Source organism: uncultured Desulfovibrio sp., from assembly GCF_944327235.1.
Taxonomy (GTDB): Bacteria; Desulfobacterota; Desulfovibrionia; order Desulfovibrionales; family Desulfovibrionaceae; genus Desulfovibrio.
The window spans coordinates 57,672-115,113 of the sequence record NZ_CALVHE010000001.1; the positions used below are offsets into that span (position 1 = coordinate 57,672).

Below are 57,442 nucleotides of genomic sequence, written 5' to 3' on the forward strand. Positions count from 1 at the left end.
CCGCATCCAGCAGATGCCGCGCCAGAGCGGCAGCGTCGCCGCCGTTGTTGCCGCTGCCCATGAAGAGCCAGACCCGACGGCCCGCCAGCGGCACATGGCAGAGCTCCAGTGCCCGCAGGGCCGCGCGCGAGGCGTTTTCCATGAGCATGACTTCCGGCAGGCCCAGAGCAAAGGACGCTTCGTCCCATTGCCGCATCTCAGCCGGCAGCGGCAGGGGGGGCAGGGTGGACATGACCATACTTATTTCTCCAGAATGACGACCGCCACGGCGTAATGTCGCTCGTGGCTAATGGAAACGTGCAGGCTCCGCGCCCCGAGCTGCTGCAGACGCATCAGGGCCCGCCCCGCAAAAGAGAGGAGCGGCCTGCCGCCAGCATCGGCAAGGATCTCCACATCATGCAGGCCGATGCCCGCACTGAAGCCTGTCCCCAGCGCCTTGACCGCAGCTTCCTTGGCGGCAAAACGTCCGGCAAGACGGACCGCCGGCGGCAGTCCCCCGCCGGGGGCAAGCAGGGCAAGTTCCGCGGGACTGAGGATCTTGGCGGCATACCGCGGGCCGAAACGTTCCAGCCCGGCAGAGATGCGCTCCACCTCCACGATGTCCGTCCCCATACCTACCAACATGCCTTTGCTCCCCCGAAGCCGTCCGCGCATTGCCTTGCAACATTGCCCATTCCGACAAAAAAACATAGAATGGCCTACGCATTTGAACGTATCCCTTTACCGGCGTCAAGCGGCCCGGCCGATGACGCCACTCAGGAGCCATAATGAGACTTTGCATCGTTGGAACAGGCTATGTCGGCCTTGTCAGCGCCGCCTGTTTCGCCGAAATGGGCAATACCGTCGTTTGTGTGGACGTCAATCCCGCCGTGGTGGCCAAGCTCAATGCGGGAAAGGTACATATCTTCGAGCCGGGTCTGGAAGACATGGTGCAGCGCAGCCGTGCGGATGGCCGCCTTACCTTCACCACCAGTCTTGAAGAAGGACTGGCCGAGGCGGAATGCGCCTTTATCTGTGTGGGGACGCCCCCCGGTGAAGACGGCTCCTGCGACCTGCACTATGTGGAGCAGGTCGCCACAGCCATCGGCAACCACATGCAGCATGAGCTGGTGGTGGTGGACAAGTCCACCGTCCCCGTGGGAACGGCTGACCGCGTGCGGACGCTCATCGGTGAGGCATTGCAGCGGCGCGGCCTCGACATCACCTTCGAGGTGGTCTCCAACCCGGAATTCCTCAAGGAAGGGGACGCCATCAACGATTTCATGAAGCCCGATCGTGTGGTGCTGGGCACGGGATCCGAAAAGGCCGCGGAGATCATGCGCGAGCTCTACGCCCCCTTCGCCCGCACGCGGGACAAACTCATCGTCATGGGTGTCCGCAGTGCGGAAATGACCAAATATGCCGCCAACTGCATGTTGGCCACCAAGATTTCCTTCATCAACGAGATCGCGACCATCTGCGAACGGGTAGGGGCTGACGTACGCGATGTGCGCACGGGTATCGGTTCGGACTCGCGTATCGGCTACCAGTTCATCTATCCCGGCGTGGGGTACGGGGGCTCCTGCTTCCCCAAGGATGTCAAGGCCCTTATCCATACGGCCGAACATGCCGGTCTCACGCCGACGCTCCTACATGCCGTAGAAGCCGTCAATGCCCGACAGAAACGCCACATGGCCGAGCGCATCAAGGAATACTTCGCGCCGCAGGGAGGCGTGAAGGGCAAGACGCTGGCCGTCTGGGGGCTGGCCTTCAAGGCCAATACCGACGACATGCGGGAAGCCGCCGCCATCAGCATCATTTCCGCCCTGACGGCGGAAGGTATGCGTATCCGCGCCTTCGATCCGGTAGCGGGGGACAATGCGCGCTCCATTTTCGCTGACAATCCGCTGGTCGAGATCTGCGATGAACAGTATGCCGTCTGCGACGGCGCACAGGCCCTGCTGGTCGTTACCGAATGGAACCAGTTCCGCAATCCGGACTTCCAGCGTATCCGCAGCCTGCTGACCGCTCCGCTGCTCTTTGACGGCCGCAACCTCTATTCGCCCTCGGCCATGGCCGAACGCGGCTTTGCCTATTTCTGCATCGGCAGAAAAAGCGACGCGGAATAAAGCGGCCTTCCACAGTCACACCTTGAAGAAAAGAGACAGGCTCCCCGCCTGTCTCTTTTCTTTAGAGCATTTTCAGTTTGAAACACTTCGCGTTTCAAACCATACGGCCTGACGTTTCGCGAAAAAACGCGGTTTTTCCGCTTGGTTTTGGCCGGGCTGAGCTGTGCCGCCGCCTCGCATTTTGCCTTTTTCAAAGGCAAAACGCTCTATCCGTTACAAGCCCCGGGCTTACCGCGCCGAACGCTCCCGGCGCAGGTCCTGCCGCCTGTCCTCAACCTGATCCCGACCTTCCTCCTTTCTCTCGGTTCCGCACAGCGTCGATCCTGCACATGGACGACGCCAGCGCGGAGCCTCACATCCCCGCCCAACATTGACCGAGCGACGCTCTTTTTTCCTGAAAAAGCGCCCTCGTGTCATAAGAACGTAACAAAAATTTCATATCTTCTCCAAAAAGCAGCAAAAAGACGCCTCTGTCTGTGGCAGGTGACGACTAGCGAAATGCCTTACTCAAGCAGACCGGCCTCCCTGAGCAGGGCTATGGGATCGACCTCCATTTTTTGCGCAATGGTAAGAAATTCAATGACATCAAGCCTGCGTTCGCCGCTTTCATATTTCGATACGTATGACTGCGGCTTATCGAGATGCACAGTAAGGGTCCCCTGCGTAAGGCTGTATCTTTTTCGGCAAGGCTGGCTGAACTTACGAATACCCCCAAATAGAAATTTTCCCATGTAAAAAGGAGAAAAACTCCGTGCTCATCCCACTGTTATCTTATGTGATGGACCGACTGCCTTTCGGCAATGCGCTGGAGGGAATCTCCCCCGCCATGTTGAAGGACTTCATGCGCAGGACGAAAGCGCCGCACTGGCATGAATACGCCATCCGGCAACGGCAGTGGCGCCGCCATGCCTGCACGGCCTGTCGCTGGCTCTGCGGCGTCCTGCCGCGTGATGCCGCCGTTTTTGAGCCGGGCTGCGGCAGCGCCGCCAATCTTCTCTGGCTGGGACAGAAGGGATTTCACAGGCTGTCCGGTTCGGACATCTCGGCCGAAGCGCTGGAACTGGGCGTCCAGCTGGCGGGTAGCCTGCATCTGCCGCTTGAGGTCTGGCATGACGACGCCCTGCACCCGTTACGCCTGCCGCAGCAGCTGGACGGCATCCTTTCCGTCAACTGGCTGTACCACATCCCTGGCGTGGATCTTGGCGATTTCCTGCGGCGCTACAGGTCCGCCCTCAAGCCGGGCGGTTACCTTGCCTGCGACATGGTGACCCGCCATTATGACCGCGTGCCGGGCAACCAGTGGCATTCCGATGACGGAAATCTGCCTGAAGAACAGCGCCGCCCCTCGGAATACACGCTGCGGCTCGATCCCGAAGAGGTGCGGCAACTGGCGGAACAGAACGGCTACCGCCTCGTGCGCTCCACCTGCTTCGTGCTGAGCCGCCCGCAGCGCGCCGTCTACCTCCTGCGGCGCGAACCATAAGTGTACGGCGGGAAAAGCAAGCGCTCTCCCCGCCGTACACGCACAAGATACACCGGCCGGATGGTCAGCCTATAACCAGCTGGGTTTCGGACCATCCTGCAGCACGACGGCATCGGACTGCGTGAAGTTGCCGAGGCTGCCCGCTCGAACCTGGATACACACATAGCGCAGCGGGCTGTCCCCGGCTGCCCGCAGGCAGCGCAGTCCCTGCGGGTCGATGCGGAAGCAGTCTCCCCGGCGTATCACGACTTCCTCGCCATCAACGTACAACTGGCCTGAACCGTCCAAGACAAGATAGATCTCTTCATTCTCCGTATGGGCATGAACAAAGGGGATGCTCACGCCGGCCGGGAGGGTATTGCAGGAGATCTCGGCTCCTGTGAGGTGCAGCAACTGATGGAGTTCGCTACGACCTTCGCCCATGTCGATGCTGGCAAGCAGATAGTGTGACATCATGTTCTCCTTTAGTTCGATATCGAACTTTAAACGTAAAAAAAATTACCTCTCCAGACACTGGACAAGAAGCTTGTCCAGCATGTCCAGCTCCTGCGGCGCAAGGCGCTCGGCAAGCAACTGCTCCAGCCCCGCAGACACCCTGTCGAAAACCGGGCGGAGCGCTTCTCCATACGGGGTCAGGCATACGCGCACGCTGCGGGAATCCCGCCCATCCGGCACCCGCTCCACAAAGCCGCCTTGCTCCAGCTTTTCCACCAGCGCGGTCACCGTGGATTTGCTGCGGCGCACCCGGCGGGCCAGCTCGCTCATAGGGCAGGCATCCTGCGCAAGCAAACAGGCCAGGATATCACCATGACTCGGAGCCAGCCCCGTCAACCCGGCGCTTTGCAATTCGGCCTGGATATAGGCGTTGCCCATTTCGCGCAGGCGGGAGGCATTGGCAAAGATGGAACGGTATGTCATGGCGTCCATATAATTCGACATCGAATTATTGTCAACGACTTTCCGCTCTGAAAAAGGCCCTCCGAACGCGCAAGCGCCCGCATCACAAGATACGGGCACTTACGGGATACGGAAAATTTTATTTTTTTCGTCTACTTGCCGAACGGACACACCGGATAGCGGCACTGCGGACAACCGGAGCAAAAGCCGCCATGCCCAAGCGCCGCGATGTCTTCCGTGCGTATATCCAGCCCGGCCAGCAGACGCGGCACCATCAGCTCAAAGATGCTGGCCTTGTGGTACATGACGCAGCCCGGCAGCCCCAGCACCGGGATACGCCTGCCTCCCATCTCCAGAAAAGCCAGCAGGAACATGGCCCCGGGGTAGACCGGCGCGCCGTAGGTCACGATCTGCGCTCCCGTGGCTCGGATGGAGGCGGGCGTCCTGTCGTCGGGGTCAACGGACATGCCGCCCGTCACGACGACCATGTCCGCGCCCTGGGCCACAAAATCCGTGATGGCCGCCGAGGTCATGGCCTCGTCATCGCTGGTGAGAGTCTGCCCCAGCACCGTACAGCCCAGATCGGCAAACTTCTGGCGCAGCACCGGCCCGAAAGCATCCTTGATGCGGCCGCTGTAGATCTCGCTGCCCGTCGTCACGATGCCCACGGCAGCGGCGGCCAGCGGATGCACCCGCAGCACCGGCGAGCTGACCAGCTCTTCCAGACGGCACAGACGGGACTCCTCGATCATGAGCGGCACCACACGGGTCCCGGCCACATCCTGTCCGGCTTCCACAAGCCGCATGGTGTGCAAGGTGGCCAGCGTGATCTCCCCTATGCCATTGATGGCGGTCAGCGTGGGCACATCCACTTCCAGGATGCCGCGACAGTCCGCCGAAAAGTTGATGCGCCCCTCCTTTGGTTCGCTCAGGCGCAGGTGCGGACCGCAGACCGCCGCGGCAATACGGGCGGCGGCATCATTTTCATGCACCATCCCCGGGCAGGGCGCATAGACGTAGAGGTGTTCCTTGCCCACATCCAGCAGGGTAGCGATATCCTCCTCGCGTACCACATGCCCCTTGCGAAACACCGGTCCCTTGCTTTCGCCGGGCACGATGCGGGTAATGTCATGACAAAGCACCGTCCCGACGGCATCCCGCACATCAATGATCTTCATATCCAGTTTAGCCATGCATCCTCCGAAAGAGCGCCCTCCCGGCGCAGAGGACATCTTAATCCATTGCCGCCAAAGCGCAAGCCCGGCGGTCATGCGGATACGCCCGACACACCGTACGCACATTGACAGCGACGGTAATCTTTGCAAGATGAATCTGGCGGGCAAAGACCCGCAAGGAGCCCTTCATGAAAAATGCTGCCCTTTTGCTTGCCCTGTCCCTGACGGTCCCTTTGACGGGCTGTTTCGGCGGAGAAAGCACGCCGCCTCCGCCGCCGCCCGGCCCGGTGGAGAGCTTTCTGATCAATGCCGCGCCGGGCGCCAGCACCACGGTGGATGATCCCCAGTTCGGCCCGCAAGTTCATGTACTGCTTGAAGACAACTTCATCTCCGCGTCGGGCGAGGATTGTCGCCGTGCCACCGTGCGCAGTCAGCGGCAGGAGGCCGAAGTGGTCGTCATCTGCCGGGACGGCCAGGGCGTCTGGCGTCTGGCCCCCCGCGTCTGGGGGCAGGGACTGACGCCGCCCCCCGCGGAAAAGGCCGCCCCGCAGGCAAAGCAGAACACGCCCGCCCCGACGGCGACCGAACAACCGGCAACTCGTCCGGCGGCAACGGATACGACGGCGCGACCTGCCGCTGAGACGGCTTCCGGCGCTCCGGCGGCGGCCAAGGACGACGGCGCGGAAAGCCCGGTCTCGTCTCTGTAGGCCGATCTCCTCTTTTCCATAACGTTCCTCTTTCTCTCCCTGTTTTGCCCGTAGGGCAGGGGAGAGGAAGTTCCTTGAGCCTTTCCCAGAAGCAAGGAATCATGTCATGAATCGTCCTCTTCTTTTTGCAGCGCTTTTGCTGCTGTCTCTGCTGTTCTGGCAACAGGACGCGCAAGCAGCGGATGCGCCGACGCCTTATGGGGCCAATCTCTTTCAGGGAAATTTCAGCAAGGAAAGCAAAAGTGGTCAGGTCATGCCTGGTGACCGCATCGTCCTGCGTCTCTGGGGCGGTCCGCTCACAGTGGATACCACGCTTACCGTGGATGCCAATGGGCATGTCGCCATCCCCGAAGTCGGTGATATGCTGGTGGCGGGGCTGGCCTATGACAAGCTGACGGACGCCCTGCGCAGCAAGCTGGCCGCATCGGGCCATGCGGACAGTCAGATCTATGTGGCTCCGCTGGACAATCAGCCCGTTTCGGTCTTCATCACCGGCAACGTGGTACGGCCCGGGCGCTACAGCGGCACCCCCAACGATACGGTACTGAGTTTTCTGGACAAGGCCGGCGGTATCGACCCGCAGCGCGGCAGCTATCGCCGTATCCAGCTCAATCGCGGCGGACGCACCTTGCAGGAATTCGACCTCTACCCCTTCGTGCAACGCGGGCAGCTGCCGGGCGTACGCTTCATGGACAACGACACGCTGGTCGTGCTGGACAAGGGACCAGCGGTCAGCGTTGCCGGTGCGGTGCGCAACAGCGCCCTGTTCGAGCTGCGTGACGGACAGACCAGCGGCAAGGATCTCCTCAAGCTTGCCGAACCGGACAATACCGCCAGCCACATCGCCCTCAAGGGCATACGCAACGGCAGTCCCTACAATACGTATCTGCCGCTGCGCGAGCTGGCCTCGCTGCCGCTGCAGGACGGCGACAGCCTGACCTTCATGGCCGACAACCCCGGCAGCACCATTTCCGTGCAAGTACAGGGGGCGGTGCGCGGGGCGCGCAGCTTTCCCGTGCGCCGCGGCGCACGGCTGGCCGAAGTGCTGAACTTCATCGCCGTGGAACCGGGACGGGCCAATATCGACGCCATCCACATCAAGCGCAAGAGCGTGGTGCAGCAGCAGAAAAAGGCGCTTGCCGACAGTCTGCACCGTCTGGAGGAGACCGCCCTTACCGCGTCCTCTTCCAGCTCCGAGGAGACCCAGATCCGCGCCAAGGAAGCGGAGATGATCACCAAGTTCGTGGAACGGGCCAAGGCCGTGGAGCCGGAAGGCATCGTGGTGCTGGGCCGCGGCGACAAGGTGGGGGATCTCACGCTGGAGGACGGCGACATCATCGTCATCCCCGCCAAGAGCGATGTGGTGCTGGTCAACGGGGAAGTCATGATCCCGCAGGCCATGCTCTGGAACGAGGACAACGACCTTGCCGACTACATCAAGGGGGCGGGCGGCTACAACAGCCGTGCCGACCGCGCCCATGTGCTGGTCATGCGCCAGAACGGTTCCGTCTCCGGGGACACGGACGACATCCGGCCCGGCGATCAGATCCTGGTGCTGCCCAAGGTGGAATCCAAAAACATGCAAGCCGTCAAGGACGTCTCCACCGTGCTCATGCAGGTGGCCGTCTCGGCGGGTACCGTGCTCGGCCTGAGCTCGCTGCTCAACTAGAGCATTTTTGGTTTGAAACGCAAAACGTTTCAAACCATACGGCCTGTCGTTTCGCGGGAAAAACGCGGTTTTCCGCTCACTTTGGGCCGGGCGGCAAGGCAAAATGCTCCAGGGCCTGTTTTCCGGCGAGAACAGAAAGGGAGAACGGATATACGCGCCGTTCTCCCTTTTTTGACCGCCAAAGGAGGAAAAATTCATGTTCTCGTTGAAGTCTCTTCCCTTCCCGGGCGGACGGATATCGGGTAAGCGCCTGCTCTGGCTGCTGTTCTGCGGCTTCCTGACACTGATGTTTACCGGGGAGATCTGGAACGTCTGCGCACGGCCGGAGGAATACGCCCCACTGTGGGGCTCGGAGGCGGCAAGCGCCTTCTGGCAATATGCCTCCCGTGAGATCTATGTCCTTTACACGGCTGCGCTGTCCATCTGGTTCCTGGCAGGCGTGGGGCTTGCTCTCTGGCGTCGCCCTGCCGGGCGCAGATTCCTTCAGGCACATGTCGTCCTGAGCCTGCTCTGGCTGGTCTACACCATGTTGCAGAACAGGGAGATCTTCTAGGGCCTGTCAACATAAATTCTACAAATCATTTCGATAGATAAGGTAAGTCATCCATACAAACTCCGCTTGCCCTCAGGGGACGGGGTTGCCTCGTCCTCCGTATCCTCCCCTGATAAAAGCGCGCTGGGGAAGGGATGGGGGGCTTTGGGGGAAGGGGAACCCCTCCCGCGCTGGCGGCGACCGAAAGGCGGCCCGAAGGGCCGTGCCTGTTAGGCGACGCAGGAGCCTTACAGGCATCGACAGCAGAGCGAGGGGTTCCCCTTCCCCCAAACGGGCCGTGCCTGTCGCCTTACGGACATCGACAGCAGCGCGAGGGGTTTCCCTTCCCCTTGTCTATGGAAATGCATCATAGCGCGCCGACGGCAGACGAGACGGCCCGCCTACAAACGGCGGGCCCGCAGGCCGTTGGCCACCACGATGAGCGAGGTGCCCACGTCGGCAAAGACGGCCAACCACATGCTGGCCTGTCCGCTGAAGGTCAGGGCAAGAAAGATCGCCTTGACGCCTACGGCCAGCACGATATTCTGCACGATGATATGATAGACGGCGCGGGAAAGTCGGATGAAACGGGGGATCTTGCGCAGATCGTCGTCCATGAGGGCAACGTCCGCCGTCTCGATGGCCGTGTCCGTCCCCCCGGCCGCCATGCCGAAACCGATATGGGCACAGGCCAGCGCGGGCGCGTCGTTGATGCCGTCACCCGCCATACCCACAGGGCTCTTGCGGCCCAGCTCCCGCACGATCCGCTCCTTGTCGTCCGGCAGCAGCTGGGCATGGACGGCATCCACCCCCGCCGCGCGGCCGATGGCTTCCGCTGTGTGCGGATTGTCCCCGGTCAGCATGACGGTAGTGACGCCCAGGTCACGCAGTTCCCGCACGGCCTCGACGCTGCCGGGACGGAGCGTATCCGCCACGGCAAAGAGAGCCAGCACCTCATCGTCAGCGTGCAGGGCCACCACGCTCTTTCCCGCCTTTTCCAGCGCCGTTATCCGTTCTTCCAAAGCAGGGGAGAGCAGCTTCTTTTCCGCCAACATGCGCCTGTTGCCCAGCGCAAGGCCACGGCCGCCGATACGCCCGCGTATGCCCCGTCCCGGCACGGCGGCGACATCTTCCACTTCGGCAAGGGCGGATTGCGGCAGGGCCGAGGCCGTGACGATGGCCCGTGAGACGGGATGATCCGAGCGCACGGCCAGACTGGCGGCCAACATCCGGCATTCTTCCTCGCCAAGGGGACCGCAGGTAAGGAAGTCCGTCTGTTGCGGCCTGCCGTGGGTCAGCGTCCCTGTCTTGTCCAACGCCAGCTGACGCAGCTGGCGTCCCTTTTCCAGAAAGACGCCGCCCTTGATCAGTATGCCGTGGCGACTCGCCGCCGCAAGTCCGCTGACGATGCTGACCGGCGTGGAAATGACCAACGCACACGGGCAGCCGATGACGAGCAGCACCAGCGCCATATATACGGCATCCGCCCAGCCGGATAGCCCCAAAAGGGGCGGCAGACAAGCCGTCAACACAGCCAGCAGAAAAATGGCGGGCGTATAGTAACGGGCAAAGCTGTCCACCAGTCGTTGCAGGGGAGCGCGCGTGGCTTGCGCTTTTTCCACAGCCTCGATGATACGCGCCAGCGTGGATGCCGAGGCCGGGGCCGTACTTTCCATGATGAAGGAGCCGGACGTATTGATGGTCCCGGCATAGACCGGATCGCCCGCCGTCTTTTCCACCGGCAGACTTTCGCCGGTAATGGGAGCCTGGTTGATGGCGGAATGCCCTTCGACGATCTGTCCGTCAAGAGCGATCTTTTCCCCGGGAGCCACACGCACGCGGCTGTGCGGCGCTATGTCGCGCGCCTCCATCCTTTGCCATGTGCCGTCCGCCTGTTGCACGAGGGCGGTTTCCGGCGCAAGGGCCAGCAGTTCTCCTATGGCGTTGCGCGCCCGCTCCAGCGCCTGGGCTTCCAGCGCTTCGGAAAGATTGAAAAGCACCATGACCATGGCCGCTTCGGGGAAATGTCCGATGCAGACAGCCCCGGTCACGGCAACAGACATGAGCGCATTGATGTTCAGATTCCCGTTACGCACGGACAACCAGCCCTTGCGGTAGGTAGTCAGACCGGATACGGCAATGGCCGCCAGCGCGCACAGCAGGGCGACCACCTCCGGCAGGCTCCAGCCCCCCGGCCACAGGGGCGTTATCGTGACCGCAGCCTGTGCGCGCCACATCTCGAACAGTTCAGCGGCTTCGGAGAGAGCCGCCAGCCCCCCGGCCAGCAAAAGACGCTTCCAGGGGATGGACGCGGCAGGCAGAGCGTCCCTCCCTCGCGCCGTCGCGCCTGCTTCAAGACGCTGCGGCTCCATGTCGATGTCCCGCAGAGCCTGTTCAATCCCCTCAGTGGACGGCAGCTCATGATGCACCGTCAGCACCCGCTGCATCAGGTTGAACTCCAGCCCCGTGATCCCCGACAGGGAAGAGAGCTTTTTCCTGATCAGCGCCTCTTCCGTGGGACAATCCATGTTCAGGATGCGGTACAGGACGCAGGTGTCCGAGATCATGCTTGCCACAGTCTCCATATCAGGCTCTTCCGGTAAACTGTGGCCGCAACAACAATGTTCATGGGCATGAGGGTGCGCATGTCCCCCGGCAGGCCGGGATTCAACCGGGATTGCCTTCGCGGAAAGCGTGTCTGCCGCGGTATCCCGACAGCAGGAGCAGGAAGAAAGGATTTCAGCCATAGCGGACTCCAGAGAATACAGCCCACCGTCTCCGGCGGACTGGGGTTGATGACATCTCCCCCTGTTGCATGGCATACTTTCCGACAGGGGGGACCCCCGCCGCTCATCCGATGGCCATACGCGGAAAGCAGCACGTGAACGACAGGAGATATGACAAGCCTACTCCCTCGAGCAGGTAGAGGGTCAAGCCCTTTTTCTCTTTTTTATGGAAGCGCAATAACAAAGGACGGGAGAGGGGAAAGCCGCAGCAGCATGGAGGAAAAAATGGCGTACAAAATCGGCGAGCTGGCCCGTCATGTCGGTTGTCGTGTCGTCACTATCCGTTATTACGAAAAGGAGGGTCTGCTTCGTTCGCCCGAACGCACGGCAGGCAATTACCGTCTTTATGATGAAACGGATGTCGAACGCCTGCGCTTCATCCGCCAGTGCCGTCTGCATGGCATGGCTCTCCACGAGATACGCGAGCTCCTCTCCTTTCAGGATCAACCCCGACAAAGCTGCGACTGGATCACAGCTCTGGTGCAGCGTCATCTGGTCAATGTGGATACGCAGATCGCCGCGCTGACACATTTACGCGAGCATCTTGCCTCGCTGCTCCATGCCTGCACAGGAGGCCGGGCGGCCGACTGCGGCATCCTTGCCCAATTGCGCAAGGGAGAAACGTGCAGCCGCTGCGAACAGATGCAACAGCAACAGGAAGCGGCGGCAAGCGCCAGAAAGTCGGGCACGGCGGAGGATCCCCCGACGGTCGGTTCCGAAAAGAAAACAACGTCCGCATGATCCCTGCTTGCTGCGACGCAGAAAAACGAAAAGCCGGAGAGAACTCCGGCTTTTCAAATGGCTTGTCCGTCCTTGCCAAGGATGATCAGGCGGTGACGGCAAGTTGCTGTTTGGCTTGGACGGCTTCCAGCTCCAGAGCATCCTTCCGCTGTGGCAGGATATGCAGTGCCTGGGCAAGGCCGTCAAGGTAGCTGCGCTCCATGAAGTGGTCGATATCCACGATGAGGCAGGAGAGACGGTAGAGATCTTCTCCCTGTTCGACGGAACAGACCTGCGCCGCCAGCACTGCCGGATTGATGGGTTCGTTCAGCAGGGCGTTGATCAGCGGCCCGGCGTCCTGTCCGGGGAACATTTGGGCGACCATCTTGGAAATGCGCTCCTGCTCGGTGGCATCGATATGCCCGTCGGCGCGAGCGGCAAAGATCATGGCCCGCAAGAGCAGCATGGCCGTGGGGTCATTGGCCCCCGCCACGGGACCCGCCGGAGCAGCGGCGGGCTGCGCCATCCCGAAACTGGCGGCCGCCTGTTGCGTCGCTGTCCCCTGATCCTTCTTTTCCGACCATTTCTTGTAGAAGTTCCACGCCACAGCGCCAGCGCCCACGAGCGCCGCGTTCTGGAGCATATCTTTGGAAAGCACGGAGCCCAAAAGGGCACCAAGAGCACCAGCACCCAGCAGGCCACCCATGCCGCCGGGCGCATTTTTAGTCAGATCGCTTGCGCCGCTCTTGGCCTTGTCCGCCAGAGAACCGAGGGTCGCGCCCCAGTCCTTGCCTTTGATGATATCAAAAAGTGACATATTTGTTTACCTCTGAAAAATTGGGGGATGACAGTATGGGATATCATATTAGACTGACGGCATGTCCTGTCAAGGCAGGGCAGACGGAAGAGGAGGCTTGTCACCAAAATGTCACATTGAGCCAGAGCGTACCGACATAAATTTTACAACCATTTCAATAGATAAGATGAATTTATCATACGCGCCACGCTTGCTTTGGCTGAGCGCTTGTCTCAAGCATCGTCTTTTCTCTGATAAAAACGCACTGCGAAAGGATGGGAGGCTTGGAAAAAGAACGTCGAGAACGCCTTTTCTCACTTCGCTTAGGCCTGTTAACAGGAGGGAGGTCCCCCATCCCTTCCTCAGCACGCTTTTACCGAGGAAGAGTCCGGGACACGAGGCGACCCCGCCCCCAAAACAAACGGAGTGTGTACAGTTTATTGTCTTATTTTTTGTGTTGTCACGACCTAAATCCATATTGTTGCCGTGTGTCGGCATATCCAAAAGGAAAAAGCCTCTGCACTTTTCAGTACAGAGGCTTTGCTTCCGTGGCTCCCCGAGACGGACTTGAACCGCCAACCTAGTGATTAACAGTCACCCGCTCTGCCGATTGAGCTATCGGGGAATGTCGAACTGACGAAGACTCTTTTATGTGATACCGCCCCATCTGTCAAGAAAAAACATATTTTTTCTTTGACGCAGGCAGGATAGATGAGCGTTTTGCCCGTGGAAACGGCATCGTTTTCGTGGGGCAAGGCGCAGGAACGGATTAGAAAAAAACGGACAAATCTGCCCCTCTATGTCACGGCGACACTTTTCCGGTACCAGCGTCCTACAAAAAGGCAGCTTCGCGAAAAGATGGGATGATGCGACCTCAAAAGTTCGCTTGCACAAAGCAGTACAGCCCGCAGAGGGCTGGCCTTGTGTTACGCGCCTATTTCAAAATGCGAGGCGGCGGGGGGCACAGCGGACCCGGCCAAAACCAGGCGGAAAAACCGCGCTTTTCCCGCGAAACGCCAGGCCGTATGGTTTGTCAAACTGAAAAGGCTCTAGACCTCCAAAAAACATAAAGGAAAAAGCCTCTGCACTTTTCAGTACAGAGGCTTTGCTTCCGTGGCTCCCCGAGACGGACTTGAACCGCCAACCTAGTGATTAACAGTCACCCGCTCTGCCGATTGAGCTATCGGGGAATGTCGAACTGACAAAGATGCTTGTACGCGCCTTTCCTCCTGCGGTCAAGAAAAAAATTTTCTTTTTCTCAGATCTGTCCGCCTGACGCCACCAGCCGCTGCCATTTCTTGTGGTAGCGTTCCGCCTCACTGTAGACGCAGCCGCAGTACGGCTGCCGGTAAACTCCCCAAGATTTGGAAACGTCGATACCGGCCTGCCAGTCCGTGCGGAAATCCTGATAGACGAAGCGCGGCCCTGCCGCCGATACCGTTTCCGCCTCCGCCGCAGGGGCGGGGAGTGCCTCCGGCAGGACAGCCGGGACATCCAGCCCGCTCAGGCGAAAGCCCGCCGCGGCGATGGCATCATGCGGCTGATAGCGGGAATAGAGCAGGCTGCTGGAAAAATAGGCATAGCCCAACGCGCGGGCAGCGGCATACGTCGCCTCCATCCGGCTGGTGCAACACCAGTGACAGCGTTCCGGCGGCAGGTCGCGCCCGGCCACCTGCCGCAGCCACGCCACGATATCCCACGGAGCATCTTCGTACAGGATGGGGATGCCCAGCCGCTCGGCACATTCCCCGGCGGCCTCACGTCGCCGGAAATACTCGCTCAACGGCTGGGTATTGGGATTCATGAACCAAGCCGTCACCGCATAGCCCGCCTCCTGCAGGCGCTGCACCGGCATGATGGAGCAGGGCCCGCAGCAGACATGCAGGAGCAGACTATTGGCGACAGCCGGCGTTACGGACGCAGACATATCTCGATGCTCTTGCCGAAGCTGTTTTCCATATCGCGCAGAGTGTCCCGCTTGTGGTTGAGCAGATACATGCCCACTTCGGCAGTGGTCTCAAAACGCAGCCGCTCCTCCTGGCAGGAACGCAGCAGGCTGCGCAGCTCGCGCAGGGCCTGCAAGGCCTGCCATTCACGGTTGCGCCGCTGGCCGGTACCGTTACAATGCGGGCAGGGTTCCATGCTGATGGCCAACGCCGAGGAGCCCATGCGCTGTCGCACCAGTTCGAGCAAGCCGAAAGAGCTCATACGGCCAACATCGTGCCGGGCGCGGTCATTCTTCATGGCCGTGCGCAGGGTCTTTTCCACTTCCAGGATATGCTTGCGGTCGCGCATCTCGATGAAGTCGATGACCACCTGCCCGCCGACATCGCGCAGCTTGAGCTGGCGGGCGATGGTTTCCGCCGCTTCCACATTGGTCTTGAAGGCCATGGACTCGAAGTTGACCTTGCCGGAGATCTTGCCGGAGTTGATGTCCACGGCCATGAGAGCTTCCGTCTGGTCAAAGACCAGCCGCCCGCCGGAGGGCAAGGTCACCTCGCGGGAATAGATCTGGTCAAGCTGACGGCGCAGGTTGAAGCGCTCCCACAGGGTATGCCGCGTGTCCGAATGCAGACGCACCAGATCCTTCTTGCGCGGGAAAAGCTGGCTCACCGTATCGCGGATGCTTTCGGCAAGCGCCTCGTTATCCACCCATATCTCGCACACATCGTCGGTCAGGTAATCCCGCACGGCCCGTTCGGGCAAGCCCGGTTCCTCATGGATGAGGGCCGGAGCCGTCACTTCCGTGGCCTTCTTGCGGATATCCTTCCAGACGCGCTTGAGATACTGGAGGTCGCTCCGGAGGATCGTCTTGGTGACCCCCGCGCTCACCGTACGGACGATGACGCCTAATCCCTCGCCGGGATCGATGCCGTTCATCATCTCGCGCAGGCGGGCCCGCTCCTCGTCGTTGTCCACCTTTCGCGAAACGCCGATCTGTTCCTGACCGGGCGTCAGCACGAGGAAGCGTCCGGCCAGCGACAGCCAGGTGGTCAGGAAGGCCCCCTTACTGCCATTAGGCTCCTTGACGACCTGCACGAGCACTTCCTGCCCGGCCTTGAGCACCTTCTGGATGGGCGGATACTTCTTTCCCTTGGCGGGCTCATGGTGGGTCAGCCAATATTCCGGATGCACCTCATCGATCTGCAAAAAGCCGTTCTTGCCCGCGCCATAGCTGACGAAGGCCGCCTGCAGGTTGGTGTCGATATTGTGGATGACGCCCTTATAGATATTTCCCTTGAGCTTTTTCTGATGCAGCATGTCAAGGTAATATTCCAGCAGCACGCCTTCCTCAGTAAGGGCGACCTCCACCTGTTCACCAGGCAAGATGCTGATGAACATGCGCTGACGCCCCGTGGAGGAAGCCGCCTTGGCCTTGACCGCCGCCGCTCGCACGCCGCCCTTCTTGACCGGCTCGGCGCTCTCTCCCCCCTCAGCGACTTCTTCCGCTTCATCGGTGGTAGTAGAGGAAGAGACATCTTCCGCCGTATCGTCACCGGCAAATATCTCGCTCAACGAGGGTGTTTCCGCAGCTTCACCGCCCTGACGGTTCTTGCGGTTGCGTCCACGACCGCCCCGCCGTCCGCGACGGCTCTTGCGGCGGACGCCTTCCTCTTCCCCGGGGACGGAAGAGGAGGCTGCGTCCCCGGCGTCTTCCGCCGCTTCCGTTTCCGACGCTGCGGATACGGGGACCGGCAAAGCTTCCTTCCTCAAAGCGGGGACACGGCTCTTTTCCTGCAGGGCGGGCGGGAGGATATCCTGTTGCTCAAGGGCAAACACCGCCTCCGGTACAGATTCCTGCGCCGCCGTTGCTGTGGCGCTGCCGCGCTTTTTGCCGCGAGCAGGCGTTTTGCCGGGCACAGACGAGGCGCCACCTTCCGCTCCCGCTGGAGCCTCACCGTCAGGAGCTGGCGTATCAGCTGCGTGCTGCCCGTCCGGTCCAGCAGTCTGGCCGTCCGCTACCGTGACGGCTTTTTTTCTGCTGCGTGCCGTGCGTCGGGGAGCGGCCGCGCTTTCTCCAGCGGAGCCGGTCTCCTTTTCTTCTGTAGCTGACGTGGGGGCAGCTATCTCTTCCTGCACAGATCCTTCAGCAGGGGAGGGAGCCGCAGGCTGTGTCCGCTTTCGGGACGTGCGTCCTTTGACGGCGCGTGCCCTGGGTGCGGGAGAAGCATCCCCTTCCGCGCCTCCCGCCTCAGCTGGGGCTACAGCTTCAACGGAAGGATCGGACTCGGCGCCGCCATCTCCGGCAACGGCGGCAGAGCGGCCCTTGCGGCTCTTTCGCGCCGAAGGCGTCTTTGACGGAGCGTCGGGCAGAGAATCAGAAGAAGATGCGGCGGTCTCCGCTTCCCCACCGGGAGCCGTCTCCGCTGCCGCATCATCCGCAGTACGACGGCTGCGGCGCTTGCGCGGGGACGCGGACGCATCGGCAACAGTGTCGCCAGATCGACGAGGACTGCGTGCCGCTGTACGGCGTGAAGAAGATTTTGAGGATTCCGGGGTGTCGGCAGCCGAGGCATCGGCGGGGACAGGGGAGGGAGATGTATCGGCAGCGAGCGTCTCGCTTCCTTCAGGCTTTTCCTGATGGGATGTCATACCATTCCTTATGGGGCTGCTATCCGCAGCCAAAAAAGTTTACAGCCATCGCACGAGCGGAACAGCTGCTCCGCGAGGAAGCGGACACGCCGCAAGGGCTGACCGCGGCTGCGAAAACCCCTTTCTGCCGGAAAGAACCGGCAGGGGCCCGCGCCTGCGTCGAGAGGGCTGTCTGTCAAAAAATCACGCCTGCGCGGAAATAATCCCGGCAGGAAGCGGGGAGCAGGGCATACGGCCCTGCGCCCCGAAAGATATCGTCATCATATCCAAGCCGGCACACGATACCGACCGACTGCCGCAGCGTCCGCAAAAACGGCGAAATGGCCTGAGCCGCGCCCGCAGCCGCTTAGCCTTCCTGCGGATCGAGGCGGCAAAGTTCGGCGGAAAGCTGGCCGTCATTACTGCGCACGACCACATAACCGCCCTGAGCCAGCGCGCCGGGGTTGACAACCAGCGTACGGCCCACGCGGTCAATGGCCCGCGCCTCATGGATATGCCCACAGAGACAAAGCTCCGGCTGGGCCTCTTCCAGAAATTCGCGTACCGCCGTGGACCCCACATGCACGTCACCGGGGATGACGTCACAGGCCGTATCCTTGGGCGGATTATGGGAAACAAGGATGGTGTGCGGATACACGCGCGCCCGCTGCCAGCAGGCATTGAGCCATTCCGAAAAGCTGGCTTCCGGGAATTCGCTGGGCGTCCCGAAGGGGGTGAAGGTCGATCCGCCGACCCCGAACAAGGCGATCTCCGGCGTCAGTTCCTGTACACGGGTATGCAGGTTGCATCCCTTTTCGCTCAGCCAGGCATCCACCTCGGGCCGGTCCATGTTCCCGATCTGTGCCCACACCACAGGGCAGTGCCGCCACAGGACATCCATCACGAGCTCGGCCTGCTTGGCGCCGCCGGTAATGGTCAGATCGCCGGTCACAATGATCCCGTCGGCCTGCGCCAGTTCGGGAATACGGGCAAAGCACGCCGCATCGTCGTGTATATCGCCTACGGCGATCCAGAGATAATCCTGCTTGGGGAGGCTTGGCATGGTCACACTTCCTTTGTTAGGCTTGCAACGCCGAAGAGTGTGCCATATTTTACGCCACAAGGAAAGCACTATGTCCGCCACTTCTTTACCGGAACAGAAAAAAGCCCTGCGTGCCCGGCTGCGGCAGGTCCGCCGGGAGGCCTCCGCCACACAGGGCAGAGAGCTTGCGGCGCGAGCGCACGCGCACCTGCTGGAGTCTCCCCTCTGGCGTCAGGCGCGGACGATCGCCCTTTACGTCTCCCTGCCGGACGAACTGGACACGGCCCCCCTGCTGGACGCCGCCTGGCAGGCGGGCAAGACGCTCTACCTGCCCCGCGTTCGGCAGCAATACGGGCTCATGGACTTTGTGGCGGTACGCGGACGCGAGGAACTACGTCCCGGCCCCTTCCAGTTGCTGGAACCGCTGGACAGCCTGCCGGGCTTCGGGCCGGAAGAGGCGGGAGCGGCCTTCCGGCCGGATATCTTCATCGTGCCGGGACTGGGGTTTGACCGGCAGGGCAGGCGACTGGGCTTCGGCGGCGGCTACTACGACCGCTTCCTTTCCGGCGTGCGCGCACAGGGCGGCGACTCCGGTCCCTGCCCCTTTGTGGGGCTGTGTTATCACTGCCAGCTCCAGGAGACATTGCCCGCGGAGCCGTGGGATGAACGCATGACCCATATCTGTACGGACAGGGAGTGGCTATGTCTGTGAATGTGATCGCCTTCCATTTTCCCGACCTGCCGCAGGTCGGATGCGCTTTCCAGCTGCGACAGGATCCCGTGCCGGATGTCCCCGCTTCCGGCGGCAATATCTCCTTTACCGTGCACGGCGATACGCCGGAAAACGTACTGACCGCACGGCGTGGGCTGGCTGCAAGGCTGCATATCGAACACTGGGCGGAATTGCGGCAGGTGCACGGCGATGGACTCCTTTTTGATCCCGCCCCCGTAGCCGTGGACGCGCAACCTGCAGCGGAAGGAGACGGCATGGCGACCGACAGATCCGATCTGCCCCTGTGCATCAAGACGGCGGACTGTCAGCCCATCCTGCTGGCACATGCTGACGGACGCCACATAGCCGCTCTGCATGTGGGCTGGCGGGGCAACCGCTGCGGCTTCCCGCAGTCGGCCGTACGCCGCTTCTGCGAACGTTACCGACTTTCCCCGCGGGACATCCTGGCCGTGCGCGGGCCAAGTTTGGGACCGGCGCGGGCGGAATTCATCCATTTCGACAGCGAATGGGGAGAGGACTTCCGTCCGTGGTTCCACCCCGGGACCCGTACCATGGACCTCTGGGGCCTGACCCGCCATCAACTGATGGAGGCCGGTCTGCTCCCCGGCAATATCTACGGCGTGGACATCTGTACGGCCAGCAACCCACAGCTCTGTTTTTCCCATCGCCATCATCCGGCTTCCGGGCGACAGGCAAGCTTCATCTGGAGACATGAAGGCTGACGGACTCCGTCGGGTCCGTCCGCCGAGCGCATACATGCTTTACCGCCGTCTTCTGTCCCCCGCCGGTCTGCTTGCCGGCATCATCCTGTTCTGGCTGGCCTCTGTTCCGCTGTCCTGTCTCGGCGGGCCGGTCTCGCTGTCGCTTCCCGAGATCTGGTCCGTCTTTGCCGGGATGGCCGGAATCGGTGAAAGTACCGTGGACGCCGTAGCCCGATCCGTCATCAGTGAGATACGTCTTTCACGGGCCGTGCTGGCCCTGCTGTGCGGCGGAACGCTTGCCGTGGCCGGCGTCGCCTTGCAGGGCGTCCTTCGCAATCCGCTGGCTGACCCTTTCACCCTCGGCATCTCCTCCGGGGCGGCCTGCGGCGCCAGCATCGCCATTGCCCTTGGCGGCTCGCTGGGCCTGACCGTCCGGCTGGGCGCCAACGGCATGAGCCTCATTTCCCTCTGCGCTCTCCTGGGCGCACTGCTGGCGCTGGCCGGCACGCTCTGGCTGGGCAGGGGCGACGGCGGCTTTCGCCGCGAGACGGTCATTCTGGCGGGCATCGCCATGTCGGCCTTCCTGGGGGCGTTGGTGGCCCTCATCAAGGCTCTCAATGAAGAATCCGTCACCAGCATCGTCTTCTGGATCATGGGCAGTCTGCAGGGGCGCGGCTGGCAGGCCCTGCCGCTGCTGCTCCTGACGCTGCTGCCGGGCCTGCTGGCCGTGGCGCTGCACTGGAGGGCACTGGATGTGCTGGCGTTGGGCGACGAACAGGCCGCCCAGGTGGGTCTGCATGTCGGTAGGGCCCGCTTCTGGCTGCTGGCCGGGGCAAGCTGCATGACGGCAGGTTGCGTTGCCGTGACAGGCGTTATAGGTTTTGTGGGGCTTGTGGTGCCGCATCTCTTGCGCCTGCGGCTGGGCGTGCGCCACGCCCCCCTGCTGATCGGCGCTTTTTTCGGTGGTGGGATCCTCCTGCTGTGGGCGGATGTGCTGGCACGCGGCATCCTTGACGGGGGACGGGAACTGCCGGTAGGCGTCGTTACTTCCCTGCTGGGCGGCCCGTTCTTCGGGATCATGCTGCGGAGGCGCTGATGTTGTGCTGCGAACATCTCCACGCAGGCTATCCCGGCCGGGAGGTGCTGCACGACGTCAGCCTGACGGTAACTCCCGGTGAAAGCGTGGCCCTGCTCGGACACAACGGCAGCGGTAAGACGACATTGCTGCGCGTACTCGCCGGGCAGCTTGCTCCCTCTGCCGGACGCGTCCTCCTGCAGGGCAGGGAGCCTGCCTCCCTGCCGCCTCGCGAACGGGCCCGAAGGATAGCCGTCGTCCCCCAGCGTGCGGAATTCTTTCCGTCCCAGAGCGTCCGGGACATGGTGTTGCTGGGGCGCTATGCGCATCTTGGCTGGTGGGGCGTCTATACCGCCCATGACTATGACGTGGCCGATCAGGCACTGCAGAGCGCGGGAGCGCGGGAGCTGGCCCATCGCCGCATGGGCGAACTCTCCGGCGGCGAGGTGCAGCGGGTGATGCTGGCTCGTGCGCTGGCGCAGGAAAGTCGCCTGCTGCTGCTGGACGAACTGGCGGCCGCCCTTGACTGGGCGCGGGTGGTGGAACTCTTTGATCTGCTGGAACAGCGCCGCCGGACCGGCATGGCCATCGTCATGGCCGTGCATGACTGCAGTCTGGCGGCCCAATATGCCACCCGTCTTGTGGGACTCAAACAGGGTCGCGTGCTCTTTGACGGACCGCCGGAGACGGTTTTTACGGAGGAAAATCTCGGTGCCCTTTACGATCTCTCCCTCTGCGTTTTTGCCCATCCACGCAACGGCCTGCCGCAGGCGCTCCCAGCCTGTCCGCACGGCCCGCATCACACGGATCACGAATCTCTGCCGGGTCCCGGTCCTTTGTCTGGGACTGCTGGCGGCCACATGCTGTCTGCCGGGGACTCTCCGTGCGGCTGATGCCGCCGCGACGGTCCCCATCAAAAGCAGCATCACCCTCAGCACTCAGGACGGAAAAGGCTTGCCCATCCCCGCACGCCGGGTCATTTCCCTGTACGGCTCCTTCAATGAGATCCTGCTGGCGCTGGATGCGCGGGATGTCATCGTGGCTCGTACCGCTGCCGACGAACATCTGCCCGAACTGGCCGATCTCCCGGCTATCGGCACCCATATGCAGCCCAATGCCGAGCTCATCGTAGCGCAGAAACCGGACGTCATCCTGCAAATGAAGGGACGCCGGGAAACAGGGAGCCAAACGGAACACCTGCGTGAACTGGGTATCCCTGTCCTGACCTTTGAACTCAATTCTCTTGAGGACCTGTATTCGGTCACCCTGACCCTCGGTCGGCTTGTGGGGCGTGAAGTGGAAGCCACCAATCTGGTCGGTCAGTGGCGGCGACGGCTGGCCGCCCTGCGCAACAGCTATGCCACGGAGCCCGCGGTGCGCGTCTTTTTCGAAGCCAGTTCCCCCAATCTGCTGGCAGCCGGAAAGGGCAACATCGTCAACGATCTTATCAATGCCGCGGGAGGCATCAACGTGGTGGACTCCCCCCGCAAGCTGGTTCGCCTCAATGAAGAGGCTGTCATCGCCGCTGACCCGGACGCCTACGTCTATCAGGTCGGCCCCATGAATCCCACGCCGCAACCCGTGGCTGAACGGCCACATTACCGTGGACTGCGCGCCGTGCGGGAAGGCCGCATCCTTGAAGTAAAGGAAGAGATCTTTTCCCGACCCGGACCACGCTCCATCGATGCGGCGGAAATGCTCGGCCACTGGTTGCATTCCCGCCCAGCCGCGTCACAGGACACGCAGCAGGACGACTGATGCCGCCAAAACACCAAAAAAGAGAGGAGTCCGGAAAGTTCCCGGGCTCCTCTACGTTTATCCAATGCTGCGGATGACGGCCGTAAGTACCGCTCTCCGGCAGAAAAGACCTGAAGTATCTCCAGAAGTACACACCCCGTCATTTGAAACACTTCGCGTTTCAAACCATATGGCCTGTCGTTTCGCGGAAAAAATGCGGTTTTTCCGCTTGGTTTGGGCCGGGCGGTGCTGTGCCGCCGCCTCGCATTTTGCCTTTTTCAAAGGCAAAATGCTCTACTGGAGCCTGTTAACATTATTCGTTGCCTGTTTGGGGGGAAGAGTCGGGGATACGAGGCAACGCCGTCCCCAAAAGCAAGGGGAATGTGTACAGCGTATTTGTTTTATCTATTGAAATTATTTATAAAATTTGAGTTAAAACGCTCTATTGCAAGGGAGGCAGCGTTCCCGTTTCGGCCATCTGCCCGGCCTGGCGTTCCAGTTCCGTTCTGATCTGACCGTGCACGCGGCTTTGCGCCTCCAGCATATCGGCCAGCGGTGCCAGCCCTTCAAGGGCGCGCATGGCTGAGAAGGTCGTCTCCCAGATGGTCTGAAAACCTTCGGCAATGCGGGTATCCCTGTCCGCAGCCGCCGCATCCGTCTCACGCAGAAGTCCGGCAATGGCCGCCGAATACCGCAAGAGGACATCGTGTACCGACTGCCAGTGTCCTTCCAGTACGGCACGCTCCTTCTGGAGCTTTTCGCACCAGAGGAAATCCAGACGAAACTGGAACTCACGCCAGGCGTCGTTTTCCGCCTCTTCACGAGCATGGGGCGTACTTTCCAGAAAATGGATAAAACTATGCGCGAGCTCCTCGGAATAAAACCAGCCGACAGTGGTGAACCCCAGCAGGGTAGGAACGCTGGCGGACCAGCGGGTACGTCCGTCGGCCGTTGTCGCCCGTTTGCAGAAAAAGACCATCATATCCGAAAACCTCCCGTTCATTGCTGTTGCTGGGGGACGGCCACCGGCGAGGACGCGGTGGGGGCTGCCTGCGGTATGGCCGACGCATCCGGCTGCTGACTTGGTTGCGGCACGACCATATGCGCCAGCGCCAAGCCCACCAATCCCACGCCTAGCCAGAGCAACACCCCCTTGAGGCGCGTTTTGCGGCGGAACAATATGGCCCCCCTGGGGCTGATCAAACTCATGAGCATCATGACGGGGCTCAATGCCATGAGCATGGCGGACAAAAGTTCAAGACGTTCCATGGCAGCTCCTTCTGGAACAGTTTACCTCCGGGAGTCCCCGGGCGTGCATGGAGGGGCGTGGCGCGGGCCCATGCGTTCCTGGATGAAGACGGACTGCGTTGCTGTAGTCTTTATCCATTTGAAATAGATGTAAAACTTGTATTGGCAGGCCCCAGACGAACCAACGTAAAGGACATCAGCAAAAGTGCGTTGCGTCCATCCTCCGATCCCTCCCGCTTTTTCGCGCTGCGATGCGGCAGCGAACGGATAAAGCAAAAAGAGGGCGACACTTTTTGCCGCCCTCTCTTTTCGACAGTACGGCAGGGGAGGTCCCGCCGCCTTCGCCGTGCGTGGGCAAGAAGCCTCAGGCCTGCACGGCTTCGTATTCACGTTGCAGCGAGTCCATCAATTCCTTGACGGAAATGATCTCCTTGACGCGGGAAACATTGGCTCCGCAGAAGGCAAACCCCCGCTCCAGATTGCCCTTCATGGCATTGATGAGGGCGGACGCGATGCAGTAGGGGGTCTTTTCCTGCTCGCAGGTACTCACACAATGAAAGACGCACTTGAAAGGTTTTTTGCGTCCTTCACGTGCCGCTTCAATAAAGGCATTGTTCAGGGCCCGCCCCGGCATCCCCACAGGACTCTTGATGATGGTCACGTCCGCGTCCGTTGCCGCAAGGTAGCTGTCCTTGAAACGCTGATCGGCATCGCACTCGTGGGTGGCCACGAAGCGCGTTCCCATCTGCACGCCGGAAGCCCCAAGATGCAGGAACTTGTCGATGTCGGCCCCGCTGTAGATGCCGCCGGCCGCAATGACCGGGATGGCCTTGCCGGTCTTGTCCTCAAAGGGTTTGACCGACTCCACCACCTCAGGGATGAGTTTCTCCAGAGCAAAGGCCGGATCATCCAGCTCCTCGGCCTTGAACCCCAGATGCCCACCCGCCCTGGGGCCTTCCACCACCACGGCATCCGGCACATAGTCAAAGCGGCTCAGCCACTTTTTGGCTATGACCGTCGCCGCGCGGGCGGAAGAGACGATGGGCACGAGCTTGGTCTTGAACTCCTGCTTCTTTTCCTCGCAGAGTTCCCGCAACTGGCGAGGCATATCCAGCGGCAGGCCAGCGCCGGAAAAGATGACGTCGGCCCGATTCTCGATGGCGGTACGCACCATCTGGGTAAAGGTGGTCAACGCCACCATGATGTTGACGCCGATGATGCCCTGCGTTTTTTCCCGGGCGAGCTGCAACTCCTGCCGCAGGGCACGCAGATTGGCTTCAATGGGATTTTTGGCCACATCCGGCTCACGCATACCGATCATGGCCCCGGCAATGACGCCGATACCGCCTTCATTGGCCACGGCGGACGCCAGACCGGAAAGGGAAATGCCGACGCCCATGCCGCCCTGCACGATGGGACGACGGGCGCAGAGCTCGCCAATTTTCAAAGGGGGAAAAGGCACGGTAAACAACCTCCGCAGGCGCATGGAAGGAGAGGTCATGCCTTCTCCCGTCACATACGGGAGGCATCATGACCAGAGCGGACCGATTTTAGGTAAAAACAGGCGAAAACACAAGGGCAGGCCACCGCAACGGCAGGACGTTGCCCATCGCCCGCGACTGCCCGGCCCTTCCCGTACACAGTCCTTTGCGGGATCCCAGCCTCAAACAACCATACAATATCTTACAAAAAAACTTTCCCTGGTCACGCTCCGGCAGACAAGGGAAGGTCTGATCCGCCTCCTTCAGGCCCGGCAGGCTCCCCGATAGGGGCAGTGACCGCAACGCCCCGTCACAGGCTTGAAGGTCAGGCAATGCTCCATGTGCCAGATCACCAGACCAAGCAGCTCGCGGCAGCGCTGCAGGGCCACGGCATGATCTTCATCATTGTCCCACGGACCGCTGAACAAGGGGGATTCGCCCCCCTTTTCGTACAGCTCCACCAGACAGGCATTCTCCACTCGTTCCTTGGGCCGCAATGCGGCCAACAGGGGCACATAGCAGGGCAGTTGCAGACTGCGCACGCGCTCACGCACCACCGCCAGCAATGGTAAGGCATCGTCCGCATCCGCCGTGCCCGCCTCCGCCGCACGACGAAAATCATCCAGCTCCCGCCAGAACTCCTCGTCATCCCAGATCTGCGTATCTGCCCCGTGGACGCGCCCTGTCTTGTAATCAACGAGATGCAGGGCCTTGTCTCGACGGTCGATGCGGTCCGCCTGCCCCCGGAAGGCAAACTCGCGTCCTTCCCAGAGAAGCAACCGGGTCTCCAGCGGCTCCTCCAGACCGACGATGGTCGTTTCCGGCTGTTCATCCAGATACTTCCGCAGACGATACGGTGCGGACAGCTCCAGCATGATGCGGCTCTCCGGCGGCAGGGCGTTCTCTCCTCCCAGTTCGGCAAGGGCCTGCGCCAGCAGCCCATCCAGATCCGCCTCCCGGAAATGCGCTGCGCTCACGTCTTTCCCGATATACGGCCTGTACAACTGCTCGAGCACGCGATGGATGACCTTGCCGACCAATGCATGATCATCCCCCTCGTTGACTTCCTCGGCCTCATGCAGGCGGCAGAGATAATGCCAGACGAAGCGCTTGGGACAGCCGAGGTAGACATCCAGCGCCGTGGGCGAAAGACGACCGTCCAAAAAACGTCGCATGGACTCCCGCAGGGCAGGGGAGTGGGCGATCTCCTGCGGCAGCGCTGTGGAGGGACGCGCCGCACAGGAGGGCGTACGCAAGGGATCCTCACCGGGCACGAGCAGACGGCCGCGCCGCCGCTCTTCTCGCCAGATGAGCTGTTCCACAAAGCGACTGCGGCTTTTGCGGGCATCAAAGAGCGCCGAACGGGAAATGCCCTCCTGCCAGTAAAAGAAGACCTTGCGGGCTCCGGCGCACAGGCGGAACAGGGTATGTGCCGCCGCCCGTTCGCGCCGCCGCGCATCGGGCAGCCCCAGCTCCAGCCGCAGGCTGTCCGGCAGCAGGGGATCCTGCGCCGCGCTGCCGGGCAAACTTTCATCCGTGGCGTCCAGGATATGCAGATGATCAAAGTGCAGCAGGCGGGTCTCCAGCATACCCAGCACCTGCAGGCCGGTCAGGGGGACCGCCTCGAAGGGGATGCGCTCCTGCTGCATGATCTGCCGGGCAAACTGGAAAAGCTGCCGCGCCGTGAACGGCTCCCGGCTCAGGGCATTGTGCCGCAACACGGGCAGACAGTGTTCCCGCAGGCGGTACATGGCCTCGGCATCCAGCGGATAATGCGGCCATATGTGCCTGCCGCGCTCCTGCAGGCAGGTGCACAGAGCCTCCAGCGCGTCGGCCAGTCCCTCACAGGTGCGCACGGCGGCAAAGGCCGCAAAAAGGATATGCGTCAGTTCGCGCAGAGCGCGTACCTCCTGCGGCGCAAGTCTGGCTTCCACAGGAGACAGGGCTTCTTCCAGCGTAAGGCTCCGACTCCCCTGACGGATGGTTTCAGCCAGCAGGGCCAGCGGCTCCCGCAGAGAGGCGCGTTCCGTTCCCGCCACATCAGGAAGCTCCGCCGCATCATCCTGCTGCAACATGGCCAGATAGGGATGACGCAGGCATTCCAGCAGGCTCCGCCAGTAGTACCGGCCGTCCGCGCTGCATTCCTCCTGCGTACGGAAAAGACTTTCCAGCAGGCGGAAGAGCGGCGACCTCTCCAGCGGATATCCCATGGAGACGTTGACGTCCTTGCGCGGCAGATGATGCAGCACCGGCAAAAGCAGCCCGTTGTGCGTCAGCACCACGGCCGTGGACGGCCCGGCAGGCTTCTGGTCCGCGACCCAGTGGATGGCCCCGGCATCCTCGCCGTCCGGGTCGTCCAGACGGGCGGCCTCTTCTTCGACGGGCGGCATCTCCGCCAGCAGGGATTCACGCAGGGCCGCCAGCTGGGAATGCGCATCATAGCCGGCAAAAAAGTGGAATTCCGGATCGGGACCCTCCGTCGTGTCCGCCGCCTCCACAAGCGCAGCCCGCGCCTGCCAGCGCCGCAGCCAGCGGGAATGCTCCTCGCAGGCCCAATGCGGGCTACCCCCCAGAGCCAGCGCCGTATCGGTATGCAGACAGATGTCCGCGCCGGTTTCCCAGAGACGGCGGAGCAGCGTGTCCTCGGTGGGCGTCAGCAGGGCGAAGCCCGCCAGCAGCACAGGCCGGTCGGGACGGGCCCGCAGGCTCTCCGGCACCTGTCCGCTGAGACGGGCCACCTCGCAGGCATCAAAGCCCGGCGTCGTCCAACCTCGTTCGCGCAACAGGTGGGCATATGCCTCCTGGATGCGCCCCAGTGCGGCAAGCAGAGCGGCCGCGGGCGGCGCCACTTCCCCTTCCATGTGGGCAATGTCGGCGGCAGTCACGCCGTACCCGAAAAGCTCGTCCAGCAAACCGGCCAGCCGTATGCCCCAGGGCAGGAACTCCTCCATCTCCATGCGGGAGAAACGCTCGGCAAGGCCGCTGTCCGTACGGGAAAGGCCCGTGACGCACTCGCGCAGCAGCGCCACCTGATCCAGACTGTTGGCCGTGTGCGAGGGAGGTTCGCCTGTCTGTTCCCGCCAGCGGCCCAGCAATTCGGTGAAAGTCAGCACCTTGGGCAGCAAGACCGGTCTGCCGTCCAGGGCATAGAGGTGCTGCAGATAACGCCACGGCCGGTTATGCGGCACCACCAGCAGGGCCCGTCCGGGACAGCCGTCCGTACGGCGGGCGATGAATTCCTTGAGGGCTGGAAGGAAGGGCTTATGCCAGTCAAAAAGAGAAAAGGGCGTCCCGGACATGTCTACACCTCATGGCAGCAGGGAAAGACCTGCAGCAGATCCGCCAGCAGTTCCGTGGCGTCCGACAGTTCCACCCGCCGGAAGCGTCGCTCATCCAGATAGACGAGCAGTCCCGTTGCCGGCAGTCCCTGCGGCAGACAGCCCAGATAGCCACGCAGCTGCGCCGCATGTCCCGCCTCCGGCCTGCCGCTCTTGAACTCCAGCACCAGATACCGCCGTCTGCCCGGAACGACCAGATCCGCACGTCCGGCCCGCAGACCGTCGCGTCCGGGCACGAGCAGCCCCTGTTCCGCGTGTCCTCGACCCAGCCAGTCCATGAGCAGAGGCTGTCCCGCCACCCAGCCGAGAGCGGACAGGACGCCCTGACGCAAATCCTCATCCTCCGGTACGGCCCGTGGAAAGGTTTCCCTCCCGCGCCGCCATGCCGCTGCCGCCAGACTTTCGGCGCTGTCGCCTGCTGCGGCGGCAAGATGCTCAAGGCAGTGGTGCAGGAACTCTCCCCGGTCCTGGGGACGGAAGGAAGTCCCCAGCGGATTGCGGAAGATCTTGAGCGCGGGCAGCCACTGCATGGGCCGCCACGGCAGTTCGTCGCTGTCGGAAAGCGGCGAGGCTGCCGTCTCGTATGGCGCTACGGCCTCCTCGGATGATCCCGCCTCTTCGTCGATGCCGGACGTCTCCGCCGCCGGTGCCGGGGCCGGGAGACGTCCTTCCGCATAGGGGACATCGAACCCGGCCAGCTCCCAGAGACGGTCCAAGCCCGCCGTGACGCTGCCGCGCGATGACGGCGCGAGCGGCGTGCGGATGATGTGCAACTCCTCGCAGGCGCGGGTAAAGGCCACATAGAGCTGATTGAGACGCTCCACGCCCTGACGCACATATTCATTGTAATAGGGTTCGCCCATTTTGGCTCGTGCTCGACAGACGACGCGCACATCGCCCACGTTCATGGGCAGCATCTTGTCCACCTGGAGCGACATGCCGGTACCGGGCAGGATGACCACCGGGGCCTGCAGGCCCTTGGACTTGTGTATGGTCATGACGCGCACGGCATCCAGATTTTCCGGTGCGGGCACTTTCTCTTCCTGCCCCTTTCGATCCCAGTGGTACAGGAAGGCCGCCGGAGAAGCCAGACCGTTTTCCTCGGCGGAGGAGAGCACTTCCATGAAGCAGCGCAAAAAGACCGCCGCGTCGGGAAACCGTTCGCGAGCCTGGAGGCGTTCGCACCATTCCATCAGAGTGTCGTAGGGCGTCATGAGACCGGCTCGTCCGAGGAAGGGCGCCAGAAAATATTCCCAGATGTCCGGGCGAAACTCCCGGAAAGCCTGCCAGAGCGGACGCTGCCTGCGGGCATGGGCGGCTCTCCAGTCATGCAGCGCCTGCGGGTCAAGGCGGAATGCGGGGTGTCCGGCCAGCAGCGCACCGTGCAGCACAGTCCATAAGGCCACATCATCTTCGGGCCGGTCCAGAAAACGCAGGAAGGCCACCAGTTGCAAGATGAGCGGATGTTCCGCCAGCAAAAGGCTGTTCTCCGTGATGACGGGGATGCCGTCCTCCATGAGCAGTTCGGCATAATCGTGGGCCAGCTCGTTGGTGGTCACCAGCACGAGCACATCCGACCAGCGACGGCGCGATCCCGTCTCCCGCACGAGATGCAGCAGGCTTTCCCCTACCGCCTGCCGCCCTTCGGCGGCATGGAGGATCTCCCCGGCATCCGCCACGTCGTACACCCGCACAAAGCCGCCGGGAGCGACCGGCTCCGGCAGACGCTGCACGGCATCGGCATACGCGCCCGTCACGGCGGCAACGCCTTCTTCCAGCAGCTCGGCGGGAACGCTCTTGCCCAGGATGGCCGTCAGCACCTCCCGTGCCGTCTCATGATCGGTCAGACGGGAGAACAGGCGATTGTTGTGTTCCACGATGACCTGACGGCTGCGCCGGTTGCAGGGCAGGGATTCCTGACGACAGCCCTCGGCCATGTCCAGCAGTTCCACATCTTGCGCCAATTCATCAAAAAGGCGGGTATCACCGCCGCGCCAGCCGTAAATAGCCTGCTTGACGTCCCCCACCCAGGTCAGCGTCCCGCCCTGGGAAAGCGCTTCCCCCACCAGCGGATGCATGGCCTGCCATTGCTGGCGGCTGGTATCCTGAAATTCGTCGAGCATGAAATGTCGCAGGCGGCTGCCCAGACGGCAGAGGGCTTCCGGCACGCCGAACTCCCCGGACAGCGCCTCTCTGGCCTTGATCGGGATGAGTACCGCCGGGATATTGCCGTCCCGGCGGCTGTCGGCGGCGAAATCCTCGCACAGCATCTGGGCAAGACGTACGGTTTGAGCGGATTTGCGCGCTTCTGCCAGGATGGCAAGATCGCGGATCGCCTCATTGGCTGTCTGCCACAACCTTTTCCAGGCCGCTGTCAGCGAATCGGGGCAGGCACTGCCTTTATTGAGGATCTCCTTGTCCGGCTCGGTGAAGTAGGAGCTCGTCATAAAGCCCGCGTCCCCGGCAGCGACCTTTTCGCAAGCCTGCTTCGCATAGAGCTTGAGCTTGATGCCGCTGCCCCGGCCTTCCTCAAGGAAGACTTCGGCCGCCGTACGACAGGCCGTCCAGATGCGTTCTTCCTCCGCGTCGATGGCCGACGGCGGACTGAGACGGGAAAAACTCCCGTCCAGAAAGCCGTCCCAGAGGGAACGCAGTTCCTCCACAAGGTGCGCGCCCGCCACAAAACCCTTCCTGTCCGCCTGAAAGATCAGCCCGGCGTACGCATCGCGCAGCATGGCCAGCTTGTCCGCGTCCCCGTGCCAGGCCTCGTCTATGAGCCTGTCCAGACGGGGCTGCATGGCTTCGCCGCTGGCAAAGACGGGCTGGAAGTCCGGCGGCAGGCCGAGATCCAGCGCCGCGGCCCGCACGATACGATGCAACAGGCTGTCGATGGTGCGGATGTTGAGCGAAGAAAGATCGCGCAGGATGACGTCCAGCCAGCGGACGGCCGCGTGCGGCTGCAGCGGGATGTCCTGTGCCGTATTGCCCAGAGCCACGTTTTTCAGTTCCCTGATGACGCGATCGCGCATTTCCGTGGCTGCGGCATTGGTGAAGGTGATGGCGAGGATCTCCCCCCAGTGCGCGGGGCCGTCATGACGCATCAGGCAGGCGGCCCCCGATCCGGCGGCATTTGCCTCGCATTGGGCAAGCCGGTTCAGAAAAAGACGCGTCAGGGTATAGGTCTTGCCTGAACCGGCGGATGCCTTGATCTGGAGCATACGCTGCCGGGAACGCAGGGCGGCGGCAATATCCATGTCGTCAAGCCCTATGCCTGCTCCGACGGCAGCATACCGGCAAGCATCCCCTGACCAGTGGACTCCAGCACGGCCCTCCAGAGATCGGAAGCGATGTTGAGCTTGCGACGCTTGGCCGTCACCAGCGGCAGCGGCAGGTGCACGAACTTGTCCTGCAGGCGGCCCACCACCATCTCCGTGCGACCGGCCATGGCGGCATGGACGGCATACTGGCCCAGAAAACCGCAGTACACCTTGTCATTGGGCGTGGCGGGCACGGAGCGGATGATGTAGCTGGGGTCAATGAACTTGAGCGTATGCGGCACCCCGCGCTCCCCAAGATAACGCCTGATCTCCTGTTGCAGCAGGGTGGCGATGTCCCCCAGCACAGGATTGCCCGATATGTCCGTTTCGCCGCGCTGATCCAGCAGATGCTGCCCGGCGCCCTCGGCCACCACGATGACGGCATGATGCCGCGCCGCGAGCCGCTGTTCCAAGGCGGGCAGCAGGCCGCCTTGGCCTTCCAGCCGGAAGGGGGCCTCCGGCACGAGCACGAAATTCACTTCCTTGAGGGCCAGTGCGGCACGCGCCGCGATAAAGCCCGACTCGCGCCCCATGAGCTTCACCAGGCCGACGCCGTTATGCACGCCGCAGGCCTCGGTATGGGCGCACTGTATGGCTTCCGTGGCCTTGGATACGGCGGTCTCGAAACCGAAGGACTGGGCAATGAAGTTGATGTCGTTGTCGATGGTCTTGGGGATGCCGATGACGGCAAGCTTGAGACCGCGCGAGGAGACTTCGGTGGCGATGGCCTGTGCCGCCTTCATGGAACCGTCGCCGCCGATGACGAACAGGATGTTCACATTGTTGCGCTCCAGCATGTCCACGATCTCTTCTGGGGACTGCGGCCCGCGCGAAGTCCCCAGGATGGTCCCCCCGAAACGATGGATATCGCTCACGCGCTGCGGCGTCAGCTCGGCCACCGTATGGCCGTAACGGGAAATGAAGCCTTCCAGACCGTAACGGATGCCGAGGACGGACGGCACGTCATAGGCGTGATAGGCTTCCAGCACGATGGAGCGGATAACGTCGTTGAGCCCCGGACAGAGCCCGCCGCAGGTGACGATGGCGCATTTGGCCCGACGAGGATCGAAATAGAGCTTGCGCCGCGGCCCGGCCGCCTCGAAGCAGAGGCAGACCGGGTCGTCGAAATCGTCGCAGAGCTCTCTGTCCACATAGATGGGGATGCGCCGGTCGTCGGCCCAGGCCCGGAAGGGCAGGGGGGAATCCAGCTTGGCCGGGCCGAGCAGCCGGATGTCGGTCGCTATGCCGTTATATTCCCTGTGACAGACGGACAGCATGGGCTGTGACGCGTCGTCCATGTGCTGCTGCGACATGTTTTCCTCTCCTTGTTCATTGCTTTGTTGGGGGGAAGGGGAACCCCTCCAGCGCTGGAGGGGTTCCCCTTCCCCCCAAGCCCCCTATCCCTTACCCCAGCGCGCTTTTGTCAGGGAAAGAAACAGGAACGCGGGGCTACCCCCCGTCCCGCAAAACACGCGGGGGATGGACGGCTGGTCTCCCTTATCCATTGAGAGCAGTGTTACGCCCTATGCGCCCGGCTGCGCGGCGTCATGCTCCGCCTTCATGGCGGCGATGACCAGCGTGAGGAAGGCGTCCAGCTCCAGACCGATCTTTTCACATTCCCGGATATTGTCCCGGTTGACGCTGGCGGCAAAGGCCTTGTCCTTCATCTTTTTCTTGATGCTCTTGCTTTCCATGCCCTCGTAGCCTGTGGGCCGCATGAGGGCCGCGGCGCCGACCAGACCGGTGACGGTCTCCGCACAGCGCAGGGCATAGTCCAGCCGGCTTTGCGGCATGACGCCCGTCATTTCTCCGTTATGTGCCCGGATGGCCGTAAGGGCTTCCTCCGGCAGTCTGTCCGCAAGCAGCTCGGCAGCCGCAAGCCCATGCCGCTGCGGTTCGTGCATGGTGGCGGGATAATCCACATCATGCAGCAGGCCCGTAAGCGCCCAGAGCTGTTCATCCTCGCCAAAGTGGCGGGCCAGCGCGGCCATGACCGCCGCCGACGCCGTACTGTGCTGCAACAGCCCGCCTTCCACACCATTTTCCGCCAGCAAAGCCAGCGCATCCTTATGGGATATCATGAGTGCATACCTCGTCAAAGAAAAGTGTCTTTAGCCTATGTCAGGCGGAAGCGCTTGGCAAGGGAGGAGCGTCCCGTGTTGACAGCGCACGGAATATGTCGGAAAAGCACTGTTTGTCGTCATGATTTCTTCACGAGGTTCCGTATCGCCATGCCCCTTTATGGCCTGAAATTCCGTACGCTCGGTCAGACGAGCTACCATTCCGGCCCGGATTCGCTACGCCCCGGCGACTATGTGATCATCGCCGCGGAGCAGGGCGAGGCTCTGGCCGAGGTCGTCTCCGGGCCGCATGAAAGCCTGCCCGCGCCCTATGCCGACGCCTCTCAGGACATCCTGCGTCCGGCCACGGCGGAGGACAGGGAACGCGCCCGCAGCAACGCCGTCCTGGCGCAGGAGGCCGCCGCCTTCTGCCGTCAGTGCATCCGGCAGCGCCGTCTGGACATGAAACTTGTGGAAGTGGAAGTCTATTTTGACCGCAGCAAGTTCATCTTTTACTTTACCGCTCCGGCACGCATCGACTTCAGGGAACTGGTAAAGGATCTGGTGCGCGAGTACCGCGCCCGCATCGAACTGCGCCAGATCGGCGTACGCCACGAAACGCAGATGGTGGGCGCAGTCGGCAACTGCGGCATGGTCTGCTGCTGCCGCCGCTACCTGCGCAAGTTCGCGCCGGTGACCATCCGCATGGCCAAGGAGCAGAACCTTTTCCTCAATCCGGCCAAGATCTCCGGCATCTGCGGACGCCTCCTGTGCTGCCTTGCCTACGAACAGGAGAACTACGACCGCTTCCACCGCAATTGTCCTCGTCTGGGCAAGAAGTACCAGACCACGCAGGGCGGCATGAAGGTCCTGCGGGCCAACATGTTCCGCAACTCCCTGTCCGTCCTCAATGAGAACAACGAAGAACTTGAACTGACGCTTGAAGAATGGCAGGCCCTTGAGCCGCATCGTCCCGAAGCGCCGCAGCAGCAGGGGACTGGGCAGAACAAGACGCAGGCCAAGCCGTCGGCCTCTCCCGCCGCGGACGGTATGCTCATCGTTTCCGCCACGCCGGACACCATCGACGACGATCTGTCCCGCTTCCATGACCTGCTGCCGGAGGCGGAAGGCGATCTGGACACGCTGCCGGACAATGTCGTGGGGCAGGAAAACGGCACGGGCCAGACGGCGGGACAGGGCGAAGGCGGCAAGGCCCGTCGCAAGCGCCGCCGCAAACCGGCCGCCCGCGGCACAGATGACGGCGGCCCTTCTACCGAACAACCGTAAGGAGCGACCCGGTGTCCCATTTTTTCATCACCACGCCCATTTACTACGTCAATGCGCAGCCGCACCTCGGCCACGCCTATACCACCATCGTAGCGGACTGCCTCGCCCGCTTCCATCGCCTGAAAGGAGAGGACACCCTTTTCCTGACCGGCACGGACGAGCACGGGGACAAGATCGTGCAGTCCGCCGAAAAGCAGGGCAAGAGCCCGCAGGAATTCGTGGACGGCATCAGCGCGCAGTTCCGCTCGCTCTGGCCGCAGCTCGGCATCGCCAATGACCGTTTCGTGCGGACCACGGATGCCGACCACAAGGCCCGCGTACAGCGCTTCCTGCAGCAGGTCTATGATGCCGGGGACATTTATTTCGGGGAGTTCGGCGGCCATTACTGCTACGGTTGCGAACGTTTCTATACGGAAAAGGAGCTGGAGAACGGCCTCTGCCCGCAGCATCTCACCAAGCCTGAGTTCATCAGCGAGAAGAACTACTTCTTCCGCATGTCCAAATACCTTCCCTGGCTCAAGGAGCACATCCTTGCCAATCCCGACTTCATCCGGCCGGAGCGCTACCGTAATGAAGTGCTGGGTATGCTGGAATCCGGCGCGCTGGAAGATCTCTGCATCTCCCGCCCCAAGAGCCGTCTGACCTGGGGCATCGAGCTGCCCTTCGACACGGATTACGTATGCTATGTCTGGTTCGATGCGCTGCTCAACTACATCAGCGCGCTCGGCTGGCCCGACGGCCCCGATTACGCACGCTACTGGCCGGGCGAGCATCTGGTGGCCAAGGATATCCTCAAGCCCCATGCCATCTTCTGGCCTACCATGCTCAAGGCTGCGGGCCTGCCGCTCTACCAGCATCTGAACGTCCACGGCTATTGGCTGGTTCGCGACACAAAGATGTCGAAATCCTTGGGGAATGTCGTCGATCCGCTGGCCATGAGCCGGGAATTCGGCCTGGATGCCTTCCGCTATTTCCTCTTGCGGGAAATGCATTTCGGCTCCGACGCCAGTTTCAGCGAGGAGAGCATCGTCACTCGCATCAATGCCGATCTGGCCAACGATCTGGGCAATCTTTACAGCCGCGTGCTGTCCATGACCGCCAAGTTCTGCGACGGCAAGACGCCTCCGTGCGGCAGCCTGCATGAAGATGACAAGGCCATTGCCGAGCTTTGCCTCACGGCCGTGCAGAATTTCATGCAGCTCTTCGGCGTCGTCCAGTTCTCGCAGGCGCTGGAATCCCTCTGGGAGCTGGTGCGTGCCTGCAACAAGTATGTGGATTCTCAGGCGCCGTGGGCCCTGTCCAAACAGGGCGATACCGAACGCCTGAATACGGTGATGCATACCTTGCTCACGGCCATGCGCAAGGTGGCCCTCTGCCTCTGGCCGGTCATGCCACAATCGGCGGCAGCCATGCTGACCCAGCTTGGACAGCCCGCCAGCGGCGAAACGGCCCCGGCCTGCGATCTGGAGCGGGAGGCGAACGAATTTTCCGGGCTGACGGAGGGCACGCCGCTGGCGGCCGCCTCCAATCTCTTCCCGCGCATCGACGTTGCGGCCCGGGCCAAGGCGGCCGAAGCCGCCGCCAAAGCCGAAAAGGAAAAGAGCAAGGCTGAAAAGGCCGCACAGAAGGCGAAGCCGGCTTCCGAGCCTGCGGGACCGGCGGAAGAGATCACCTTTGACCAGTTCAAGGCGGCGGATCTGCGCGTGGGTACGGTGCGCGTTTGCGAACGTCATCCCAATGCCGACCGCATCCTGCGCCTTGAGATCGACTTTGGAGAAGGGCAGCCGCGACAGATCCTCTCCGGACTGGCGGAGTTCTTTGCTCCGGAAGAGCTCATAGGCAAACAAGTCTGCGCCGTGCTCAATCTGGCGCCACGCAAGATACGTGGCCTCATGTCCCACGGCATGGTGCTCACGGCGGAGCAGGACGGCAGGCTCGTCCTCCTGCAGCCCGGCGGCAGTATGCCCGACGGCAGCCGGATAGGGTAGACAGAAAACAGCAGGGGCAGGGCGCTGCAGCGTTCTGCCCCTTGCCGGTCCAGCCGCAGATCAGTCGCGTACCGGGGACGGCATGACGGAACGTTCCCCGGCCTGCGTCGTGAAAAGACGTTCCAGGGTCTGCTGATCAAGAGGGGTCAGGTTGAAGCGCATCGAGGCTTCATCCAGCAGGGCATAGAGCCCGGCCCGCCCCTTTTCGGCCAGTTCGGCAGCCACATAGGCCGCCGCACGCCGTACCAGCTCGCTTTGCGGCATGATCGTCGCCATGAAAGCCTCCTTGCGCGGCCGATCGCCGGAAACGGCGGCCGCTCCGCACTCATGCTGAATCGACAAGCCCGGCCTGCCGGGCGTCTCTATCAACCACTAGCCAAAGTCGTGCCCCTTGGCAATGCGAAAGGGCGCACTCGGGGAAAACATGGACAATCTTTTTGTGGCCCTCATCCTCAGCATTGTGGAAGGACTCACGGAATATCTGCCCGTCTCCTCATCGGGCCATCTGATCCTGGTCAGCGATCTGCTCAATTTCGTGGGCGAAAAGGCCGCGACGTTCAATGTGGTCATCCAGCTCGGCGCCATCATGGCCGTGGTGGTACTGTACTGGGAACGTTTCTGGGGATTGCTGCGCCCGCAACCCTATGTCCGCTTCGCCGGTATGCGCGGCATCGTCCTGCTCGTCCTGACCTGTCTCCCGGCCTGCATCGTAGGGCTGCTCCTGCATTCCACCATCAAAAAATATCTCTTCACGCCCACCACGGTGCTGCTGGCTTTGGTGGCGGGAGCCGTCATGATGATCGTGGTGGAACGGCGCAAGTACCGTCCCACCTGCGTGACGCTGGACGAAATGACGCCCCGACTCGCGCTGGGCATCGGTCTCTTCCAATGCCTCTCGCTCTGGCCGGGCTTTTCCCGTTCGGCGTCCACCATCATGGGCGGTATGCTCCTCGGCGCCAAGCGCAACGTGGCCGCGGAATATTCCTTTATCGCCGCCGTGCCCATCATGATCGCCGCCACGGGCTATGACATGCTCAAGAGCTGGCATCTCTTTACCGCGGCGAATATCCCCTTCTTTGCCGTGGGCATGGTAGGGGCCTTCCTTTCCGCGCTGATCGCCATCAAGGCGTTCGTGGCGCTGGTCGGACGCATCACTCTCGTTCCCTTTGCCGTCTACCGGCTCGTACTGGCCCCCTTTGTCTTTTATTTCATGGTATATTGAGGCCATACAAAAAAATTGGGCTGACCTGAAAAAAATGCTTGCCAGAAAGCGGAAGTTTGTCTATGTTCTTCTTCGCGCTTGATGGAAAAACATGGCAAGGTAGCTCAGTTGGTCAGAGCATGCGGTTCATACCCGCAGTGTCGGGGGTTCAAATCCCTCCCTTGCTACCAGAATGCAGGACGTCCGGGAGCTCTTCTCCCGGACGTTTTTCTTTTTGCGCCGGACAGCCGCTGTCCGTGAAACCGCCATGCTGAGACCTCCTTCCACCCCGACACGCCCCCCGCGCACGACCACCGCCAGACCGTCCGCGGGGCCTGTTCTTCCTGCCAGAGGGAAAAAAACGGACGCCGTGCCGCCTGCCGCGACGGACACGATACCGAGCTGGCGGGAGAGTCTGCGTCGCTATGCCGCGCATCTGAGACGCCACCCTGTCCGCAGCCTGCTGCGCTGGGCCGTGTTCCTGTTCTTTCTGGATATCTTCCGCTACCTGGTTTTGCCGCCGGTCCTTCCTCTCATGACGGATCCCCCCAAAGAAACAGCCATGATGGAACTGCGCCGTGAGGCCTTCGCCAAGGCGCATCCCGGCAAGCCGTGGCGTCTCCGACAGCGCTGGGTGCCGCTGGAACGCATCTCCCCGTGGCTGCGACAGGCTGTCGTGGCTTCGGAAGACGACCGCTTCTATACGCATCATGGCTTTGACTTTGAATTGCTCTGGCAGGCGGTCGTGCGCAACTGGGAAAAGGGCAGACTGTCGGCCGGGGCCAGCACCATCACCCAGCAGCTGGCGAAAAATCTCTGGTTTTCGCCCGAACGCTCCCTGCTGCGCAAGCTCAAGGAAGCCATCATGACGGCACGCCTGGAACTCTGGCTCGACAAGGACCGGATCCTTGAGCTGTATCTGAATGTGGTGGAATGGGGGCAGGGGATCTTTGGCGCGGAAGCCGCCGCCCGCCACTACTTCGGCAAGTCGGCCGCCGCCCTGACCAAACGGGAAGCCGCGCAGCTGGCGGTCATGCTGCCCGCTCCGCTCAAGCGTTCACCGCGCTCGCCGCTGGTGCAGCGCCTGTCCTCCCGCCTCATGCGGCGCATGTACTAGAGTTAACACTATTCGCTGCCTTTCGGTCGCTCCCATCCCCCAAAGTCCCCCATCCCTTCCCCAACGCGCTTTTACCAAGGAAGAGTCAGGGATACGAGGCAACATCGTCCCCAAAAGCAAGGGGAATGTGCACAGTTTACTTGTTTTATCTATTGAAATTATTTGTAAAATTTGTGTTAACAGGCCCTAGGACGACACTATTTGCTGTTTGTTGGGGGAAAGAGATAGAGACACGGGGCACCCCCACCCCCAAAGGCAAGCGGAGAGTGTATAGCCTGTTTTTCTTATCTATTAAAATTAGTTATAAATTTTTAACAGACCCTGGAGCACTTTCAGTTTGAAACGCTTCGCGCTCCAAACCATACGGTCTGTCGTTTCGCGGAAAAACGCGTTTTCCCCGCCTGGTTTGGTCCGGGCGGCGCTGTGCCCGCCGCCTCCTGTTCAAAAATCATACGCCGTCCAGTTTTTGCACAGGGCAGCCGGGGAGGGCGGCGACTGAGGGCAACGCCTCTTGATTGTCTTCTGTGTCGTAATGGGGTAGAGTGCTCCCCTCATGTCTGAGACCACACCTTTCAAGGAGTAATACATGACCGAGGAATTGCAGACCCAGCAGGGCCATGATGACGCCCAGGAAGATTTCGCCACCCTTTTTGCCGCGCAGGAGGCCGCCGCGCCCCGTCTGCAGACTGGCCAGAAGGTGACGGGAAAGATCATTGAGATCAATGGTGATTCCGTCTTTGTCGATGTGGGCATCAAGGTGGACGGCGTCATGGATCGCAAGGACATTCTCGATGCCGAAGGCAAGGAAATGGTAGCCCCCGGCGACAGCATCGACGTATGGGTCGTGGGCGTCAATCCCCATGAGATCCGTCTGTCCCGTTCCATGAGCGGCAGCGGCATGGCTGCCCTGGAAGAAGCCTGCCAGTCCGGCGTCCCGGTGGACGGTCGCGTCGTGGCCTCCTGCAAAGGCGGCTATACGGTGGAAGTGCTCGGCAAGACCGCCTTCTGTCCCGGCAGCCAGATGGATGCCGCCGCTACGGGCGACGCCGAGTCCGTCGTGGGCCGCACCATGCAGTTCGTGGTGCTGCGCGTGGAGAATCGCGGACGCAACATCGTGGTCTCCCGTCGGGCCCTGCTGGATCGCGAACGTCAGGACAATCTGGAAAAGCTGCTGGCCAGCATCAAGGTCGGTGATACCGTCGAGGGCCGCATCACGCGCCTTGCCCCCTTCGGCGCCTTCATGGAACTGGCCCCGGCCGTGGAAGGCATGATCCACCTTTCCGAACTGTCGTGGTCGCGCGTGGGCGCTGCCGATGAAGCCGTCTCTCCCGGGGATATGGTGCGCGCCAAGCTGCTCTCCGTGAGCACGGACGACAAGGGGCGTACCCGCATCTCCCTTTCCCGCAAACAGGCTGAGGGCGATCCCTGGGCTCAGGTGACCGACCGTCTGGCTGTGGGCAGCATCATGGAAGGCAAGGTGACCCGCCTCGCGCCCTTCGGCGCCTTTGTGGAACTGCTTCCCGGCGTGGAAGGTCTCGTGCACCTTTCCGAAATGTCCTGGACCAAGCGCGTGAACAAGGCCGAGGACGTGGTGGCCGCAGGGGATACCGTGTCCGTGAAGATCAAGGAGATCAACCCCGAGACCCGTCGCATCTCCCTGAGCATACGTGACGCCGAAGGCGATCCGTGGCAGGAGGCCGCCAGCCGCTTTGCCGTGGGCACGGTGGTGGAAGGCACGGTGGAGAGCCAGAGCAAGTTCGGCGTCTTTGTGACGCTGGCTCCGGGCATCACGGGCCTGCTCCCGGCCGGCGTCATCAAGAACGCCAAGAAAAGCGAGTTCACGAGCCTCGACAAGGGCGACAGCGTCAAGCTGGTCGTTCAAAATCTGGACACCGCCGCTCGCCGCATCAGTCTGGCTCCCGAAGGCGTGGAAGTGGCGGAAAAGCCCCGCGACACGGAATGGAAGCAGCACGCCAGCACGGGTTCCGCCGGACAGGGGGCTGGAATGGGGATCATGGCACAGGCTTTGCAAAAGGCTCTGCAAAAGAAAGCCTAAGGAGCTTCCCCTATGAGAATGAGAAAACCCCTTGCCCTGGCGCTCGCCACCCTGCTCATGATGGGCAGTCTGGCGCAGGCCGCCACGCTGCCTGACTTTTCCACGCTGGCCGCCAAATGCGGTCCGGCGGTGGTGAATATCGGCACCGAACGCACCGCACAGGCGGGCGGGCCCGAAGAATTCTTCGGAGAGATGTTCCGCAACATGCCCCCCGGCTTCGGTCAGTTCTTTGATCAGTTCGGCATGGGACCGCGTGGTGGCCATCCGCGTGCCCCGCAAAAAAAGCAGAAGTCCCTCGGTTCGGGCTTCATCATCTCGGCTGACGGCTATATCGTCACCAACAACCATGTGGTGGCCGATGCCGACGTGATCCATGTGACCCTTGACGAGAGCAACGGCAAGTCCACGCCGCTGGTGGCCAAGCTCATCGGCGCGGATGAAGAGACCGACCTTGCCCTGCTCAAGGTTGAAGCCAAGAAGGAGCTGCCCTTCCTCAAGTTCGGCAATTCCGACGCGCTCAAGGTGGGCGAGTGGCTCATGGCCATCGGCAATCCCTTCGGTCTTGACCATACGGTGACCTCCGGCATCCTTTCCGCCAAGGGCCGCAACATCCGCTCCGGGCCGTTCGACAACTTCCTGCAGACGGACTGTTCCATCAATCCCGGCAACTCCGGGGGCCCGCTGCTGAACATGGATGGTGATGTGGTCGGCATCAATACCGCCATCATCGCCAGCGGGCAGGGGATCGGCTTTGCCATCCCCAGCAACATGGCCGCCAACATCATCGAGCAGATCAAGAGCGGCAAGAAGGTCAGCCGCGGCTGGATCGGCGTGACCATCCAGGATGTGGACGAAGCCATGGCCAAGGCCATCGGCATGGAAACGCCGCGTGGAGCGCTGGTAGCCAGCACCCTGGAAGGCGAGCCTGCCGCCAAGGCCGGCATTGAGGATGGCGACGTCATCGTCAGTGTGGACGGCGAGAACATTGCCGATTCTTCCGCCCTGCTGCGCGCCATTGCCGCCAAGAAGCCCGGCAGCATCGTCAAGCTGGGTGTCTGGCGCGGCGGCAAGGAGCAGGTGATGGACGTCACCCTCGGGGAACGTCAGAGCGCCCAGAGCGCCGCAACTCCCGGCAAGGACGGCAAGAAGCAGGACGAAGGCCTGCTGGGCCTTACGGTGCGGGCACTCAAGGCGGAAGAACGTCAGGAGATGGATCTGTCCGACAAGGAAGGCATCCTTGTGCTGGAGGTCAACCCTGACAAGGCCGCTGCCGAAGCGGACATCCGCCCCGGCGACATCATCCTGCGGGCTGACCGCAAGCCGGTCAACACTCCTGAGGCGCTCTCCAAGATCGTCAAGGAAGTGGGCGTGCAGCGCGGCGCCATCATGCTGCAGGTCATGCGGCGCGGTGATACGCTCTTCAAGGCCCTCACCATCGAGAAGAAGTAGACGGAAAGACCTTTCCGACAACAAAAAAGGAGGCGTAAGCCTCCTTTTTTGTTGTCCTTCAAATGGATATCCATACGGGGAAGATCCCCCGGACAGAATACCGGCCGCCTCTCCGCCTACGTACCAGCCTCCCAACGACGTCCATCCGCGATCTTGCTGCCCATACAGCGTTTTCCTCACCTGTCCCCCTTGAAAGGGGGCAACCTTTTACGTTAGGGCCTAGCAATACAAATTTTACAAATAATTTCAATAAATAAACAAACCGTTCACGCTCCTTTTTTCTTTGGGGCGGGACGACTCGCATCCTTGACTCTTCACCCGGTAAAAGCGTGCTGGGAAAGAGATGGAGACTTGTGGGGAAGGGGGAACACCTCCCCGAAAGCGGCCCGCAAGGGCGCGCCCGTTAGGCGACGCAGGAGCCTAACGGGCATCGCCAGTAGAGCGAGGGCTTCCCCTTCCCCCAAGCAAACAACAAATAGTGTTCGGCGGCACAGCGCCGCCCGGCCCAAACCGAGCGGAAAAACCGCGTTTTTTCAACGAAACGACAGGCCGTATGGTTTGGAACGAGGAGCGTTTCAAACTGAAAAAGCTCTGAAAGGCAGTCTTGTCGTAGTTAGGGCGTCCTCCACAGGATCACCTCACGACATCTCCCGTAAAGAGCACAACTCTCTGCCGCAAGGTTGTCTGCCGGCCACGCTCCACCAAATGCCGATAGTTGCGTCCGGCAAAAGGGCAGGCTATACTGGCAAATGACGCAAAAGGAGGAGATTATGTCCCTGCATCCCCACGCCGGGCAACTGCCCACGCCTGACATGCTGACTGACGTGCCCTCGCTGGTCAGCGCCTATTACACCGATTTTCCCAGTCCGGCCGAGGCGTCCCAGCGCGTCAGCTTCGGGACATCGGGGCACAGGGGATCTTCCCTTGACCTGAGTTTCAACGAGGAGCACATCTACGCCATCACGCAGGCTGTCTGCGATTACCGGGCCAGCCACGGCATCAAGGGACCGCTCTTTCTCGGCGGAGACAGTCATGCGCTTTCCCAGCCCGCTTTCCGTTCGGCGCTGGAAGTGCTGGTCGCCAATGACGTTCATGTCTTCATTGCGCCGGATGGGGAGTATACCGCTACTCCGGTCATTTCCCACGCCATCCTGAGTTGGAATGCCGGCAACGCGGGCAGCGCCCAGGCGGACGGCATCATCATCACGCCGTCACACAACCCTCCGCGTGACGGCGGCTTCAAGTACAATCCGCCGCATGGCGGCCCGGCGGAAACCGCGGTCACCCGCTGGATAGAGCGCCGGGCCAACGAACATCTGGAAGCCAGCAACCGAGCCGTCCAGATCATGCACTATCGAGCGGCCCGGCAGTCTTCGCGGGTAAAAGTCTACGACTTCACGGCCCGTTATGTGGATGATCTTGCCGACGTGCTGGACATGCCGGCCATTGCCGCTTCAGGACTTTCTTTAGGCGTGGATCCGCTGGGTGGCGCGAGCCTGCCCCTGTGGGAGCCCATTGCCCATAAGTATGGTATCGCATTGAGCGTGGTCAATCAGGAGGTGGACCCGTCCTTTCGCTTCGTTCCTTGCGATAAGGACGGAAAGATCCGCATGGATTGTTCCTCCCCCTACGCCATGAGTCGCCTGCTGTCGCTGCGCGACCGTTTCGACTTGGCTTTTGCCTGTGACCCTGACGCGGATCGCCACGGTATCGTGACGCATGAAGAGCTCATGAACCCCAATCACTTCCTGGCAGCGACATGCTGGTATCTCTTCCGGACGCGTACACAGTGGAGCAAGGGAAGCGGCATCGGCAAAACGCTGGTGACAAGCGCCATGCTGGACAGGGTAGGGGAGGAGCTCCAACGACCGGTGGTGGAAGTGCCTGTAGGCTTTAAATGGTTTGTCCCCTATCTGCACAGCGGACGCTGTGCTCTGGGCTGCGAGGAAAGTGCCGGTGCGTCCTTCCTCACTCATGACGGCAGACCGTGGAGTACGGACAAGGACGGCCCGCTTCTTTGCCTGCTGGCAGCGGAAATGATGGCCAAGGAAGGTAAATCCCCGTCAGCCGTCTACGCCGGGCTGACAGAACGGCACGGCGCTCCCTGTTATCAACGGCTGGATGCCCCGGCGGACACCAAGGTACGCAACGTCCTCAAAGGATTGACCGTGGAGCAGGTCGATATGCAGGAGCTGGCAGGCGAACGGGTGGAAAGCGTCATCACCCATGCGCCGGGCAATGAGGCTCCCATCGGCGGCATCAAGGTCATGGCCCGAAGTGGCTGGTTTGCTGTGCGCCCGTCTGGTACGGAACCCATTTGCAAGGTCTATACGGAAAGCTTTGCGGGTGAAGAACACCTGCGCCACCTGCAAAAAGACGCCATTGACCTGCTGGATCGTTTGCTCCAGCAGGCTTGACCTTGAGCTACACCACAGAAACGTCTTTTAAAAAGGCGGGAAGGGACCTTCTTGCATACGGAAGAAGGAGCCCTTCTCGCCATGTTTTTTTCGCTCCGCAGAATGTCCGCCCAGCGAAAAACATTTTCCGTTTTCCTTGTGTTCCCTCGGGGATTCCACCAAGAAACGACTTAGGGCTGACACTACTCACTGCTTATTTGAGGTGAAAGGGAACCCCCTCGCTGCGCGTCCCATGCCCGTAAGGCTCCTGCATCTAACGGGCATGACCTGAGGCTGCCCGTTGGGGACGCTTGCCAGTGCGGGAGCGGGTTTCCCCCCTTTCCCCCGCTCATCATCCCTTTCCCCCACAGCGCGCCTTTACCAGAGGAAACGACAGGGCACGAGGCCCCCCGCCGCAAAAAGGCAAACGAAACGTCTTGGGCCGCCAATTTCCCCCTTATTGCAAAACAGCCTGCAAAAACGAGATCCTTTCCCGTTTCCACGGCGGACATCGCCTTGTAGCCTATGCCGCCGTGGAGTCGTCAACCTCTGATGAGGAAAAGAAAAGGGCACTCGCTACCGCAAGCCCACAGCATGACGCAATTGCGCCAGCTCGACATCTTCCAGCTGGCGGAACTGTCCTGCCCCAAGCTTGCCCAGCTGCAAGGGACCAATGGCGACCCTCCGCAGGCGTAAAATCGTCAACCCCAGATCCCGGCACATCCGCCGAATTTGCCGGTTGACTCCCTGGCGCAGCGTCATCCGCAAGAGCGTGCAGCCGGAAGCCGTACTACGAGCCGTCACCTCCACAGGAAGCAGCTCCTCACCTTCCGCCAGCTGCATCCCCGATCGCATACACTGCAAAGCCTTCTGCGTTACCACATTACGCACAAGCACCTCATAGTGTTTGGGCAGATGGTGACGCGGATGCATGAGACGCTGCGCCAGCCTTCCGTCATTCGTCAGCAGGATGAGCCCTTCAGAAAAATAGTCCAGCCGTCCCACAGGAAACAACCGTATCCCCGGATACTCACGCGCCACAAGAGAAAGCACGGTCTGCCGCCCTTGCGGATCAGCAGCTGTACTAACCACTTGGACCGGTTTGTGCAGCATGAGGTAGAGCATCCGCTGCGACCTTGCAAGCGGCCTGCCGTCAACGCTCACTCTGTCATCCAGAGAGATGCGCCGCCCGGCCTGCGTCTCCACCTCACCATTGACGGAGACGCGTCCGGCAAAAATCAGCTCATCCGCCTTGCGCCGTGAACAGCATCCGGCCTCAGCGATCACCTTGTTCAACCGGCGTTCGGGAATGGCCGCGTCGTCACCCGCAGGCGTGGGGGAACAAGAGGAGCGGCGAGCAGGACGCCGCCAGGCACGAAGCTCTTCCTGCGCAGCCTGTCGCCAGACCGATGGAAGAGGGCGGGGGGCGGCATCTTCAGAATAAAATGATTGCCTGATCCCTTCTTGCTCAGCGGCAGAGCAGGGCAGGGCGACAGGAAGAGCGCTGCCTTCCACCGAAGAAGAGGCGACAGAAGAGGCATCTTCACGCGCCCGCCGAGCTTGTCGCTGCCATTGTCCAGCAACAATGGCCAGTGGATGGGGAGCCTCCTCCCCCCTTGCCGGCTTCCTTCTCGTGAATTTATTCACATTCATTTCAACATCATCATTCCATGCCTTATGGGCATAATTCATCCTATGAGACATATCAAGAAGAGAAGGCGGCTTCCTGATGTTTTTCGAATGTGGCCTTATCATGCCTGTCGGACAGCCTCCCATAGGGCGCTGTCGTTGCGCGCAATCAGCCGGGATAGCAGCCTCAGACTGACAGCCAGCTGAACCTTCGATCGGACAAAAAGGCGCGGGACAGGATAATGAGGCCATATCTTCATGACAAGGCCCGGACGACTCGGACACGGCCTTGTTGACACGCGGTAGTGTCCGGCGGCGTACCGCACGACGCAGCAAACGAGACCCCATATGTTTATTCCTCATCACAGCAAGCATGACGCAGCTCAATAGGTATAAGACAAGAGCCAATCGTCATGACAGGTTGTGCCCCAACTTGGCGCGACAGGTCAAGGAAGGGAGAGGATGATCGCTGCAGGTAAAAACGCCAACATATTGAAATAAAACGATTTTTATCGACGAAAGTTTACATAATTATCATTATGGGACAATAATTCATTATACTGGAAGCACACAGGGAAACACCCCTCTCATTGCCATTTCTAGGCCCATTTCAACGCGCCCCTCCAACCGAACTCAAGCAACCATCACAAGCTGAACGCTACCAACAAAAATGCCCATCGAGGCAATGAATCATTTCATTTTTGAACCAGCATGACATCCCTACCATTTCCCGCATCATCAGGACACTTTTCCACATTTTACAGTACAAACAAAACTACAAATCAGGCCAGACAGTTTTTCAGTACGGTTCGTCCCGTACTATTTTTCTGCGCGGACACCTAGGCCTCGCCTTTGATTCACTTTTGAATCGAGCGTTCTTTACATTGACATGCCTGCCTGCGCTTTCTAGTATCCTTTCGACTTCACACGTTTTCAGGTGGCCCGAGTACGAGCCACATATGTTTTTTCGCGTCAGTAACTTTCTGGATCCCGCATGGTAACCAGCAGTATCCCCCTTCCGTCATTATCCCCGCAGCGCCACAAGGCCTTGCGAAATTTGCACCCCTTGTACAAACGCCTTTCAGGCGAAAGCGTCTGGGGTTTTCTTGAAGACCTCGGCTTGGATGAAGCACGTTGCGAGCTCTTCATGGACGCTTTTTTTCGGCAGATGGATCATATCCTTTCCTGCATGGAAGCGTTGAAGGAACGGCCGCATCTGTCGGGCCGTATCACGGGAAATGCCGAAGCCTGTTGTCCATGCTGCGCAGCCTGCACGGGGCGCCTGTTGCGGCCCGACCTCGATCCAACCGATATCGATTCGTTGCCGCCTTTCGGCATTGGCTGCCCGCTATGGATCCAACTTGAAGAAAACAGCACTGCTCCAGCGATCGTCACAGCCATTCCTCAATCTAAAAAGGAACATTCCGTACTCTGTGCCGGACTGGCGGCGGATCCCACGGGCGGGCTCCAACGATTTCTGGAGGCTGTCCGCCAGCTTCCCTCACCTTCTGGATCGGATACTGCGTAAGCCCCTGCCACTTACGAGCGACGAGCACCCTTCTTCATGATTTTTTTCACAATCGGCCGTTAGCGAAAGAAAAAATGGCGAACTGAAAAAATCTCCTTGCTTTTTTTTTCGTCTTCCCCTATATACACGCCTTGCAAGGTCATGGTATTCCCGTTGCGCCATGACTCCGACGGCAAGACCCGATAGTTTTGTAACATCAGTTTTTCTGTATATACGGAGGATACCATGAGCAAAGAATGCGCTTTCTGCGGCAAGAAGCCTCAGGTCGGCAATCTTGTGAGCCATTCCAACATCAAGACCAAACGTCGCTTCAATCCGAACCTCCAGCGTGTGCGCCACCAGTTTGCCGACGGTACCGTCTGCACCCTTTCCGTCTGCACTCGCTGCATTCGTTCCGGCGTGGTCACCAAGCCTGCCGCCAGCAAGAAGGCCGACGCCTAAGCGTTGACGTTCGCCATGCATACCCCGGCAGCAATGCCGGGGTTTTTTTATGTCTCCTTCATATCGTCCCGCTGCCGTGCGCTCGTATCAGCGTCTCCGCCGCTATCGCCTGCGTCGACGCCCTCCCGCTGTCCCGGCGTTCTGGTGCCGCCTTACCCCGCCCGCAGGCTTTACCGATTATCTACAGAAACGCGACTGGGAACTCCTCTTCAGCGCGCGCAATATCCCCTACCGCTTCGACAAATTTGCCGGGCGGGAACACCTGTACACGCCACCGTTGTATGTGGACATCGCTCGGTACGAACTGGAAGCCCTAACGCAGGAAACGAAAAAACCGCCGGTCTCTTCTCCTGTGCCGCCGACGTATGCGCATACGGGCTGGACCGCCCTGCTGCCTCTCACTCTCGTGCTCTGGCATGGTTGGCGGGAAGGTTGGTGGCGTTGCCCTTTCCCCTGGCCGGATGTTTCCCGCTGGTGCCGTCTGGGAGAACTCGACAGCGTCCGCATCGCCGTACATGACGAGTACTACCGCTTCATCACTGCCCTGACCCTGCATCAGGACGCCCCCCACCTCTGGGGCAATATCCTCTTCAGCCTGATTTTCCTGCCGATGTTGGCACGTGCCGCCGGTACGGGCCATGCATTGCTGATCTGTCTACTGGGCGGGGGGATAGGCAATGTGACCAATTACCTTTTTCGCCAGCACGCCTTCATCAGTCTGGGCTTTTCCACGGCACTCTTTGCGGCGCTCGGCGCCCTGAGCGGCATCGCGACGCTTTACCAGCCCAAGAAGGCGCTTATTCCACTAGCTGCGGGCATGGCTCTTGTCTCCATGCTGGGAACAGGCGGCGAAGATGTGGATTACCTCGCCCATTGCTGCGGCTTTGGGGCAGGCTTTTTGCTTGGCGTACTGAAAGGTTGGCAAAGTCGTTTCGCACCGACGCGGCAACTACCTCAAGCCGTTGCTTTGCTGCTGGCCTTGCTGTTGCCTCTTCTTGCCTGGTGGGCAGCATTTCGCGCTTGATAAGATAATGAAAAACCTCCCGCAAGCAGCAGGAGGTTTTTGCTAACTCAGACTTCCGGCAAAGCTCACCACGATCTACTGGAGAGCCCCTTGGTTACTTGAAAGCTTTTTCGAAATTGGGCACGACCTGCTTTTTACGGCTCATGACGCCATCCAGCCAGACCGTATCGCCGGACAAGCTTACGCCAAAGGCCTTTTCCACCACAGAAGGATCATCGGAAGCCAGCAGCAGTTCCGAGCCTTCCTTCATGATGTCGGTCAGCAGCAGGAACACGCTGTGCCGCCCGTCAGCCTTGATGCGGGCAATCTCCTGCTTGAGTCCATCCTTGACGCCATCCAGCAGGGACAAGTCCACCACTTCCAGCTGCCCGATGCCGACCTTCTTGCCGTTCATGTCAAAGTCCTTGAAATCACGGAAGACGAGGTCCTGCATACTGGCGCCGTCCACGGCGCTCTTGACGCGGAACATTTCCATGCCCAGCGCCATGATATCCTCCACTCCGGCAATGGCGGCCAGCTTTGCCACGGCTTTCTTGTCCGCCTCCGTACAGGTAGGCGATTTGAACATGACGGTATCGGAAAGGATGGCGCACAGCATACCGCCGGCAATGCTGCGGGGGATTTCGACCCCGTAAAATTCGTACATATTGGTAAGCACAGTATTGGTGCAACCCACAGGCCAGATCCATGCTTCAAGAGGAAGGGACGTAGTGATGTCGCCCAACTTGTGGTGGTCCACGATGCCCATGACCGTGGCGCTGTCCATCCCCTTAGGGGCTTGCCCCAGATCGGAATAATCCACGAGATACAGATCCCGACCGGTGACGTCCTCCACGATCTGCGGCGCCGTCAGCCCGAAACGCTCCAGAACAAAGGCCGTCTCCGGCGCGGGCTTGCCCTGCGCGGCGGGAACAACGTCAAATCCCCGCTTGGCATACAGGTCGGCGGCGGCAATGGCTGAAATGATGCTGTCGGTATCGGGATGCAGATGACCAAGAACGTAGGCGGACATGGTAACTCCTTGCAACGCTCCCCGTGGAGAGCGGTGATATGTGACTTTTCCGGGCAATGCGTATCACCCGTCCCACGTCTTTGCAATATTTTGACGCGGATTGCAAATCCTCCAGCCGGGCGGCGGCATCATCCCTGCCTTGCAGAATCCAGACGCGACGACTAAACGCCGTTAGGCTCAGGACTCATTACGTTTTTTTTAAGGGGGAAAAGAGAAACTCCTTTGCTTTGCTGTCGATGCCTGTAAGGCTCCTTTGTCGCCTAACAGGCACGGCCCTGCGGGCCGCCCTTTGGGTCGCTGCTCGCGGCAAAAAGGGGGTTCTTCCCCCTCTCCCCCATCTTCCCCAAAACCCGCTACTTGGGTAAGAGTGATTGGAAACGAAATACCTCATGTTATAAAAATGAGTATTTATTTGGCAGTAAGTTATAAAAACATCTCCATCAAGGCATATTGCCTGATAATGAGTCCTGTCCCTAGCATCATCACTTCCCCTACTGCCTGTTGTCCGTCTTCCGAGATTCGGCAGGTGGCGTGTCCGCCACGGCGTCCGGAGCGGCCTTGGGATGCGCTGCGTCATACACTCGCATCAGATGCTCAAGGCTGACCTGCGTATAACGCTGTGTTGTGGTCAGACGCCGATGCCCCAGCAACTCCTGCACGCTGCGCAGATCAGCGCCGCCGTCCAGCAAATGAGTAGCAAAAGAATGGCGCAGCGCATGAGGAGAAAAATGTTTCGACACTCCTGCCAGACTGCCCAGACGATCCATACTGCGCACGGCTTCCCGCCGTTGCATCCGCCTGCCGCCCCGCATCCCTACAAAAAGCGCCGCCTCTCCTTCCGCCGCCAGCAAGGTCCGGTCATCCAGCCATTCCCGTAATGCCGGCACGCAACTGTCGGACAAGGGGGCCATACGTTCGCGATTCCCCTTGCCGAGGACACGCACTACACCTGCTGCCAACTGCACATCATCCACATTCAGGCCCAGAGCCTCGGAAATACGCAGGCCCGAACCATAGAGAAGCTCAGCCAAAGCCTTGTCCCGCGAATGCCGCAGAGGATCGTCGTCAGTACCGCTATCGGCGTCCAACACGGAAAAGATCTCATCGACATTGAGCACACGCGGTTGATGGACCTCCTGCCGGGGGTTGCGTACGGCCTTTGCCGGGTTTTCCCTCACGTGCCCCATGCGCAAGCCATATTGAAAAAAACTACGCAAAGCGGCCAGCTTGCGCGACATGGAGGACCTGGCTTCTCCCCGGCGGAAGAGTTCGGCCAGAAAAGCCTGTACGTCTCTTCTCCCAGCGGAATAAATCCTTTCCGGCGATCCCCCCTGCTCCGCAAGGAATGCCATGAACTGCCGTAGGTCGGTCAGATAAGCGCGCACCGTTGCCGCAGACAGTCCGCGCTGCGCCTCCAGCCAAAGATGATAGGGAGCCAGCAACATTTCAATCTGCTGTTCCGGCAATGCGGGACATCCCGACCTGCCGACGGAGGTTTTCCGTCCCTCATCTGCCGAAACCAGGCAGTTCGATCCTTCCAACTGAGGAAGACGTTCACCTCGCCGCCCCCGGCGCGTGCTCTTCATGGCGTCACCTCATAACGTGCACCGGGGAGACGCCGTATCCGCCCGGAAAGTTCCAGTTGCAGCAGCAACGAAGGCAGAGTTGACGGACGCACATGCAGGCCCGACGCAAGCTCATCCACATGGAGCGGCCCCTGCCGCAATAAACGCAAAATCTCGGCAGGCTTATCCTCAACGACAGATGATGGTGGTTGCCCGGAAGCTCTCGTGCTGCCTGTTGCCGCATCTTCGACTCCAGAGGCCGGGGAGCAGGAAGAACCATACGACGGCGTCATCGCGGCATGGTGCGCGTAAGCTGCCTTATCCCGCATATGGTCTGGCGCAGTCTCCATCTCGACCGTGCCGACACATTCTTCTCCAGAAGAAGATGCGAGGGGCTCTCCGGTCGTAGCTCTCAGCAAGACCTGCTCGTCCAAGGCAGACTGCTCGATCCCGTATGGCCGCAGCCGGTCGATAAGATCACGTAAAATATCTTCGGCGGAAAAGACAGGTCGCGCTCCCTGACGGATCAGCTCCTGTGCGCCGCAGCAATGTTCGTCCAAAGCTGGACCTGGGACGGCATATACTTCCCTGTTCTGTTCAAGCGCCGTACGGGCCGTGATCAGACTACCGGATCGCGTCGCCGCTTCCACCACGAGTATCCCCAGAGAAAGTCCGCTGATGATACGATTACGAATGGGAAAATTCTCAGGCAGTGGAGGCGTGCCCGGAGCAAACTCAGACAGGAGAAGGCCGCCCTCCTCCACCATCCGTGAGAAAAGGCCGATATTTCGTTGCGGATAGACCCTGTCGATGCCTGTTCCCAACACCCCGATGCTGCGACCTACCTCATGCAGGGCAGCACCGTGCGCACTGGCATCGATCCCTTGCGCCATCCCCGAAACGATGCTGATGCCGCACGCGGAAAGACAGCGAGCCATGTGAGCAGCGACCCGGAGCCCCTGCTCCGAAGCCTTGCGTGCGCCGACCACCGCAATTCCGGGCGCGCGTAACAGGCTTATATCGCCACGACAGTACAGAAGGATGGGGGCGTCCGGCAAGGAGCGGAGACAGGCGGGATACAAAGGATCGCTCCATAGGAGGATACCGGTGGACAGGCGTCGCACCGCATCCCATTCTCTTCTGGCCGTCACTCGCCACGACCCGGACGCCATCTCAGCGGCAACGGGAGAATGCATCCCTGTTGTCCGCCACTGGTCAAGCTGTTGCAATGCTTGATAGGCCGTGCCGAAACGCTTCAAAAGCGTAGCCTGCGTCCTCGGGCCGATCCCCCGGCAATGACGCAAGGCGAGGCTGGCCCAAAATTCCTTGCGGCCAGCCTCGTCTAAATCCTGCCACTGAGGGCAGCGCACTATGGCATGTTGTGACAATGTACGCTCAAATCAGCGGCCGATCCCGCTGGAACGGATCTTGCTCGCGGCTTCCGACTTGGGGAAGAGAGCAAGCACCTGCTGATACTGCTGGCGCGCTCCCTGCTGATCCCCCAGGCGGCTCATGGTCATGCCGGCCTTGAGCATGGCATCAGCACTCTTGTGGTGCGCGGGGTAACGGCTGCTGACGGACTGGAACTGTCCCAGCGCCTCCTGCAACTTGCCTTGCGAATACAGCGCTTCACCGATCCAGTATTCAGCATTGGGCGCAAGCTTGCCTTGCGGATACTGCTGCAGGAACTGACGAAAACGCTGGATGCCTTCTTCCGTGCGACCGCTGCGTACCACCTGCAGGGCAGCCTGATATTCGGCATTTTCCGTCCGAGGGGAAGACGAAATGGCCGGGGCAGACGTCGCGGAAGGATAAGGCTGGGGCTGCACAGCCGGGATCGGAGCGGCAGGCGCGCCCTGCGCAGGCTGCGGCGCACCGCTCATGCTGGGCAACTGGGGCACCGGCACCGTTGCGTCGCCTCTGCGAGAGGCGGGCGTACCGGGCGTCACTGACGCAGGCGAAGGCGCAGGTTGCCGGACCTCAGGCGCAGTAGCCGGAGCGGGAGCCGGAGTCGCCGGGGCCGGAGACGTGGCAGGCAGCGTGGCGGGAGCCATAGCAGGCGGCATACCGAGCGCGGAAGCGTCCGCGGGTTCTTGCGCCTTGGCGGCAGCGGGCGCTGCAGCCGGGGCAGCGGGAGCTCGCCGCTGCGCAGCAGGCCGACGCGCCGTTCCCCCACCGGGGAAGGGAGCGGGCTTGCTGGCAGGATTGATGACTCGCGAAGCAGGAGCTTCCTGCTTGGCGGCCTTGGCCTGCTGGGCGGGAGCCGCCGGAGCGGCGGCGGGAGCACCGGGCTCTCCTCCAGGATTGCGCAACTCGCTCGGGGTGGGATTGTACACCGGGACAGCCACCATGGACGTTTTTCCACCGCGACGGGTGCGCACTTCATAGGTCGTCTCACTCAATGTGGTGAGCCGCCGATCAAGAGAGTCCACACGCTGCGCGAGTTGGGAAATCCGCTGCGAATTTTCCAGTACGCCGGTCCGATTCTCCACTGTGGCCTCTTCCAACTGGCGGTACCCGCAACCGCTGGAAAGGACAAGACATGCCAAAGACAGGGCTGTCAATTTATTCATTTTTCCCCTCACTCCTCTTCAACAGGAAAAATTCAAAACTTCAAGCTTTACTTTAAGAAACCTCTGCCCAATGAGGCGTTCTTCCAGTAATAAATAAAGAAATTTCGCCACCAAGGCAAGCCTTTACCCCCGGGTCGCGCCATTTTCCAGAAAAAAATTCGACAATTTCTTTATTTTTTTGACAAGGCCATGTCTGCCTCTTGCGACAATACGTTTTTTCAGGCACAAACCTTCTGTACTCTTGTACTGATCCACTTTCCTTTCACGCTATGAGTAAAGGCGGTCGTATGCAGGCTTTCCTTGCCGATAATCCTGTTTTGCAAAATATCCTGGATATCGCAGCCATCATCATTCCGCTGTCGATGCTCTTTGCCTTCTGCGGCACCTGTATCCTGACGGTATCCGGCGAGGTCCTCAGCCTGAGACGGCGGCGCAGCTTTTACGGAAAATGCGCCATGCAGCTATCCATGCTGGGGCAGGGACTGGGCTGGACGCTGCTGGTGGGCGGTCGCGTCTGGCTCTATTTCCTTGAACAGGATATCCCCAGGGGGAGCCTGCTGATCACGATCCATGAAGTCAGCTGGATGGTGCTCGGCCTCTCGGTCATCTTCAGCTGCATTTATTTTCTGTTATGGAAGGCGCTGGCGCAGTATCCCGGCATCCATATAGGTGTAGGTGTGATCAGCGCCTTGCAAGGCGCTCTTGCCCTGCTGCTCGTTCTTGCCTGTCTACGCATTGCGGCTGTGACCAATCTGCCGCATGATGAAGAGACCACCATTACGCTGCTGGAAGTATTACAGCCCGTATGGGGAACGGATTACGCAACCAGCCTTTGCTATATCCCCTTCCTCTTGCTCGCCATGCCGGCCGCCTTTGGCTGCGTCTGGCTGCTGCTGCGCCGCAAGAAGGACGACTATGGCCGCGATCACTACAATATAGTACTTCCCTGGTGTGCCGGCTGGGCACGCAATGCGTGGGGCATCATCTGGCTGTTGCTGCTCGTTGCCAGCGGCTTGGAAACGTATCGTTTACTGCAGGGGTCAATACTGAAAACAGGCGATGCCGTAACGGCCGGGATCCGCGTATTGCTTTGGCTTGTCCCGGTCCTGCTCTGGGCCATGACGACTCGCAGTGAGACCCCGCTGCGCCATAAGGTCGGCCTGAGCATCAGCCTGTTACTGAGCTGCCTGTTCATGTTGCCCTTTTTCATGGGCCTGAGCAGCTGGACGCCGCTCCCTTAGAGATTGAAGAGGATGGATAGCCGGAGCACCGGGTGTCCTCCCCTGTTTGCCGCCAGTACACGATGCTGGCGGCTTTTTTATTTGTGCAATATGATTGCCATGTTATCGCAGCATGACCAGACGACGGCTGAAGATCGTAAAATATTTTCAGTTTGAAACGCCTCGCGTTTCAAACCGTACGGTTCGGCGTTTCGCGAAAAAAAGCGTTTTTCCCGCTCACTTTCGGCCGGACGACGCTGTGCTGCCGCCTCGCGTTTTGCCTCCTTCCTCAAAGGAAAAACGCTCAAGGTTGGCCATCCTCGATGGAGAACGCTCTCAAAAAGAACACATCTCGCAGCAAAAGACCCCGGCCAGTTTTTGCGGCCGGGGTCTTACTCTTACGATACAGAAAAATGCGAACCAGCGCCTTAAATAGCGCCGCCATTTTCCGCTGATTTCAGCTGAGCCAGCAAAGTTTTTGCCGGTTCATAGTCAGGATCGAGCTCAAGGGCGATCTCCGCAGCCTGCTTGGCCTTATCCTTACTATAACCAAGGGACAGCACCTGCGCCATATTGTAGGCCACAACAGGCGATGTGCGGGGAAGACTGGAATTGAGGCCCAGAGCCTTGAGCATGAAACGATTGGCGTTTTCATACTCCTTGCCTTCGGCGTGCGCCATGGCAATATTGTAATAAAGCTCACTGGAATTGGGAGCGATCTGCAGCGCGCGCTTGTATTCCACGATGGCGTCAAGCCACCTCCCCTGCTTGCGCAGGCA

Annotated in this window: 47 protein-coding genes and 3 tRNA genes (1 of these 50 running past the window's edge); 23 read left to right on the forward strand and 27 right to left on the reverse strand. The window is 61.0% G+C overall.

Annotated features, from left to right (window positions below; genetic code table 11):
• Both Q0K00_RS00260 and acpS read right to left on the reverse strand, forming a co-directional pair.
• Window positions 1-238 carry the start of an NAD(P)H-hydrate dehydratase gene (locus tag Q0K00_RS00260; protein WP_297226556.1) on the reverse strand. Its footprint begins 1,427 nt before the window's first position, so 238 of the gene's 1,665 nt are visible here — the first part of the coding sequence; the start codon lies at window positions 236-238; its stop codon lies beyond the left edge, outside the window.
• 2 nt (window positions 239-240) lie between these two features.
• Window positions 241-624, reverse strand: coding sequence for a holo-ACP synthase (gene acpS, locus Q0K00_RS00265; protein WP_297226557.1), 384 nt, complete (start codon window positions 622-624; stop codon window positions 241-243).
• A gap of 143 nt (window positions 625-767) precedes the next feature.
• Here acpS and Q0K00_RS00270 point away from each other — a divergent pair, with 143 nt between their 5' ends.
• The gene (locus tag Q0K00_RS00270) at window positions 768-2,108 is read left to right on the forward strand and encodes a UDP-glucose/GDP-mannose dehydrogenase family protein (protein ID WP_297226558.1); all 1,341 of its coding nucleotides are present in this window, start codon (window positions 768-770) and stop codon (window positions 2,106-2,108) included.
• Window positions 2,109-2,611: 503 nt separating this feature from the next.
• Here Q0K00_RS00270 and Q0K00_RS00275 read toward each other — a convergent pair.
• Complete coding sequence (locus Q0K00_RS00275) at window positions 2,612-2,839, reverse strand: helix-turn-helix transcriptional regulator (protein ID WP_297226559.1); 228 nt, start codon at window positions 2,837-2,839, stop codon at window positions 2,612-2,614.
• Window positions 2,840-2,859: 20 nt separating this feature from the next.
• On the opposite strand from Q0K00_RS00275, the gene Q0K00_RS00280 reads away from it, so the two are divergent.
• The gene (locus Q0K00_RS00280) at window positions 2,860-3,591 is read left to right on the forward strand and encodes a class I SAM-dependent methyltransferase (protein ID WP_297226560.1); all 732 of its coding nucleotides are present in this window, start codon (window positions 2,860-2,862) and stop codon (window positions 3,589-3,591) included.
• Between the two features lie 69 nt (window positions 3,592-3,660).
• Here the strand turns inward: Q0K00_RS00280 and Q0K00_RS00285 are convergent, their stop codons facing one another.
• The 3 genes from Q0K00_RS00285 to Q0K00_RS00295 form a co-directional block, all read right to left on the reverse strand.
• Window positions 3,661-4,047, reverse strand: coding sequence for a cupin domain-containing protein (locus Q0K00_RS00285; RefSeq protein WP_297226561.1), 387 nt, complete (start codon window positions 4,045-4,047; stop codon window positions 3,661-3,663).
• A gap of 42 nt (window positions 4,048-4,089) precedes the next feature.
• Entirely contained in the window at window positions 4,090-4,530 is a 441-nt protein-coding gene (locus Q0K00_RS00290) for a MarR family transcriptional regulator (protein ID WP_297226562.1), read from the reverse strand.
• Window positions 4,531-4,640: 110 nt separating this feature from the next.
• On the reverse strand, window positions 4,641-5,666 hold the full coding sequence (locus Q0K00_RS00295; RefSeq protein WP_366141140.1) for a molybdopterin-binding protein: 1,026 nt from the start codon (window positions 5,664-5,666) through the stop codon (window positions 4,641-4,643).
• 185 nt (window positions 5,667-5,851) lie between these two features.
• Here Q0K00_RS00295 and Q0K00_RS00300 point away from each other — a divergent pair, with 185 nt between their 5' ends.
• The 3 genes from Q0K00_RS00300 (at window position 5,852) to Q0K00_RS00310 (ending at window position 8,592) form a co-directional block, all read left to right on the forward strand.
• Window positions 5,852-6,370 carry a DVU3141 family protein gene (locus tag Q0K00_RS00300; protein WP_297226564.1) on the forward strand — a complete coding sequence of 173 codons (519 nt, stop codon included), beginning with the start codon at window positions 5,852-5,854 and terminating at the stop codon, window positions 6,368-6,370.
• 106 nt (window positions 6,371-6,476) lie between these two features.
• Complete coding sequence (locus tag Q0K00_RS00305) at window positions 6,477-8,039, forward strand: SLBB domain-containing protein (RefSeq protein ID WP_297226565.1); 1,563 nt, start codon at window positions 6,477-6,479, stop codon at window positions 8,037-8,039.
• Window positions 8,040-8,235: 196 nt separating this feature from the next.
• Window positions 8,236-8,592, forward strand: coding sequence for a hypothetical protein (locus Q0K00_RS00310; protein ID WP_297226566.1), 357 nt, complete (start codon window positions 8,236-8,238; stop codon window positions 8,590-8,592).
• Window positions 8,593-8,972: 380 nt separating this feature from the next.
• On the opposite strand, the gene Q0K00_RS00315 is transcribed toward Q0K00_RS00310, so the two are convergent.
• Window positions 8,973-11,156 carry a heavy metal translocating P-type ATPase gene (locus tag Q0K00_RS00315; RefSeq protein WP_297226567.1) on the reverse strand — a complete coding sequence of 728 codons (2,184 nt, stop codon included), beginning with the start codon at window positions 11,154-11,156 and terminating at the stop codon, window positions 8,973-8,975.
• 426 nt (window positions 11,157-11,582) lie between these two features.
• On the opposite strand from Q0K00_RS00315, the gene Q0K00_RS00320 reads away from it, so the two are divergent.
• Window positions 11,583-12,098 carry a Cd(II)/Pb(II)-responsive transcriptional regulator gene (locus Q0K00_RS00320; RefSeq protein WP_297226568.1) on the forward strand — a complete coding sequence of 172 codons (516 nt, stop codon included), beginning with the start codon at window positions 11,583-11,585 and terminating at the stop codon, window positions 12,096-12,098.
• An 85-nt stretch (window positions 12,099-12,183) separates the two neighbouring features.
• Here Q0K00_RS00320 and Q0K00_RS00325 read toward each other — a convergent pair whose 3' ends face one another.
• The 6 genes from Q0K00_RS00325 to Q0K00_RS00350 all read right to left on the reverse strand — a co-directional run bounded on the left by Q0K00_RS00325 (window position 12,184) and on the right by Q0K00_RS00350 (window position 18,508).
• Window positions 12,184-12,894 (reverse strand): DUF533 domain-containing protein, encoded by a 711-nt coding sequence (locus Q0K00_RS00325; RefSeq protein ID WP_297226569.1) that lies wholly within the window; start codon window positions 12,892-12,894, stop codon window positions 12,184-12,186.
• A gap of 528 nt (window positions 12,895-13,422) precedes the next feature.
• Window positions 13,423-13,498, reverse strand: a tRNA-Asn gene (locus Q0K00_RS00330).
• Window positions 13,499-13,987: 489 nt separating this feature from the next.
• A tRNA-Asn gene (locus tag Q0K00_RS00335) sits at window positions 13,988-14,063 on the reverse strand.
• A 68-nt stretch (window positions 14,064-14,131) separates the two neighbouring features.
• On the reverse strand, window positions 14,132-14,800 hold the full coding sequence (locus Q0K00_RS00340; protein WP_297226570.1) for an epoxyqueuosine reductase QueH: 669 nt from the start codon (window positions 14,798-14,800) through the stop codon (window positions 14,132-14,134).
• Entirely contained in the window at window positions 14,785-16,734 is a 1,950-nt protein-coding gene (locus tag Q0K00_RS00345; protein ID WP_297226571.1) for an Rne/Rng family ribonuclease, read from the reverse strand. The genes Q0K00_RS00340 and Q0K00_RS00345 overlap by 16 nt, the downstream gene beginning before the upstream one ends.
• Before the next feature lie 1,078 nt (window positions 16,735-17,812).
• Window positions 17,813-18,508 carry a metallophosphoesterase gene (locus tag Q0K00_RS00350; protein ID WP_297226572.1) on the reverse strand — a complete coding sequence of 232 codons (696 nt, stop codon included), beginning with the start codon at window positions 18,506-18,508 and terminating at the stop codon, window positions 17,813-17,815.
• A gap of 70 nt (window positions 18,509-18,578) precedes the next feature.
• Here Q0K00_RS00350 and Q0K00_RS00355 point away from each other — a divergent pair, with 70 nt between their 5' ends.
• The 5 genes from Q0K00_RS00355 (at window position 18,579) to Q0K00_RS00375 (ending at window position 22,754) form a co-directional block, all read left to right on the forward strand.
• Window positions 18,579-19,199 carry a 5-formyltetrahydrofolate cyclo-ligase gene (locus tag Q0K00_RS00355; RefSeq protein ID WP_297226573.1) on the forward strand — a complete coding sequence of 207 codons (621 nt, stop codon included), beginning with the start codon at window positions 18,579-18,581 and terminating at the stop codon, window positions 19,197-19,199.
• The gene (locus Q0K00_RS00360) at window positions 19,190-19,942 is read left to right on the forward strand and encodes a polyphenol oxidase family protein (RefSeq protein ID WP_297226574.1); all 753 of its coding nucleotides are present in this window, start codon (window positions 19,190-19,192) and stop codon (window positions 19,940-19,942) included. The genes Q0K00_RS00355 and Q0K00_RS00360 overlap by 10 nt, the downstream gene beginning before the upstream one ends.
• Window positions 19,943-19,976: 34 nt before the next feature.
• Window positions 19,977-21,017 carry an iron ABC transporter permease gene (locus Q0K00_RS00365; protein WP_297226575.1) on the forward strand — a complete coding sequence of 347 codons (1,041 nt, stop codon included), beginning with the start codon at window positions 19,977-19,979 and terminating at the stop codon, window positions 21,015-21,017.
• Window positions 21,017-21,889 carry an ABC transporter ATP-binding protein gene (locus Q0K00_RS00370; protein WP_297226576.1) on the forward strand — a complete coding sequence of 291 codons (873 nt, stop codon included), beginning with the start codon at window positions 21,017-21,019 and terminating at the stop codon, window positions 21,887-21,889. Before Q0K00_RS00365 ends, Q0K00_RS00370 begins: the two co-directional genes overlap by 1 nt.
• Before the next feature lie 61 nt (window positions 21,890-21,950).
• Entirely contained in the window at window positions 21,951-22,754 is an 804-nt protein-coding gene (locus Q0K00_RS00375) for an ABC transporter substrate-binding protein (RefSeq protein ID WP_297226577.1), read from the forward strand.
• A gap of 421 nt (window positions 22,755-23,175) precedes the next feature.
• Here Q0K00_RS00375 and Q0K00_RS00380 read toward each other — a convergent pair whose 3' ends face one another.
• The 7 genes from Q0K00_RS00380 to Q0K00_RS00410 form a co-directional block, all read right to left on the reverse strand.
• Complete coding sequence (locus tag Q0K00_RS00380) at window positions 23,176-23,715, reverse strand: hypothetical protein (protein ID WP_297226578.1); 540 nt, start codon at window positions 23,713-23,715, stop codon at window positions 23,176-23,178.
• A 17-nt stretch (window positions 23,716-23,732) separates the two neighbouring features.
• The gene (locus tag Q0K00_RS00385) at window positions 23,733-24,002 is read right to left on the reverse strand and encodes a hypothetical protein (RefSeq protein WP_297226579.1); all 270 of its coding nucleotides are present in this window, start codon (window positions 24,000-24,002) and stop codon (window positions 23,733-23,735) included.
• Between the two features lie 343 nt (window positions 24,003-24,345).
• On the reverse strand, window positions 24,346-25,443 hold the full coding sequence (locus Q0K00_RS00390) for a nitronate monooxygenase (RefSeq protein WP_297226580.1): 1,098 nt from the start codon (window positions 25,441-25,443) through the stop codon (window positions 24,346-24,348).
• A gap of 282 nt (window positions 25,444-25,725) precedes the next feature.
• Window positions 25,726-28,761 (reverse strand): PD-(D/E)XK nuclease family protein, encoded by a 3,036-nt coding sequence (locus Q0K00_RS00395; protein WP_297226581.1) that lies wholly within the window; start codon window positions 28,759-28,761, stop codon window positions 25,726-25,728.
• Between the two features lie 2 nt (window positions 28,762-28,763).
• On the reverse strand, window positions 28,764-32,054 hold the full coding sequence (locus Q0K00_RS00400) for an exodeoxyribonuclease V subunit beta (RefSeq protein ID WP_297226582.1): 3,291 nt from the start codon (window positions 32,052-32,054) through the stop codon (window positions 28,764-28,766).
• An 11-nt stretch (window positions 32,055-32,065) separates the two neighbouring features.
• On the reverse strand, window positions 32,066-33,394 hold the full coding sequence (locus Q0K00_RS00405) for an ATP-dependent 6-phosphofructokinase (protein WP_297226604.1): 1,329 nt from the start codon (window positions 33,392-33,394) through the stop codon (window positions 32,066-32,068).
• Between the two features lie 246 nt (window positions 33,395-33,640).
• Window positions 33,641-34,198, reverse strand: a complete 558-nt coding sequence (locus Q0K00_RS00410; protein WP_297226583.1) for an HD domain-containing protein — start codon at window positions 34,196-34,198, stop codon at window positions 33,641-33,643.
• A gap of 150 nt (window positions 34,199-34,348) precedes the next feature.
• On the opposite strand from Q0K00_RS00410, the gene ricT reads away from it, so the two are divergent.
• Both ricT and metG read left to right on the forward strand, forming a co-directional pair.
• Window positions 34,349-35,464, forward strand: coding sequence for a regulatory iron-sulfur-containing complex subunit RicT (gene ricT, locus Q0K00_RS00415; RefSeq protein ID WP_297226584.1), 1,116 nt, complete (start codon window positions 34,349-34,351; stop codon window positions 35,462-35,464).
• A gap of 11 nt (window positions 35,465-35,475) precedes the next feature.
• Complete coding sequence (metG, locus tag Q0K00_RS00420) at window positions 35,476-37,452, forward strand: methionine--tRNA ligase (protein WP_297226585.1); 1,977 nt, start codon at window positions 35,476-35,478, stop codon at window positions 37,450-37,452.
• 60 nt (window positions 37,453-37,512) lie between these two features.
• Here metG and Q0K00_RS00425 read toward each other — a convergent pair whose 3' ends face one another.
• Window positions 37,513-37,728 (reverse strand): hypothetical protein, encoded by a 216-nt coding sequence (locus Q0K00_RS00425; RefSeq protein WP_297226586.1) that lies wholly within the window; start codon window positions 37,726-37,728, stop codon window positions 37,513-37,515.
• Window positions 37,729-37,876: 148 nt separating this feature from the next.
• On the opposite strand from Q0K00_RS00425, the gene Q0K00_RS00430 reads away from it, so the two are divergent.
• The 6 genes from Q0K00_RS00430 (at window position 37,877) to pgm (ending at window position 45,692) form a co-directional block, all read left to right on the forward strand.
• Complete coding sequence (locus Q0K00_RS00430; RefSeq protein WP_297226587.1) at window positions 37,877-38,674, forward strand: undecaprenyl-diphosphate phosphatase; 798 nt, start codon at window positions 37,877-37,879, stop codon at window positions 38,672-38,674.
• A gap of 93 nt (window positions 38,675-38,767) precedes the next feature.
• A tRNA-Met gene (locus tag Q0K00_RS00435) sits at window positions 38,768-38,844 on the forward strand.
• Between the two features lie 179 nt (window positions 38,845-39,023).
• Window positions 39,024-39,770, forward strand: coding sequence for a monofunctional biosynthetic peptidoglycan transglycosylase (gene mtgA / locus Q0K00_RS00440; protein WP_297226588.1), 747 nt, complete (start codon window positions 39,024-39,026; stop codon window positions 39,768-39,770).
• A 586-nt stretch (window positions 39,771-40,356) separates the two neighbouring features.
• Window positions 40,357-41,826, forward strand: coding sequence for a 30S ribosomal protein S1 (locus Q0K00_RS00445; RefSeq protein WP_297226589.1), 1,470 nt, complete (start codon window positions 40,357-40,359; stop codon window positions 41,824-41,826).
• Between the two features lie 12 nt (window positions 41,827-41,838).
• Entirely contained in the window at window positions 41,839-43,275 is a 1,437-nt protein-coding gene (locus tag Q0K00_RS00450) for a DegQ family serine endoprotease (RefSeq protein ID WP_297226590.1), read from the forward strand.
• A 770-nt stretch (window positions 43,276-44,045) separates the two neighbouring features.
• Window positions 44,046-45,692 (forward strand): phosphoglucomutase (alpha-D-glucose-1,6-bisphosphate-dependent), encoded by a 1,647-nt coding sequence (gene pgm / locus Q0K00_RS00455; protein ID WP_297226591.1) that lies wholly within the window; start codon window positions 44,046-44,048, stop codon window positions 45,690-45,692.
• Window positions 45,693-46,247: 555 nt separating this feature from the next.
• Here the strand turns inward: pgm and Q0K00_RS00460 are convergent.
• Entirely contained in the window at window positions 46,248-46,967 is a 720-nt protein-coding gene (locus Q0K00_RS00460) for a pseudouridine synthase (RefSeq protein WP_297226592.1), read from the reverse strand.
• 1,327 nt (window positions 46,968-48,294) lie between these two features.
• Between Q0K00_RS00460 and Q0K00_RS00465 the strand changes: the two genes are divergently transcribed.
• The 3 genes from Q0K00_RS00465 to Q0K00_RS00475 all read left to right on the forward strand — a co-directional run bounded on the left by Q0K00_RS00465 (window position 48,295) and on the right by Q0K00_RS00475 (window position 50,293).
• Window positions 48,295-48,828 (forward strand): hypothetical protein, encoded by a 534-nt coding sequence (locus Q0K00_RS00465; RefSeq protein ID WP_297226593.1) that lies wholly within the window; start codon window positions 48,295-48,297, stop codon window positions 48,826-48,828.
• 225 nt (window positions 48,829-49,053) lie between these two features.
• A complete protein-coding gene (gene rpmB, locus Q0K00_RS00470; RefSeq protein ID WP_297226594.1) occupies window positions 49,054-49,269 on the forward strand; it encodes a 50S ribosomal protein L28 in 216 nt (71 codons plus the stop codon).
• Between the two features lie 49 nt (window positions 49,270-49,318).
• A complete protein-coding gene (locus Q0K00_RS00475) occupies window positions 49,319-50,293 on the forward strand; it encodes a rhomboid family intramembrane serine protease (protein WP_297226595.1) in 975 nt (324 codons plus the stop codon).
• Between the two features lie 94 nt (window positions 50,294-50,387).
• On the opposite strand, the gene Q0K00_RS00480 is transcribed toward Q0K00_RS00475, so the two are convergent.
• From Q0K00_RS00480 to ybgF, 4 genes are all read right to left on the reverse strand, one after another.
• Complete coding sequence (locus tag Q0K00_RS00480) at window positions 50,388-51,305, reverse strand: manganese-dependent inorganic pyrophosphatase (protein ID WP_297226596.1); 918 nt, start codon at window positions 51,303-51,305, stop codon at window positions 50,388-50,390.
• A gap of 491 nt (window positions 51,306-51,796) precedes the next feature.
• Complete coding sequence (locus Q0K00_RS00485; RefSeq protein ID WP_297226605.1) at window positions 51,797-52,750, reverse strand: tyrosine recombinase XerC; 954 nt, start codon at window positions 52,748-52,750, stop codon at window positions 51,797-51,799.
• A 137-nt stretch (window positions 52,751-52,887) separates the two neighbouring features.
• Window positions 52,888-54,129: a DNA-processing protein DprA gene (gene dprA / locus Q0K00_RS00490; protein ID WP_297226597.1), complete on the reverse strand. Its 1,242-nt coding sequence runs from the start codon at window positions 54,127-54,129 to the stop codon at window positions 52,888-52,890.
• Window positions 54,130-54,270: 141 nt separating this feature from the next.
• Window positions 54,271-55,443, reverse strand: a complete 1,173-nt coding sequence (gene ybgF, locus Q0K00_RS00495; protein WP_297226598.1) for a tol-pal system protein YbgF — start codon at window positions 55,441-55,443, stop codon at window positions 54,271-54,273.
• 287 nt (window positions 55,444-55,730) lie between these two features.
• On the opposite strand from ybgF, the gene Q0K00_RS00500 reads away from it, so the two are divergent.
• The gene (locus Q0K00_RS00500) at window positions 55,731-56,684 is read left to right on the forward strand and encodes a hypothetical protein (protein WP_297226599.1); all 954 of its coding nucleotides are present in this window, start codon (window positions 55,731-55,733) and stop codon (window positions 56,682-56,684) included.
• A 407-nt stretch (window positions 56,685-57,091) separates the two neighbouring features.
• Here the strand turns inward: Q0K00_RS00500 and Q0K00_RS00505 are convergent.
• Window positions 57,092-57,442, reverse strand: a 351-nt coding sequence (locus Q0K00_RS00505) for a tetratricopeptide repeat protein (RefSeq protein WP_297226600.1), incomplete at its 5' end; no start/stop codon positions are given.

Bases quoted from the DNA above. Each gene is read 5' to 3' on its own strand.
- acpS (WP_297226557.1), bottom strand. From the start codon at position 624: ATGTTGGTAGGTATGGGGACGGACATCGTGGAGGTGGAGCGCATCTCT.
- Q0K00_RS00270 (WP_297226558.1), top strand. From the start codon at position 768: ATGAGACTTTGCATCGTTGGAACAGGCTATGTCGGCCTTGTCAGCGCC.
- Q0K00_RS00275 (WP_297226559.1), bottom strand. From the start codon at position 2,839: ATGGGAAAATTTCTATTTGGGGGTATTCGTAAGTTCAGCCAGCCTTGC.
- Q0K00_RS00285 (WP_297226561.1), bottom strand. From the start codon at position 4,047: ATGATGTCACACTATCTGCTTGCCAGCATCGACATGGGCGAAGGTCGT.
- Q0K00_RS00290 (WP_297226562.1), bottom strand. From the start codon at position 4,530: ATGTCGAATTATATGGACGCCATGACATACCGTTCCATCTTTGCCAAT.
- Q0K00_RS00295 (WP_366141140.1), bottom strand. From the start codon at position 5,666: ATGAAGATCATTGATGTGCGGGATGCCGTCGGGACGGTGCTTTGTCAT.
- Q0K00_RS00300 (WP_297226564.1), top strand. From the start codon at position 5,852: ATGAAAAATGCTGCCCTTTTGCTTGCCCTGTCCCTGACGGTCCCTTTG.
- Q0K00_RS00305 (WP_297226565.1), top strand. From the start codon at position 6,477: ATGAATCGTCCTCTTCTTTTTGCAGCGCTTTTGCTGCTGTCTCTGCTG.
- Q0K00_RS00310 (WP_297226566.1), top strand. From the start codon at position 8,236: ATGTTCTCGTTGAAGTCTCTTCCCTTCCCGGGCGGACGGATATCGGGT.
- Q0K00_RS00315 (WP_297226567.1), bottom strand. From the start codon at position 11,156: ATGGAGACTGTGGCAAGCATGATCTCGGACACCTGCGTCCTGTACCGC.
- Q0K00_RS00320 (WP_297226568.1), top strand. From the start codon at position 11,583: ATGGCGTACAAAATCGGCGAGCTGGCCCGTCATGTCGGTTGTCGTGTC.
- Q0K00_RS00325 (WP_297226569.1), bottom strand. From the start codon at position 12,894: ATGTCACTTTTTGATATCATCAAAGGCAAGGACTGGGGCGCGACCCTC.
- Q0K00_RS00340 (WP_297226570.1), bottom strand. From the start codon at position 14,800: ATGTCTGCGTCCGTAACGCCGGCTGTCGCCAATAGTCTGCTCCTGCAT.
- Q0K00_RS00350 (WP_297226572.1), bottom strand. From the start codon at position 18,508: ATGCCAAGCCTCCCCAAGCAGGATTATCTCTGGATCGCCGTAGGCGAT.
- Q0K00_RS00355 (WP_297226573.1), top strand. From the start codon at position 18,579: ATGTCCGCCACTTCTTTACCGGAACAGAAAAAAGCCCTGCGTGCCCGG.
- Q0K00_RS00360 (WP_297226574.1), top strand. From the start codon at position 19,190: ATGTCTGTGAATGTGATCGCCTTCCATTTTCCCGACCTGCCGCAGGTC.
- Q0K00_RS00365 (WP_297226575.1), top strand. From the start codon at position 19,977: ATGCTTTACCGCCGTCTTCTGTCCCCCGCCGGTCTGCTTGCCGGCATC.
- Q0K00_RS00370 (WP_297226576.1), top strand. From the start codon at position 21,017: ATGTTGTGCTGCGAACATCTCCACGCAGGCTATCCCGGCCGGGAGGTG.
- Q0K00_RS00380 (WP_297226578.1), bottom strand. From the start codon at position 23,715: ATGATGGTCTTTTTCTGCAAACGGGCGACAACGGCCGACGGACGTACC.
- Q0K00_RS00385 (WP_297226579.1), bottom strand. From the start codon at position 24,002: ATGGAACGTCTTGAACTTTTGTCCGCCATGCTCATGGCATTGAGCCCC.
- Q0K00_RS00395 (WP_297226581.1), bottom strand. From the start codon at position 28,761: ATGTCCGGGACGCCCTTTTCTCTTTTTGACTGGCATAAGCCCTTCCTT.
- Q0K00_RS00400 (WP_297226582.1), bottom strand. From the start codon at position 32,054: ATGGATATTGCCGCCGCCCTGCGTTCCCGGCAGCGTATGCTCCAGATC.
- Q0K00_RS00405 (WP_297226604.1), bottom strand. From the start codon at position 33,394: ATGCTGTCCGTCTGTCACAGGGAATATAACGGCATAGCGACCGACATC.
- Q0K00_RS00410 (WP_297226583.1), bottom strand. From the start codon at position 34,198: ATGATATCCCATAAGGATGCGCTGGCTTTGCTGGCGGAAAATGGTGTG.
- ricT (WP_297226584.1), top strand. From the start codon at position 34,349: ATGCCCCTTTATGGCCTGAAATTCCGTACGCTCGGTCAGACGAGCTAC.
- Q0K00_RS00425 (WP_297226586.1), bottom strand. From the start codon at position 37,728: ATGGCGACGATCATGCCGCAAAGCGAGCTGGTACGGCGTGCGGCGGCC.
- Q0K00_RS00430 (WP_297226587.1), top strand. From the start codon at position 37,877: ATGGACAATCTTTTTGTGGCCCTCATCCTCAGCATTGTGGAAGGACTC.
- Q0K00_RS00445 (WP_297226589.1), top strand. From the start codon at position 40,357: ATGACCGAGGAATTGCAGACCCAGCAGGGCCATGATGACGCCCAGGAA.
- Q0K00_RS00450 (WP_297226590.1), top strand. From the start codon at position 41,839: ATGAGAATGAGAAAACCCCTTGCCCTGGCGCTCGCCACCCTGCTCATG.
- pgm (WP_297226591.1), top strand. From the start codon at position 44,046: ATGTCCCTGCATCCCCACGCCGGGCAACTGCCCACGCCTGACATGCTG.
- Q0K00_RS00465 (WP_297226593.1), top strand. From the start codon at position 48,295: ATGGTAACCAGCAGTATCCCCCTTCCGTCATTATCCCCGCAGCGCCAC.
- rpmB (WP_297226594.1), top strand. From the start codon at position 49,054: ATGAGCAAAGAATGCGCTTTCTGCGGCAAGAAGCCTCAGGTCGGCAAT.
- Q0K00_RS00475 (WP_297226595.1), top strand. From the start codon at position 49,319: ATGTCTCCTTCATATCGTCCCGCTGCCGTGCGCTCGTATCAGCGTCTC.
- Q0K00_RS00480 (WP_297226596.1), bottom strand. From the start codon at position 51,305: ATGTCCGCCTACGTTCTTGGTCATCTGCATCCCGATACCGACAGCATC.
- Q0K00_RS00485 (WP_297226605.1), bottom strand. From the start codon at position 52,750: ATGTTGCTGGCTCCCTATCATCTTTGGCTGGAGGCGCAGCGCGGACTG.
- ybgF (WP_297226598.1), bottom strand. From the start codon at position 55,443: ATGAATAAATTGACAGCCCTGTCTTTGGCATGTCTTGTCCTTTCCAGC.
- Q0K00_RS00500 (WP_297226599.1), top strand. From the start codon at position 55,731: ATGCAGGCTTTCCTTGCCGATAATCCTGTTTTGCAAAATATCCTGGAT.